This is a genomic window from Sphingobium sp. DC-2 (assembly GCF_000722555.1).
GTDB lineage: Bacteria > Pseudomonadota > Alphaproteobacteria > Sphingomonadales > Sphingomonadaceae > Sphingobium > Sphingobium quisquiliarum.
In genome coordinates this window covers 1-48,649 of the sequence record NZ_JNAC01000074.1, presented here as the reverse complement: position 1 = coordinate 48,649, position 48,649 = coordinate 1, and the positions used below count along the sequence as shown (strand labels likewise).

The 48,649-nt window shown below is 64.8% G+C and carries 50 protein-coding genes and 3 pseudogenes; 35 read left to right on the top strand and 18 right to left on the bottom strand.

The genetic code is table 11. The annotated features are described in order from the left end of the window. From ET21_RS0115815 to ET21_RS0115805, 3 genes are all read left to right on the top strand, one after another. Window positions 1–1,842: strawberry notch C-terminal domain-containing protein (locus tag ET21_RS0115815; protein WP_030540448.1), on the top strand; the 1,842-nt coding region annotated here is incomplete at its 5' end. Continuing rightward, complete coding sequence (locus tag ET21_RS0115810; protein ID WP_030540447.1) at window positions 1,842–2,888, top strand: toprim domain-containing protein; 1,047 nt, start codon at window positions 1,842–1,844, stop codon at window positions 2,886–2,888. The genes ET21_RS0115815 and ET21_RS0115810, both read left to right, overlap by 1 nt. Before the next feature lie 313 nt (window positions 2,889–3,201). Then, a complete protein-coding gene (locus tag ET21_RS0115805) occupies window positions 3,202–4,137 on the top strand; it encodes a DUF2493 domain-containing protein (RefSeq protein ID WP_030540446.1) in 936 nt (311 codons plus the stop codon). A gap of 11 nt (window positions 4,138–4,148) precedes the next feature. Here the strand turns inward: ET21_RS0115805 and ET21_RS27760 are convergent, their stop codons facing one another. Both ET21_RS27760 and ET21_RS27755 read right to left on the bottom strand, forming a co-directional pair. Beyond that, entirely contained in the window at window positions 4,149–4,316 is a 168-nt protein-coding gene (locus ET21_RS27760) for a hypothetical protein (RefSeq protein WP_156029227.1), read from the bottom strand. An 11-nt stretch (window positions 4,317–4,327) separates the two neighbouring features. Then, on the bottom strand, window positions 4,328–4,546 hold the full coding sequence (locus ET21_RS27755; RefSeq protein ID WP_156029224.1) for a hypothetical protein: 219 nt from the start codon (window positions 4,544–4,546) through the stop codon (window positions 4,328–4,330). A gap of 430 nt (window positions 4,547–4,976) precedes the next feature. Here ET21_RS27755 and ET21_RS28215 point away from each other — a divergent pair, with 430 nt between their 5' ends. The 29 genes from ET21_RS28215 (at window position 4,977) to ET21_RS0115660 (ending at window position 27,318) form a co-directional block, all read left to right on the top strand. Next, on the top strand, window positions 4,977–5,144 hold the full coding sequence (locus ET21_RS28215) for a hypothetical protein (protein ID WP_171794881.1): 168 nt from the start codon (window positions 4,977–4,979) through the stop codon (window positions 5,142–5,144). 146 nt (window positions 5,145–5,290) lie between these two features. Further along, window positions 5,291–5,734: a hypothetical protein gene (locus ET21_RS0115790; RefSeq protein ID WP_030540444.1), complete on the top strand. Its 444-nt coding sequence runs from the start codon at window positions 5,291–5,293 to the stop codon at window positions 5,732–5,734. Between the two features lie 565 nt (window positions 5,735–6,299). Next, a complete protein-coding gene (locus ET21_RS0115785) occupies window positions 6,300–6,626 on the top strand; it encodes a DUF736 domain-containing protein (RefSeq protein WP_030540443.1) in 327 nt (108 codons plus the stop codon). 182 nt (window positions 6,627–6,808) lie between these two features. Continuing rightward, the gene (locus ET21_RS0115780) at window positions 6,809–7,051 is read left to right on the top strand and encodes a helix-turn-helix transcriptional regulator (protein ID WP_030540442.1); all 243 of its coding nucleotides are present in this window, start codon (window positions 6,809–6,811) and stop codon (window positions 7,049–7,051) included. Between the two features lie 120 nt (window positions 7,052–7,171). Beyond that, a complete protein-coding gene (locus tag ET21_RS0115775; RefSeq protein ID WP_030540441.1) occupies window positions 7,172–7,435 on the top strand; it encodes a DUF2285 domain-containing protein in 264 nt (87 codons plus the stop codon). Between the two features lie 119 nt (window positions 7,436–7,554). After that, a complete protein-coding gene (locus ET21_RS28910; RefSeq protein WP_369291711.1) occupies window positions 7,555–7,869 on the top strand; it encodes a DUF6499 domain-containing protein in 315 nt (104 codons plus the stop codon). Further along, a complete protein-coding gene (locus tag ET21_RS0115770) occupies window positions 7,775–8,320 on the top strand; it encodes a DUF2285 domain-containing protein (RefSeq protein WP_369291712.1) in 546 nt (181 codons plus the stop codon). Before ET21_RS28910 ends, ET21_RS0115770 begins: the two co-directional genes overlap by 95 nt. A 125-nt stretch (window positions 8,321–8,445) precedes the next feature. Further along, window positions 8,446–8,730: an AlpA family transcriptional regulator gene (locus tag ET21_RS0115765; RefSeq protein ID WP_030540439.1), complete on the top strand. Its 285-nt coding sequence runs from the start codon at window positions 8,446–8,448 to the stop codon at window positions 8,728–8,730. Window positions 8,731–8,741: 11 nt separating this feature from the next. Continuing rightward, window positions 8,742–9,629 carry a replication initiator protein A gene (locus ET21_RS0115760; RefSeq protein WP_030540438.1) on the top strand — a complete coding sequence of 296 codons (888 nt, stop codon included), beginning with the start codon at window positions 8,742–8,744 and terminating at the stop codon, window positions 9,627–9,629. Between the two features lie 208 nt (window positions 9,630–9,837). Further along, window positions 9,838–10,476 (top strand): ParA family partition ATPase, encoded by a 639-nt coding sequence (gene parA / locus ET21_RS0115755; protein WP_030540437.1) that lies wholly within the window; start codon window positions 9,838–9,840, stop codon window positions 10,474–10,476. Then, the gene (locus ET21_RS0115750; protein ID WP_030540436.1) at window positions 10,473–10,727 is read left to right on the top strand and encodes a hypothetical protein; all 255 of its coding nucleotides are present in this window, start codon (window positions 10,473–10,475) and stop codon (window positions 10,725–10,727) included. Before parA ends, ET21_RS0115750 begins: the two co-directional genes overlap by 4 nt. Further along, window positions 10,724–11,239 carry a DUF2840 domain-containing protein gene (locus ET21_RS0115745; RefSeq protein WP_030540435.1) on the top strand — a complete coding sequence of 172 codons (516 nt, stop codon included), beginning with the start codon at window positions 10,724–10,726 and terminating at the stop codon, window positions 11,237–11,239. Before ET21_RS0115750 ends, ET21_RS0115745 begins: the two co-directional genes overlap by 4 nt. Continuing rightward, complete coding sequence (locus tag ET21_RS0115740) at window positions 11,236–11,781, top strand: S26 family signal peptidase (RefSeq protein WP_030540434.1); 546 nt, start codon at window positions 11,236–11,238, stop codon at window positions 11,779–11,781. The genes ET21_RS0115745 and ET21_RS0115740 overlap by 4 nt, the downstream gene beginning before the upstream one ends. A gap of 45 nt (window positions 11,782–11,826) precedes the next feature. Next, a complete protein-coding gene (locus ET21_RS0115735; protein WP_030540433.1) occupies window positions 11,827–12,174 on the top strand; it encodes a DUF736 domain-containing protein in 348 nt (115 codons plus the stop codon). A gap of 3 nt (window positions 12,175–12,177) precedes the next feature. Continuing rightward, window positions 12,178–12,942 carry a lytic transglycosylase domain-containing protein gene (locus ET21_RS0115730; protein WP_030540432.1) on the top strand — a complete coding sequence of 255 codons (765 nt, stop codon included), beginning with the start codon at window positions 12,178–12,180 and terminating at the stop codon, window positions 12,940–12,942. A 244-nt stretch (window positions 12,943–13,186) separates the two neighbouring features. Further along, window positions 13,187–14,926 (top strand): VirD2 family relaxase/mobilization nuclease, encoded by a 1,740-nt coding sequence (locus ET21_RS0115725; protein WP_030540431.1) that lies wholly within the window; start codon window positions 13,187–13,189, stop codon window positions 14,924–14,926. A 25-nt stretch (window positions 14,927–14,951) separates the two neighbouring features. Next, window positions 14,952–16,937, top strand: coding sequence for a conjugal transfer protein TraG (locus ET21_RS0115720; RefSeq protein WP_030540430.1), 1,986 nt, complete (start codon window positions 14,952–14,954; stop codon window positions 16,935–16,937). Between the two features lie 9 nt (window positions 16,938–16,946). Next, window positions 16,947–17,381, top strand: a complete 435-nt coding sequence (locus ET21_RS0115715) for a hypothetical protein (protein WP_030540429.1) — start codon at window positions 16,947–16,949, stop codon at window positions 17,379–17,381. 169 nt (window positions 17,382–17,550) lie between these two features. Further along, window positions 17,551–18,534: a P-type conjugative transfer ATPase TrbB gene (gene trbB, locus ET21_RS0115710; protein ID WP_030540428.1), complete on the top strand. Its 984-nt coding sequence runs from the start codon at window positions 17,551–17,553 to the stop codon at window positions 18,532–18,534. Then, on the top strand, window positions 18,531–18,863 hold the full coding sequence (locus ET21_RS0115705; protein WP_030540427.1) for a TrbC/VirB2 family protein: 333 nt from the start codon (window positions 18,531–18,533) through the stop codon (window positions 18,861–18,863). Before trbB ends, ET21_RS0115705 begins: the two co-directional genes overlap by 4 nt. Continuing rightward, window positions 18,863–19,144 (top strand): VirB3 family type IV secretion system protein, encoded by a 282-nt coding sequence (locus tag ET21_RS0115700; protein WP_030540426.1) that lies wholly within the window; start codon window positions 18,863–18,865, stop codon window positions 19,142–19,144. Before ET21_RS0115705 ends, ET21_RS0115700 begins: the two co-directional genes overlap by 1 nt. 12 nt (window positions 19,145–19,156) lie before the next feature. Beyond that, window positions 19,157–21,613, top strand: coding sequence for a conjugal transfer protein TrbE (trbE, locus tag ET21_RS0115695; RefSeq protein ID WP_030540425.1), 2,457 nt, complete (start codon window positions 19,157–19,159; stop codon window positions 21,611–21,613). Beyond that, window positions 21,610–22,380, top strand: coding sequence for a P-type conjugative transfer protein TrbJ (trbJ, locus tag ET21_RS0115690; RefSeq protein WP_030540424.1), 771 nt, complete (start codon window positions 21,610–21,612; stop codon window positions 22,378–22,380). The genes trbE and trbJ overlap by 4 nt, the downstream gene beginning before the upstream one ends. Window positions 22,381–22,390: 10 nt before the next feature. After that, window positions 22,391–22,777: a putative entry exclusion protein TrbK-alt gene (trbK-alt, locus tag ET21_RS0115685; RefSeq protein ID WP_030540423.1), complete on the top strand. Its 387-nt coding sequence runs from the start codon at window positions 22,391–22,393 to the stop codon at window positions 22,775–22,777. Between the two features lie 4 nt (window positions 22,778–22,781). Further along, on the top strand, window positions 22,782–24,146 hold the full coding sequence (gene trbL / locus ET21_RS0115680) for a P-type conjugative transfer protein TrbL (protein WP_030540422.1): 1,365 nt from the start codon (window positions 22,782–22,784) through the stop codon (window positions 24,144–24,146). Further along, window positions 24,146–24,829: a conjugal transfer protein TrbF gene (gene trbF, locus ET21_RS0115675; RefSeq protein ID WP_030540421.1), complete on the top strand. Its 684-nt coding sequence runs from the start codon at window positions 24,146–24,148 to the stop codon at window positions 24,827–24,829. Before trbL ends, trbF begins: the two co-directional genes overlap by 1 nt. Continuing rightward, on the top strand, window positions 24,826–25,875 hold the full coding sequence (gene trbG, locus ET21_RS0115670) for a P-type conjugative transfer protein TrbG (RefSeq protein ID WP_030540420.1): 1,050 nt from the start codon (window positions 24,826–24,828) through the stop codon (window positions 25,873–25,875). Before trbF ends, trbG begins: the two co-directional genes overlap by 4 nt. After that, entirely contained in the window at window positions 25,872–27,092 is a 1,221-nt protein-coding gene (locus ET21_RS0115665) for a TrbI/VirB10 family protein (RefSeq protein WP_030540419.1), read from the top strand. The genes trbG and ET21_RS0115665 overlap by 4 nt, the downstream gene beginning before the upstream one ends. Window position 27,093: 1 nt before the next feature. Further along, complete coding sequence (locus ET21_RS0115660) at window positions 27,094–27,318, top strand: DUF2274 domain-containing protein (protein ID WP_030540418.1); 225 nt, start codon at window positions 27,094–27,096, stop codon at window positions 27,316–27,318. A 16-nt stretch (window positions 27,319–27,334) separates the two neighbouring features. On the opposite strand, the gene ET21_RS27140 is transcribed toward ET21_RS0115660, so the two are convergent. The 12 genes from ET21_RS27140 to ET21_RS0115605 form a co-directional block, all read right to left on the bottom strand. Beyond that, on the bottom strand, window positions 27,335–28,231 hold the full coding sequence (locus ET21_RS27140) for a LysR family transcriptional regulator (RefSeq protein ID WP_081856744.1): 897 nt from the start codon (window positions 28,229–28,231) through the stop codon (window positions 27,335–27,337). Between the two features lie 272 nt (window positions 28,232–28,503). Further along, window positions 28,504–29,265: an SDR family NAD(P)-dependent oxidoreductase gene (locus tag ET21_RS0115655; protein WP_030540417.1), complete on the bottom strand. Its 762-nt coding sequence runs from the start codon at window positions 29,263–29,265 to the stop codon at window positions 28,504–28,506. After that, window positions 29,262–30,461 (bottom strand): acetyl-CoA C-acyltransferase, encoded by a 1,200-nt coding sequence (locus tag ET21_RS0115650; RefSeq protein WP_030540416.1) that lies wholly within the window; start codon window positions 30,459–30,461, stop codon window positions 29,262–29,264. Before ET21_RS0115650 ends, ET21_RS0115655 begins: the two co-directional genes overlap by 4 nt. An 11-nt stretch (window positions 30,462–30,472) precedes the next feature. After that, the gene (locus ET21_RS0115645; RefSeq protein WP_030540415.1) at window positions 30,473–31,600 is read right to left on the bottom strand and encodes an acyl-CoA dehydrogenase family protein; all 1,128 of its coding nucleotides are present in this window, start codon (window positions 31,598–31,600) and stop codon (window positions 30,473–30,475) included. Window positions 31,601–31,835: 235 nt separating this feature from the next. Continuing rightward, a complete protein-coding gene (locus ET21_RS0115640) occupies window positions 31,836–32,489 on the bottom strand; it encodes a CoA transferase subunit B (RefSeq protein ID WP_030540414.1) in 654 nt (217 codons plus the stop codon). Next, window positions 32,486–33,193 carry a CoA transferase subunit A gene (locus tag ET21_RS0115635; RefSeq protein WP_030540413.1) on the bottom strand — a complete coding sequence of 236 codons (708 nt, stop codon included), beginning with the start codon at window positions 33,191–33,193 and terminating at the stop codon, window positions 32,486–32,488. The genes ET21_RS0115640 and ET21_RS0115635 overlap by 4 nt, the downstream gene beginning before the upstream one ends. Beyond that, window positions 33,190–34,032 carry a CoA ester lyase gene (locus ET21_RS0115630; protein ID WP_030540412.1) on the bottom strand — a complete coding sequence of 281 codons (843 nt, stop codon included), beginning with the start codon at window positions 34,030–34,032 and terminating at the stop codon, window positions 33,190–33,192. Before ET21_RS0115630 ends, ET21_RS0115635 begins: the two co-directional genes overlap by 4 nt. After that, the gene (locus ET21_RS0115625) at window positions 34,029–34,484 is read right to left on the bottom strand and encodes a MaoC family dehydratase (protein WP_030540411.1); all 456 of its coding nucleotides are present in this window, start codon (window positions 34,482–34,484) and stop codon (window positions 34,029–34,031) included. The genes ET21_RS0115630 and ET21_RS0115625 overlap by 4 nt, the downstream gene beginning before the upstream one ends. After that, a complete protein-coding gene (locus tag ET21_RS0115620) occupies window positions 34,484–36,340 on the bottom strand; it encodes a biotin carboxylase N-terminal domain-containing protein (RefSeq protein ID WP_030540410.1) in 1,857 nt (618 codons plus the stop codon). Before ET21_RS0115620 ends, ET21_RS0115625 begins: the two co-directional genes overlap by 1 nt. A gap of 14 nt (window positions 36,341–36,354) precedes the next feature. Next, window positions 36,355–37,341, bottom strand: coding sequence for a biotin synthase BioB (bioB, locus tag ET21_RS0115615; protein WP_030540409.1), 987 nt, complete (start codon window positions 37,339–37,341; stop codon window positions 36,355–36,357). Between the two features lie 5 nt (window positions 37,342–37,346). Continuing rightward, window positions 37,347–38,948: a carboxyl transferase domain-containing protein gene (locus ET21_RS0115610; protein ID WP_030540408.1), complete on the bottom strand. Its 1,602-nt coding sequence runs from the start codon at window positions 38,946–38,948 to the stop codon at window positions 37,347–37,349. After that, window positions 38,945–40,060, bottom strand: coding sequence for an acyl-CoA dehydrogenase family protein (locus ET21_RS0115605; RefSeq protein WP_223810981.1), 1,116 nt, complete (start codon window positions 40,058–40,060; stop codon window positions 38,945–38,947). Before ET21_RS0115605 ends, ET21_RS0115610 begins: the two co-directional genes overlap by 4 nt. A 138-nt stretch (window positions 40,061–40,198) precedes the next feature. Here ET21_RS0115605 and ET21_RS0115600 point away from each other — a divergent pair, with 138 nt between their 5' ends. Beyond that, a complete protein-coding gene (locus ET21_RS0115600; RefSeq protein WP_030540406.1) occupies window positions 40,199–41,071 on the top strand; it encodes a LysR family transcriptional regulator in 873 nt (290 codons plus the stop codon). 8 nt (window positions 41,072–41,079) lie between these two features. Here ET21_RS0115600 and ET21_RS0115595 read toward each other — a convergent pair whose 3' ends face one another. The 3 genes and pseudogenes from ET21_RS0115595 to ET21_RS0115585 all read right to left on the bottom strand — a co-directional run. Continuing rightward, a complete protein-coding gene (locus ET21_RS0115595; RefSeq protein WP_030540405.1) occupies window positions 41,080–43,092 on the bottom strand; it encodes a TonB-dependent receptor in 2,013 nt (670 codons plus the stop codon). A gap of 277 nt (window positions 43,093–43,369) precedes the next feature. Continuing rightward, window positions 43,370–45,280: a sigma-54-dependent Fis family transcriptional regulator gene (locus tag ET21_RS0115590; RefSeq protein ID WP_030540404.1), complete on the bottom strand. Its 1,911-nt coding sequence runs from the start codon at window positions 45,278–45,280 to the stop codon at window positions 43,370–43,372. Window positions 45,281–45,537: 257 nt separating this feature from the next. Further along, window positions 45,538–46,347 (bottom strand): annotated as a pseudogene (locus tag ET21_RS0115585) (AMP-binding protein); the annotation flags it as partial. A 13-nt stretch (window positions 46,348–46,360) separates the two neighbouring features. Between ET21_RS0115585 and ET21_RS27135 the strand changes: the two are divergent. Continuing rightward, a pseudogene (locus ET21_RS27135) lies at window positions 46,361–46,741 on the top strand (transposase); the annotation flags it as partial. A 47-nt stretch (window positions 46,742–46,788) separates the two neighbouring features. Here the strand turns inward: ET21_RS27135 and ET21_RS0115580 are convergent. Beyond that, on the bottom strand, window positions 46,789–47,421 hold the full coding sequence (locus ET21_RS0115580) for a hypothetical protein (RefSeq protein WP_025292306.1): 633 nt from the start codon (window positions 47,419–47,421) through the stop codon (window positions 46,789–46,791). 131 nt (window positions 47,422–47,552) lie between these two features. On the opposite strand from ET21_RS0115580, the pseudogene ET21_RS0115575 reads away from it, so the two are divergent. After that, window positions 47,553–48,338, top strand: a pseudogene (locus ET21_RS0115575) (IS110 family transposase); the annotation flags it as partial. Between the last annotated feature and the right edge of the window lie 311 nt (window positions 48,339–48,649).

The following is a 48,649-nucleotide window of genomic DNA, read 5'->3' as shown; positions in this document are numbered from 1 at the left end:
CCTGCGCCTACCGCCGCCACGCTCGACATAAACTGCGACTGCAAAGAATACGTTCTGGATTATCTCGCACACTCCTTCCCGGTGCAGCTCTATGAGCCGTTCACCGACAGCGAGGGCAACCTGTCGTCGCGGCCGGTGTTTCGCGACGGCCAGCCGGTCGAAAGCCGCGACGCCGTCGCCCGTCGTGACCGTCTGATCGAGAGGCTTGCATCATTGCCGCCGGTCCCCGGCGCGCTCGACCAGATCGTCCAGCGCTTCGGCACCGATGTCGTGGCGGAGGTGACAGGACGTTCGCGCCGCATCGTCCGCAAGACCAGCCCCGGCGGCATCGACCGCCTCGCCGTGGAGAACCGCGCCGGCTCGGCCAATCTCGCCGAGACCCAGGCGTTCATGGATGATCAGAAGCGCATTCTGATCTTCTCCGACGCGGGCGGCACCGGGCGCAGCTATCACGCCGAGCTGTCGTCGCGGAACCAGCGACTGCGCGTCCACTATCTGCTGGAGCCGGGCTGGAAGGCCGACGCCGCCATTCAGGGTCTGGGCCGCACGAACCGGACCAACCAGGCGCAGCCACCGCTGTTCCGGCCGATCTCGACGGACGTGAAGGCCGAGAAGCGCTTTCTCTCGACCATCGCCCGCCGCCTCGACACCCTGGGCGCGATCACGCGGGGCCAGCGCCAGACCGGCGGCCAGGGGCTGTTCCGGCCCGAAGACAATCTGGAGAGCCACTACGCCCGCGACGCCCTGCAGCAGCTTTACCTGCTGTTGGTGCGCGGCAAGGTCGACGGCTGCTCGCTCCAGATGTTCGAGGACGCCACCGGCCTCTCGCTGATGGATTCCACCGGCATCAAGGATGAACTGCCGCCGATCACGACGTTCCTGAACAGGTTGTTGGCGCTGACCATCGACCTTCAGGGCGTCCTGTTCACGGCGTTCGAGCGGCTGCTGAACGCCAAGATCGAAGGCGCCATCGCGTCGGGCAGCTACGACGTCGGGCTGGAGACGCTGCAGGCCGAGAGCTTCATCGTCACCGACCGGCGGACTATCCATGTTCATCCCGGCACCGGAGCTGAAGCCCGGCTCCTGACCATCACCCAGCGCCAGCGCAACCGGCCGGTGACGCTGGCCGAGGCGCTCGATCATCTCGACGACCCGGGCGCGAGGCTGCTGATCAACGAGCGCTCGGGCCGCGCCGCCGTGCAGATACCGACCACCAGCATCATGCTGGACGATGGCGAGATCGAACGGCGCGTGCGGCTGATCCGGCCGATGGAGGCGCACAACATCCCCATCAAAATGATGGACGAAACCCATTGGGTACAGGCGGAGCGGATCGCCTTCACTGCGGCATGGAATGCCGAGGCCGACGAGGTGCCGGAGTATGCCGACAGCACTATCCATGTCGTCAGCGGGCTGTTGCTGCCAATCTGGAAGCGGCTGCCGAACGAGTCGACGCGGGTCTATCGGCTCCAGACCGACGACGGCGAACGCATCGTCGGCCGCCGCGTCTCCCCCGCATGGGTAGCAGGCGCGCTCGCGACCGGCACGTCAACCCTGACGCCCGACGACGCCTTCATGGCGCTGATGGACGGCAAGACCATCCTCGACCTGGCCGAGGGTCTTCAGCTTCGCCGCGTCCGGGTCATGGGCGCCAACCGCATCGAGCTGTCGGGCTTCACCGACGCCATGAGGGATCGGCTGCGCGCCTACGGCCTGTTTCACGAGATCATCTCGTGGAAGCTCCGAATGTTCGTGCCGACCGATGCGACCGGCGCGGCGATCCTCGCCAAGGTGCTGGAACGCTACCCCGTCGAGCGCATCGGTGAGCGGGAGGCGGCGTGATGGCACGGCAGGACGCTTCCGAACTGGCGATCCGTCTCGGCCGACAAGCCGAGGCGGTGTGCCGCCATTATCTCTCCGCTGGTCATCGGGAGGGCCGCTATTGGCTGGTCGGCGACGTGCGCAACACACCGGGCCGCTCGATGTTCGTGCGCCTGAAGGGTGGCGAAACCGGCAAGGGCGCTGCCGGAAAATGGACCGACGCCGCCACCGGCGAGCATGGCGATCTCCTCGATGTCATCCGCGAGAGCTGCGGCCTGGTCGACTTCAAAGACGTCGCCGATGAGGCGCGCACCTTCCTGTCGATGCCGCATCCCGAACCGGACCATCCGCACGGCGGCGAGCGCAAGTCACCGGCCCCATCAGGATCACCGGAAGCGGCACGGCGGCTCTTCGCCATGGCCCAGCCGATTTCGGGCACGCTCGTAAAGACGTATCTGCGTACACGCGGCATTACGGATTTGCACGGAACCGGAAGCCTTCGCTTCCATCCTCGCTGCTATTACCGGCCCGACGAACATTCCCCGACCGAGACCTGGCCGGCGATGATCGCATCGGTCACCGATCTCGACGGGCATCAGACCGGCGCGCACCGCACCTGGCTCGCGCCGGACGGATCGGACAAGGCCCCGATCGACACGCCGAGACGGGCGATGGGCGACCTACTCGGGCATGCCGTTCGCTTTGGTGTGGCTGGCGAGGTGATGGCGGCCGGCGAAGGCATCGAGACGATGCTGTCGCTCAGGATGGCCCTGCCCACCATGCCGATGGCGGCGGCGCTCTCGGCGGCACATCTCTCGGCCATCTTGTTCCCCGATACGCTGCGTCGGCTCTACATCGCCCGCGACAATGATCCGGCCGGCGAAGGTGCGATGGCGACCTTGATCGAACGGGCGAACGCGGCCGGGATCGAGGCAGTCGTGGTGTCTCCGGCCTTGGGCGACTTCAACGAGGATCTCCGCCTGGCGGGGCTGGACAGCCTCCGGGCAGCGGCCCGGGTGCAGATCGCGCCACAGGACGTCGCACGCTTCATGGCGCTGGCGGCATAGGCCGGAAGGAGATTGCAGGCGGCGGGAGCGCCGTCGTCGGCATCGCTCGGATGATCCCAGGTCGGAGAGAACCGCGCCCCGGCCTTCGAGAGGGCGATCGGCCAGCAAGCGGCGCGGACCCACAACGCCTGCGGCGGACTATTTTCCGGCGCGGCCGAGGGCCGCTTTCCATCGCGAAACAAAATAGCCCGCCTTCGTCATCCTCCGCTCTGCTCCGGCCCTCCGCTTCGCTGCGGGTGCAGGTCCGGCCCGCCCGCCGGCTTTCGTCGCCATGAAGGCCGCGAGGGTCGCGGTCGAACCGACGGAGCATCCCATGAGCGAGCACGACGACTACGAACCGCATCACGCCTCTTCCCCCACCGACCATGTCCTCAGCGAACTCCAGCTTTACGGCTACCGTCCCTTCACGGATGAACCCGATCCCCGACCGCTTCCGGAGGGCGACCATGTCGCCGGCGCCATCACTGACATCTTCGACGCCCTGATCGCCACCCTGGAAGACCCCCGCCTCGAGCCCGACCTCGACGATCTCCTCTGGTCGACGGTCAACGTCTTCCACCGGGCCACCGGCCGGATCGAGCGCGAGCTGGACGACAATGAGCAGGCGCAGCGTCGCGGCCAGCGCGAACAGGACGGCAGCGAAGTGAAGGCCGTCGAGCTGGAACGCCTGACGGCCGAGGGCCAGACCCTGATCGAACGCCGCAACGCTTTCGAGCTGATGCGCGACCAGGCCGCAGAACACTACGAGCGCCACACCGGATCGAACTGGCGTCCGCGCAGCGGATCCATGGTCAACCATCGCAACCTGACCTCGGCGATGATCGACAGCCGGGACTTCCTTGCAGCCAAGAAGCGGGCCGACAATCAAGTGCTGCTACCCGCCGGTCCAAAGATCGCCTTCACCGGCGGGCTCGACTTCAACGATCATCGCCTGATCTGGGCCAAGCTCGATCAGGTCCACGCCAAGCACCCCGGCATGGTGCTGCTGCACGGCAAGTCGCCGAAAGGCGCCGAGAAGATCGCGGCCAAATGGGCCGACACCCGCAAGGTGCCACAGGTCGGCTTCGCTCCCGACTGGACGAAGCACGCCAAGGCCGCGCCGTTCAAGCGCAACGATCAGATGCTCGACGTCCTGCCGATCGGGGTGATCGTCTTCCCCGGCACCGGCATCCAGGACAATCTCGCCGACAAGGCGAGGAAGCTCGGCATCCCACTGTACGATTTTCGCCCGAAAGGAGGCGGCGCGTGAGCGCCGTCTTGTCATTTGGACCATATCTCGCCACCGAAGACGAGGTCGCCAGCGAATGGCGCCACGCCGTCGAGTTCTCGCCGGTCGTCGACGGAGATGGTCACATGCGGCCGGAAAGCGGGATGTTCCCAGCCAGCACCCGCGATCCTGAACTCACGGTGGCGAGTGGCTATAGTCACGGACCCGAACATCAAGGCGATGATCCCTCCCATACGCGCAATGAGCCGACCAGGTGACGCGGGAACGACCAGCACTGACGCATCCGGGTCAGGGTAGCGAAATCAACCGCCTCGCATGTTTTCGCGATGGTGACATGCCAGTTGGATGGGACGATGTCGTCGAAGCCTGCTGAGCAAGCCCAATCCGCCACCGCTTCAGCGTTCGCCAGGGGTCTCACCACCGTCAGCATGAGAAATCCTCCAAGTATAGTCGGAAAGTTGCCCGGCGGTTCCGACGATCTGCCTGTTAGCAGCGACGCGCTGATATCTGTTGCACGATAGCCGCCCCGGCCTGCAACGCGCTATTCTTGCGCCCACCCAAGGGGCTGATGCCATCAACCTCGGTCACGACCGGCAGCACGGCGACAATGCTTCGACGGGCAGCATCGAATGGGCGTTTCCATCGCGACCCCGGTCATGGCGGAAAACCATCTCCCGCTTCCATTGCGCTAATCCTTGGTCCAGCCGAGGGCCTGACGCCATCAACCCATGAAGGGTCGGCTATGCGAGCATGCCGCCGCTGCGGCTTCGCCTTCGCGGTGATTGCGGCCATCGGCCGGACACATCGGGCGCCTGTCGCGCGGGAGATGGCCTCCCGCCTCCAAGACAGGAGCCGGTCAGATGTCCCTCAATCAAGCTCACGCCTTCGCCTTCAGCCTCGCCACCACCCTCATGGTTTCAATCGTCATCTTCCAGGCCGGCGACGGCACCATGGGCGTCATGCCTGCCGGCGAATATGACGGCGATTTCGCCGCCATTGTTCATGAGGTCGATCCCTTCGCCCGCTAGCCGCGCGGGCAAGGCGCCGCGATCGCCAGCGGGAATCCCGCGGGATTTCCGCTCCCGTTGCGCCGTCTCTTCGGCTATACTGAGGATGCGCCGTGGTGGTGGTGGAGGCGCAACCGTCAGACCTTTATCTCACGGAGACCACCGCCATGATCTTCATCGGCATCATTGCCAGCATCGCCGCGATCGGCGGCCTGTGCTGGATTCTATTTACGCTGGCTATCTTCGCGCTGCCGTTTGTCGCGGGCGTTAGCGCCGGCACATGGGCCTATGGGACCGGCGCTGGCTGGCTCGGCGCGATCCTCGTCGGCCTTACCACCGCCGCGCTGACGCTCGGCCTCGGCCAATTCCTGCTCGCCGTCATTCGCCCGCTCTGGATACGGATCGCAATCGCGCTCGTCTTCGTCGCACCGGCAGCGCTTGCCGGCTACCATGCGACCCATGGCATCGTGAAGCACCTCATGCCGTCCGCCGGCTGGCAGATCGCCTTCTCCGTCATCGGCGCGGTCGCGGTCGGCATCACCGCCTTCGTGCGCGTCGCGGGAATGGCGGCGGCGTCCGGCCCCTCCGGGCCGGGCCTTGCGCGGGCCTGACCTTCGTCATCGCCGTCAGGAGCACCAGTGCTGCAGTGAGCGTGGGGCTCCCCGTCGTCTCATGCTGTTGCGATGGGTGCGTGCGGTGCGGATCGGCGCTCGGCCGGGAGAAGCCGTCGTCCATGGAGCGCTGCACGGGCGGGTCTACGTCCCGGCTGCCGAATTGACACGCGCTGCGGCATCTTCGTGGTGACGGTGGTAGGTCAGGATGCTGCTGGATGTACCTGCCGGGAGCAGACGAAGCCGATGAGCCTTTCCGTCACTCGAGTTTGCCGATGCGGGAAGGCCGCCATCATCTCCGTTATTCTGACCGTGCCCCGACCGCCCCAAACGGCCTCTCCAATGGCCTGATCTGGCCGAAGGCCGGCTGCGCCTCGATCGCCTATGACGCAACAGCGGCGTCAAACTTTCTTCCCCTGCCGGCTGCGCCGCCATTCCTCGCGAGACAAGAAAGTTCTCCTTGGCTGTCCAGCCCCTTCGGGGTGCGCCGTCGATCGCCTCCGGCCCGCAGATCGCCATCGAGGCCGCATGGTGCGGGCTCGGGAACGGAAAACGGAGACTTACAATGGCGACCATCGGCACCTTCAAGAAGACCGGCTCGAACGAGTTCACCGGCGAAATCGTCACCCTCAGCGTCCAGGCCAAGAACGTGCGCATCGTTCCCGACCAGCGCGGCACCGGCGAGAACGCCCCCAGCCACCGGGTCCTGGTCGGCCGTGTTGAGATCGGCGCCGCGTGGTCCAAGCGCTCCAACGAAGGCCGCGACTATCTGGGCCTCAAGCTCGACGATCCGAGCTTCAACGCCCCAATCTACGCCAACCTCTTCGACGACGAAGAAGGCGAGACCTTCTCCCTCATCTGGTCCCGCCCCAACGGGCGGCGCGGCGACTGAGGCCCGCGCAGGGCCCCGGCCGAAAGGCCGGGGCTTTCGGCTTACGGCGACCGAATCAGTTGCAGTCGTTGTCAGCCAGAGAGAGCCTGCAGAGGCAATTCTGGCTGGAAGATCGCCACAAGAGCGACTATTATAGCCGTAGTTTTGGCGTACGCGTAGGTCCGTGTGGGAGGTGATCATGCATGATCACCGCCCGACAGTTTCGGGCCGCACGCGCGTTGCTGGGTTGGACACAGGAGACGCTCGCTGACAAGGCCCGGGTCTCATTGACCGCGCTCAAGCGCCTCGAATCCCTCAGTGGCCTCGAGGTGTTCGAGAGCACGCGCGATGAGGTGAGAAGGGCTTTCGAACGCGCCGGCATCGTCTTCCTGAACTCCGATCAGGGCAAGGGAGTGCTGCTCGTTGATGCAAAGAAGGAAGCCTGACGTTCGACAGGTCGCGGCGTTGCTACATCCTCCCGCGTCAGGGCCTTGCGTCATTCTTCCGATGAAATCATCGTTAACAATCTCCTCCAGTTTGGATACATCTCGCGATTGGGGGATGTTGTGACCAAAGACGATTTTCTCGATCAACCGCCGGCCGGGGCGGCTTTGACCGCATATGACGAGGCGCATCTGAAGCTCTATGTCCGGCTGCTCGACGCCGATGCGGCCAGCGCGGACTGGCGGGAGGTCGTCGAAGTCCTCTTCGGCCTCGACGCCAAGGCCGAACCGGAGCGCGCTCAGCGCATCTACACCAGCCATCTCGATCGCGCGAAATGGATGACGAAGAGCGGCTTTTGCGAGCTTCTCCAGGGCCGAATGCATTGAGGTGATGCGCAAACCGCATCACGTTGCGGCCACTTCGTTCTTCCCGCGATCAATTCAACCGGGAATCGTATCCACCGCGTAACTCGCGTTGTAGAAACATTGCGTAGAGGCGGTGGAGGATGTCCGAGGATGAAAGTTGGCGGTCTGAAGCCGCCTATGACTATATCGACAAGTTAAACCCCGGCGATCTCGCCTGGGAATTCTTGCGTCGCAATCCCGATTACAGAAAATCATATCAGGAATTGCTGCACGTCGGACGACTGACCGAAGACGTCGCCCGGGAGTTTGCCGAACAATGGGGGTTGCGATTTCGTCGCCGACCCTCGCAACTCCGCGCTCATCCAGCCGATCTTCTGGACCCCGCAAACCGATCCGGCGACGCTCCCGTTCGCCGCCGGATCGAGCCCGGCGGGACATCTCCGCCTCCGCGCTGAGGATCTCCGCGCCCACACCATCATCGAGCATGATCCTGGTCTGATCAGGCTTGCGCTACGGGGCGAGCACTATGACGTCACCCTCGCCGACGCCGATGATCGCCGTCCCCTCGGCGCCTTCGTCTTGTTCGACGAACTGACCCCGGACCGATTGACCGCCATCGAGCGTCTCTGGCACGCGATGTTCGGCAAGCGCGTGCCGCCTGATCCGCGGATGACGCTCCAGAGGCGTCAACGTGCGCGCCTGATGCTCCGCGTGTTCGACGCCCGTGTGGACGGCGTGAGCTATCGAAAGATAGCCGAACAACTCTTTCCCAACCTCAAGCATGATGCCGAGACTTGGGACGAAAGTCCGGTTCGCATAACCATCGCCCGCCTTGCGCGCGACGGCATGTCTTACGTCCGCGGCGGCTATCGCAGGCTGCTCCGCCGCCCGCGCCGCTCCCGCTGAGCCGTCCTTCGTATCGAAATTAATTCCTAACTTCGTTCCTGCCTGAGGCGCCGTCTTCGCGCCACCGTGCTCGCAACCCGCCGCTCGTTCGCAGCGGCCTCCCGCGAGACCACGGAGGTTCGACCATGGCCGAAAAAGCCGCCAATATTCCGCCACGCTATCTGCGAACGCAGGAGGCAGCGCGCTTCCTCGGACTGTCTGAGCGCACGCTGGAGAAGCACCGCACCTACGGCACCGGTCCGACCTATCGGAAGCTCGGCGGTCGCGTCGTCTATTCCCTCGATGACCTACTAGCCTGGGCGGATCGCGGTCTCGTAACCTCAACCTCCGACCCGCGCGGCGGCACCGTGCTGCCGGCCAAACGCCAGACCACCTCGCCGGCCACCGCTGACGGCCGCTTTCCGCGCTGAGACGGCTGGCCATGTCATCCCACTCCCACCATCGCGAGGAGCGTGCGCAGCTCGATCTGTTCCGGGCGCTGCCTGGCGATCTCGCACCTCGCGACGCGCAAGACCTCATGGCCTATCCGTTTTTCTCGCTCGCCAAGTCGAAACGGCTAGCGCCGATCGACTTCAAGGCCGGTTCGGTGAAGATCCGCGTAGAAGCCGTGCCCGAGCATGGCATGGCCACGATCTGGGACGCCGATGTCCTCATCTGGGCGGCCTCCCAGATCGTCGAAGCGCGCGATGTCGGCTTGCGTCCGTCGCGCCTGATGGCGACCACCCCCTATGAGATTCTGAACTTCATCGGCCGCGGTGTGTCGCTTCGCGACTACGACCGGCTGAAGGCCGCGCTCGACCGACTGCAGTCGACCACGGTCGCGACTTCCATCCGCCAGCCGACCGAACGGCGGATGCACCGCTTCTCCTGGATCAACGAATGGAAGGAGCGCGCCGATCATCGCGGCCGTCCGCTCGGCCTCGAACTGATCGTCCCCGACTGGTTCTACGGCGCCGTGCTCGACGACGCGCTCGTGCTGACGATCGACCGCAAATACTTCGACCTCACCGGCGGCCTCGAGCGCTGGCTCTACCGGCTGGTGCGCAAACACGGCGGTAAACAGGAGTTCGGCTGGAGCTTCGACTTCCCCCACCTCCATGCCAAGTCCGGCAGCCTCTCGCCGCTCAAACACTTCGCCTACGACCTGCGCGACATCGTCCGCCGCCAGCCGTTGCCGGGCTATCGCCTGACCATCGAGCAATGCGTCGGCGGCCCCGAAATCCTGTCCTTCGTACCCACCGATCCCGACGCGCTCGGCATTCCGCGCCGCCGTCGGCGCTCGACAACTCGACCTGGGGATAAGCTGTGAATCATCTCGTGCTATCAGGGACCGGCACTATCGTGCCATCGGGGACCGGACTCTCGTGCTATCGGGGACCGAAATCACCGATTCATCGCGCTGAATCAACAGCTTGCGAGCCCTGTAACTTATCTAACCTAGATTCCTACGGAATCTTTCTAACGCAACCCGCTTTTTCGGCCGCTGTGGACGAGTCCCCGATCGCCGGGAGACCGTCATGATCGTCGCGCTCCTCAACCAGAAGGGAGGCGTCGGCAAGACGACGCTAGCGCTGCATCTCGCGGGCGAATGGGCGCGTAACGGCCAGCGCGTCACGCTGATCGACGCCGATCCGCAAGGCTCGGCGCTCGACTGGTCGCAGCAGCGCAGCCGGGAGGGGTTGCAGCGGCTGTTCGGTGTCGTCGGCTTGGCGCGCGACAGCCTGCATCGCGAGGCGCCGGAACTGGCGCGTGACGTCGATCACGTCGTCATCGATGGGCCGCCACGCGTCGCAAGCCTGATGCGCTCGGCGCTGCTCGCCGCCGATCTCGTGTTGATCCCGGTGCAGCCGTCGCCGCTCGACGGTTGGGCGTCGGCCGAAATGCTCGCGCTGCTGAACGAAGCGCGCATCTACCGTCCAGAGCTTGCCGCCCGTTTCGTGCTGAACCGCTGCGCGGCGCGCACCGTGCTCGCCCGGGAAACCGCTGAGACGCTCGCCGACCACGACCCTCCGTTGCTCGCGACGACCATCGGTCAGCGCATCGTCTTCGCCGATGTCGTGCAGACCGGCCGGATCGCCGCCGAGCAGGACGAGGATTGTCAGGGCGCGCGCGAGATCGCCGCGCTCGCGGCCGAAGTCGCGAGGCTCGGCGCATGAGCGAACGATCCCCCAAGCGCGGCTTCGCGTCCCGGCCAGGCGATCCGGAGAGCTGGATCAAAGCGCCCGATCGCCAGACGCAGCGCGCCGGGCCCGCCGACGACTTCTCGGCCAGGCTGACCATCGACGTCACCGCCGACATGCGCGGCCGGATCAAGATCGCGGCCTTCCAGCGCGGCCAGACGGTCGCCGACATGCTGCGCGCGCTGTTCGAGCGCGAATTCCCACCATCCCAAGGAGACGCCCCATGACCGGCCTTGCCGCCGTATCCGCGCGCGCCGACCGCGTCCTTCACGCGCCGGAAGATATCACCCAGGTCGAACTCGTCTGGATCGAGAAGCAGATCGAGCACTGGATCCGCTTCGGCCGCGAGGTGCGCGAACAGGTCCTCGATCGCCGCCGCCGTATCCTCTTCTTTCCTCCCGGCACGACCTTTGCGCTCGTGCGCTGGGCCGCGAACGAGCACGGCACCGTGCTCTCTCGCCTCGACATTTTGCGCGCGGTCGCTCCCGGCGAAGCCTGCCAGACCATCCCGACGGTGACGCCCGGCGGCGATATCCTGCTGCGCGTCAACGGCTGGCCGAAGGTGGAGCGCATGCTCCAGCTCATCGACGCGATCGAGGCCATCGGCATCGATCCGGCTGAGGTCGCGCCCGATCACTGGCGGCACGTTCACAACCGCCTGAGCGCCGGAGAGACGCCGCGCGCCTACACGATGCAGCGCCATCGCGCCTTCCTCATGGCGCGGAGCGTCAGCGCATGACCCGGCTCGGCTACGCCATCACCACGACGGCCGCCGTGTCGTTGCTCGGCATCCTGTCGCTCGTGTCCTTCGCGCCGAAGCTGATCTGGAATGCGTCGGCCAGCACGCCGATCGGCCTCTACGCCATCGCGCCAGACCCGTCTCCGGACGTCACCGATCTGGTCGCCGTGCGCCCGCCCGAGCCGCTCGCGAGCTTCCTCGCCGAGGGCGGTTACCTGCCGCGCGGCGTGCCGCTGATCAAGCACGTCGTTGCGCTTCCCGGCCAACGGGTTTGCAGGACCGGCCTCGCCATCACCGTCGACGCCGTGCCGATGGGCGATGCGCTCGATCGCGATCGTCGCGGCAATCCGCTGCCCGTCTGGCAGGGCTGCCGCGTCGTTGCCAAGGGCGAGCTTTTCCTGATGAACTGGAAAGTTCGCGACAGCCTCGACGGCCGCTACTTCGGCCCGCTTCCCGCCTCCGCCGCGATCGGCCGGGCCATCCCCCTCTACACCGACGAGGACGGCGATGGCCGCTTCGTCTGGCACGCGCCGACGCGGTGACGACGTGCCCATCCCCAACCTCACCGCAATCCCAAGGAGGAAATCATGTCCCTGATCGGTCAATTCACCCGCGACGATGGTGGCTTCATCGGCCACTTGGAGACGCTTCTGCTGCACCAGGACATCATCATCATTCCGGCCGAGCCGTCCGATGCCGAGAATGGGCCGGATTTCCGCGTGCACGTCTTCGACAGTATGAACAACGAACCCCGAGCCGAACTCGGCGCGGGTTGGAAGCGCACCGGGGAGAAGGCCGGAGAGTACGTCGCGCTGCAGCTCGACGATCCATGCTTTCCGCAGCCGATCCGCGCTAACCTGTTTCAGTCGGCCGACGACAAATCGGCGTGGGGCCTGCACTGGAACCGCCCGCCCAAGCGCGGCGAGCGGAACTGAACGATGTCGCCCCGCCGCCATCACGCTGTCGTCGGACGGTTTCCCACCGTCCGGCACACAGCCTTCCTCCTCCTTTCCGGCCTGCTGGTCGCCGCGCCACTTTGCGCCAACGTGAATGCGCAGACAGTATCGGCCGAGCGCCCCTCTCGCGTCGATCCCTACGCCGCCTTCATCGCCGAGGCCGCACGACGGTTCAGCGTTCCCGAGCACTGGATTCGTGCGGTCATGCGCGTCGAAAGCGCCGGCGACATGCGCGCGATCTCCTCGGCCGGCGCGATGGGTCTGATGCAGATCATGCCCGCGACCTGGGCCGAGCTGCGCGCTCGACATGGTCTCGGTAACGATCCCTACGACCCGCGCGACAACGTCCTCGCGGGCGCGGCGTATCTGCGCGAAATGCACGATCGCTACGGCTCGCCGGGTTTTTTGGCGGCCTACAATGCCGGTCCCGGCCGCTACGAGGAATATCGCGCGACTGGGCGCCCATTGCCGGCGGAAACGCGCGCCTATGTCGCCGCTCTCGCGCCAATCATCGGCGGCGGCGATCTCGCTGCCCCCGTCACGGTGGCGACCGCCGATCCGTTCGCCTGGACCCGCGCGCCGCTCTTTATCGTGCAGGCCGATAGCAGCGCTGGTGCAGTCCAGCGGCAGCGGCACGGCGATCCGGCTGCACCCTCTGCGCAGGAGTCCGCGCGCGATCCGGTACTGCCAGCACCGCGATCGGAAGGGCTGTTCGTGGCGCGATCCATCGTTGGAGGGCCGCGATGATCGGCTTCGCACTCCATGCGGCATTGTCGGGCTCTGGCGTGGAATTGGCGTCAGAGGCGGGAAGAGCAGGCAGCACAACCGAACGATGGCGAGATAAAAGCCGGCGATGCGCGGCTTGGTGCGGTCGTGTGTTTTCAGAGGCTTATGGCGCATTGGCGCGAGGTGCGCCTGATCGGCGCAGCCTGCGCATTCGCCATTTCGCCAAGGATTACCGCGCGATTGCGCGATGTGCGGGGCCTCGACCATGAGCGACGAGGACGATTTCCGCATCCGGCCTGGCCGCATCCGCTCCACCCGCGCTCAAGCTGCCCGCCCCTTCATCGCCCAGGCGCTCGCGGCCGCGCAGCGGGCCGGCGGACGCGTCTCACGCTCCGGCCAGATCAGCAAGGGCAATCGCTCGCGGTTCGGACGCGGCCAGCGCGCGACCGTGCAGGCCAATCGGCTGCTCACGAGCCGATCGCGCAACACGGTGATCAAGACGCGCGTCGTGCGCCATACCGCCCGTTCAGCGCCGCTCAGCGCCCACCTCAGCTATCTGCGACGCGAGGGCGTCACCCGGGATGGAGAGAAGGCGCGGCTGTTCGGGCCGGAGACCGAGGACGTCGATCCGAAGGCGTTCGCCGAGCGGACCCAGGACGACCGACATCATTTCCGGTTCATCGTCTCGCCAGAGGACGCGACCGAGATGTCCGACCTCAAAGGCTTCGCCCGCGAGCTGATGGGGCAGATGGAGAAAGACCTCGGCACGAAGCTCGACTGGGTCGGCGTCGATCACTGGAACACCGACAATCCTCATGTCCACATCATCCTGCGGGGCCGGACCGACGACGGCCAGGACCTCGTCATTTCCCGCGATTACATAAAGGAGGGAATGCGCGCTCGCGCGCAGGATCTCGTCACCCAGGAGCTGGGTCCGCGAACGGATCACGAGATCCGTCGCAACCTCGAACGGCAGATCGGCGCGGAGCGCTGGACCGATCTCGATCGTCAGATCGCCCGCGACAGCTATCGCACGGGCGTCGCCGACCTCGCCCCGCATCCCGATCGCCAGCCGGACGAATTCCACGCGATGAAGGTCGGCCGGCTGCGGAAGCTGGAAACACTCGGCCTTGCCGATCAGGTCGGCCCCGGTCAGTGGGTCGTATCGGAGAACGCCGAGAAGACCCTGCGCGCGCTCGGCGAGCGTGGCGACATTATCAAGCGCATCCACCGCAGCCTCACTGAACGCGGCATCGAGCGCGGCGCAGCGAGCTATGTGCTTGCCGGCGAGAGTATCGACGATCCTGTCATTGGCCGGTTGGTCGATCGCGGGCTCGACGACGAGCTGAAGGGCACGGCCTATGCCGTGGTCGACGGCACGGATGGGCGCACCCACCACATCAAGCTGCCCGATCTCGACGCCGCCGGTGACAGCGCGCCGGGGTCGATCGTCGAATTGCGCAAGTTCGACGACGCCCAGGGCCGTCGGCGCGTGGCGCTTGCCGTCCGCTCCGATCTCGACATTGAACGGCAAGTTCACGCGACCGGCGCCACCTGGCTCGACCGTCAGGCGATCGCCCGTGAGCCCGTCGCACTCGGCGGCGGCGGCTTCGGCGCCGAGGTGCGCCAGGCGATGGACCGGCGCGCCGAACATCTCATCAACCAGGGGCTCGCCGAGCGCCAGACACGTGGCGTCAGCTTCTCGCGGGGACTGATCGACACGCTCCGTCAACGCGAGGTCGAGGCGCTCGGCGAGAAGCTCGCGGCCGAGACCGGCCGCCAATTCGCGAAGGCCGGAACGGGCGAGTATGTGGCGGGTACCTATCGGCAGCGCTTCGCGCTCGCCTCCGGCCGCTTCGCCATGATCGACGACGGCCTCGGCTTCCAGCTCGTGCCCTGGTCGCCCTCCCTCGAACGTCAGCTCGGCCAGCACGTCTCCGGCGTCTCGCGCGGAGCCGGCGGCGTCGACTGGAGCTTCGGCCGCAATCGCGGCCTCGGCATGTAGCCCAACCAAGAAAGGAGTACCCGCCATGTCGGCGACGAAAATCCTCTGGGGCCAGATCCTCACCGTCTTCCTGATCGTGCTGATGACGACCTGGGGCGCGACGCAATGGACAGCCTACCGTCTCGGCTTCCAAGCTCAGCTTGGGCAGCCGTGGTTCGAGATCGCCGGATGGCCGATCTACTATCCGCCCGCCTTCTTCTGGTGGTGGTATTTCTACGATGCCTATGCCCCGCCGATCTTTGTCGAGGGCGCCTATATCGCCGCGTCGGGCGGCTTCATCTCGATCGCCGTCGCCATCGGCATGTCGGTGTGGCGGGCGCGCGAAGCGAAGAACGTCGAGACCTATGGCTCCGCCCGCTGGGCACGGCCGGAAGAGGTGAAGGCCGCGGGCCTGCTCGGTCCGGATGGCGTCGTGCTCGGCAAGCATGAGCGCGACTATCTGCGCCATGACGGCCCGGAGCATGTGCTCTGCTTCGCGCCGACCCGCTCCGGCAAAGGCGTGGGTCTGGTCGTACCCTCGCTCTTGACCTGGCCGGGCTCGGCGATCGTCCACGACATCAAGGGCGAGAACTGGATGCTCACCGCCGGCTACCGTGCTCGACACGGCCGCGTGCTGCTGTTCGATCCGACGAACGCAAAGTCGGCCGCCTACAACCCGCTGCTCGAGGTGCGGCGCGGCGAATGGGAGGTCCGCGACGTGCAGAACATCGCGGACATTTTGGTCGATCCGGAAGGCTCGCTCGAGAAACGCAACCACTGGGAGAAGACGTCCCACGCGCTTTTGGTCGGCGCGATCCTGCACGTCCTCTACGCCGAGGCCGACAAGACCCTGGCTGGCGTCGCCGCCGTCCTCTCCGATCCGAAGCGGCCGATCGAGTCGACACTCGCGGCAATGATGAAGACCGCGCATCTCGGCGAGGCCGGCCCGCATCCGGTGATCGCCAGCGCCGCCCGCGAGCTGCTGAACAAGTCCGACAACGAGCGGTCCGGCGTGCTGTCGACCGCGATGTCGTTCCTGGGCCTCTATCGCGATCCCGTCGTCGCCGAGGTCACCCGCCGCTGCGACTGGCGCATCGCCGATATGGTCGGCGGCAAGCATCCGACCACGCTCTACCTCGTGGTGCCGCCATCTGACATCAACCGGACAAAGCCCTTGATCCGCCTGATCCTCAACCAGATCGGTCGCCGGTTGACCGAGGATTTGCAGGCGAAGGGCAACCGTCACCGCCTGCTGCTCATGCTGGACGAGTTTCCCGCGCTGGGCCGGCTCGACTTCTTCGAGAGCGCGCTCGCCTTCATGGCAGGTTACGGCCTGAAAGCATTCCTCATCGCCCAGTCTCTGAACCAGATCGAGAAGGCCTACGGCCCGAACAATTCAATTCTCGACAACTGCCATGTCCGCGTGAGCTTCGCGACCAACGACGAGCGGACCGCCAAGCGCGTTTCCGATGCGCTCGGCACCGCCACCGAGATGAAGGCCATGAAGAACTATGCCGGCCACCGGCTCTCTCCCTGGCTTGGCCACATGATGGTGTCGCGCTCGGAGACCGCCCGGCAACTGCTCACGCCGGGCGAGATCATGCAGCTCCCGCCGTCCGACGAGATCGTCATGGTCGCCGGCATCCCACCGATCCGCGCCAAGAAGGCCCGATACTACGAGGACCGGCGCTTTCAGGAACGCATCCTCACGCCGCCCGGCCAGACCAAGCCGGCGAGCGCAAGGACAGACGACTGGAGCGCGCTGGTTTTGCCCGAACGCCCGGTGCTGAACACGCCCGTCGCCGTGGATGACGTAGCTGACGACGATCCGACGGATTCCGAGCGCCGTCATCAGCCCGAGCTGAGCCGCACCAAGACCGTCGAGCGCAAGCCCGTCATCGAAAACGAATTCGAGATCGATCCTCGCGATGACGTCGAAGAGGATGCCGCCCGCCTCAGCCGCATGACCCAGACCATGCGCCAGGTCGCCCGACAGGCTTCGCTTGATCCGGGCGACGGCATCGAATTGTAGGAGGCGCCGGTGACCAAGCCTCCGAAGAAGCAACGGCTGTCCGTCTATCTCGACCCTGACGTGATGAAGGCGCTCGCCGCCCACGCCGCGCGCCGCGACCTGTCCCTCTCCCTGGTCGCCGAAGCCGGTATCGCCTCCTTTCTGTCGCCAGACGCCGCCGAGCGGCAGGAGGCAGCAACCACGAAGCGCCTCGATCAGCTCGACCGGCGCATGGCGCGCATGGAGCGCGACCTCGGCATATCTGTCGAGACGCTCGCCGTGTTCATCCGCTTCTGGCTGACCTCCAACCCGCCGCTCCCCGAGCCGGCGCAGATCGCGGCACGCGCCAAGGCGGGCGAACGCTATGAGGCCTTCGTCACCGCGCTTGGCCGTCGACTCGCGCAGGGGCCGAAGCTCAGGCAGGAAATTTCGGAAGACATCTCGCCCGCGCGCGACGCGGAATAATCACTGATCCACCCATCACAAGTATTCGGCCATTCCGCCGTTTCCCTGTCTTTGTACGCCACAGTACGACGACCACATGATGGTTGTTGTCAGGCCATGAATTCTGCCTCTTCTACTCATCCCCGATCCAGGGCCGCGCATCGCGGACCCGCAAGAGAACGGGGACGACGTGGCGGCAACTCAACAGAAATCGGAGGCGATACTTCGCGGTGCGCGGATGCTGCGCACGGCCCTCGGGCCGGCGATCGCCACGTTTCTGGAAGATCCCGCGATCGTCGAGGTGATGCTCAACCCCGATGGGCGGCTCTGGGTCGACCGGCTGTCGGAAGGCCTTTCCGACACGGGTGAACGCCTCTCGCCAGCCGATGGCGAGCGGATAGTCCGCCTCGTCGCCCATCATGTAGGGGCCGAGGTTCATCCCGGCGCGCCGCGTGTCTCGGCCGAGCTGCCCGAAACGGGGGAGCGGTTCGAGGGGTTGTTGCCGCCCGTCGTGTCCGCACCGGCCTTCGCGATCCGCAAACCCGCCGTCGCGGTGTTCACGCTCGACGACTATGTCGCCGCCGGCATCATGCAGGCGGGCCAGGCCGAGGCCTTGCGTGTCGCCGTCGGCGAGCGACGCAACATCCTCGTCGCCGGTGGCACCTCCACCGGCAAGACCACGCTCACCAATGCGCTTCTCGCCGAGATCGCGAAGACCTCGGACCGGGTCATCGTCATCGAGGACACGCGCGAGCTGCAATGCACCGCGCCGAACCTTGTCGCTATGCGGACCAAGGACGGCGTCATTACCCTTTCAGAACTGGTCCGATCCTCGCTGCGCTTTCGACCGGACCGAATCCCGATCGGTGAGGTTCGGGGCGCCGAGGCGCTCGACCTGTTGAAGGCATGGGGCACCGGCCACCCCGGCGGTGTCGGCACCATCCATGCGGGCACCGCCATCGGCGCGCTGCGCCGTCTCGAACAGCTCATCCAGGAAGCCGTCGTCACCGTTCCGCGCGCGCTGATCGCAGAGACGATCGATCTGGTCGCCGTGCTCTCCGGCCGCGGCTCCTCGCGGCGCCTCGCCGAACTCGCCCGCGTCGAGGGCCTCGGCCCCGACGGCGACTACCGCGTCACCCCCGCAAGCCAGCCCCTCACAGGAGACCCGTCATGATCAAGCATGCCTTGCGCATCCGCCGCCACATCGCAACGGCGGTGTCCGTCACCTTCCTCTCGCTCGCGCTGTCGCCGGCCGCCCATGCGTCGGGCTCGTCGATGCCATGGGAAGCCCCACTCCAGTCGATCCTCGAATCCATCGAGGGGCCGGTCGCCAAGATCATCGCGGTGATGATCATCATCATCACCGGCCTTACCCTCGCGTTCGGCGACACGTCGGGCGGGGCGCGACGCCTGATCCAGATCGTGTTCGGCCTGTCGATCGCCTTCGCCGCATCGAGCTTCTTCCTGTCCTTCTTCTCCTTCGGCGGCGGAGCGCTCGTCTGATGGCCGACGGAGTGCATCACGGTGGCGAAGTGGCCGGATTTTCGGTCCCGGTCCATCGGGCGCTCACCGAGCACATCCTCCTGGGTGGCGCGCCGCGCTCGCTCGCCATCCTCAACGGCACGCTCGCGGCCGCACTCGGCCTCGGCCTGCGCCTCTGGTTGGTCGGCCTGGGCCTTTGGGCCGTAGGGCACTTCGCCGCCGTCTGGGCGGCCAAGCGCGATCCGCAGTTCGTCGACGTCGTGCGCAAGCATCTGCGCATCCCTGGCCACCTGTCGGTCTGAGGAGCGCCGCCGATGATGAATCTCGCTGAATATCGCAACCGCAACGCCCGCCTCGCGGACTTCCTGCCCTGGGTGGCACTGGTCGGTGAAGGGGTGGTGCTGAACAAGGACGGCAGCCTTCAGCGCACCGCCCGGTTCCGCGGCCCCGATCTCGACAGCGCCGTGCCGGCCGAGCTGGTGGCTGTCGCCGGCCGATTGAACAATGCCTTCCGGCGCCTCGGCTCCGGCTGGGCCATCTTTGTCGAGGCGCAGCGCCACGGCGCCGCGACCTATCCCGCCAGCATGTTCGCCGACAGCGCCTCCGCGCTGGTCGAAGCCGAACGCAAGGCGGACTTCGAGGAGGCGGGCGCGCATTTCGAGTCCAGCTACTTCCTCACATTCCTCTATCTGCCGCCAGCCGAGGACGCCGCACGCGCCGAAACCTGGCTCTATGAAGGTCGCGACCACGCCGGCGTTGACGCGCACGAGATTCTTCGCGGCTTCGTCGATCGCACCGATCGCATCCTCAATCTCATCGACGCCTTCATGCCGGAGTCCGTGTGGCTCGATGACGCCGAGACGCTCACCTACCTGCATTCGACGATCTCGACGAAACGGCATCGCGTCCGCGTCCCCGAGACGCCGATGTATCTCGATGCGCTGCTCGCCGATCAGCCACTCACCGGCGGGCTCGAGCCCCGCCTCGGCGACACGCATGTCCGCATCCTCACTATCGTCGGTTTCCCGACGGCGACGACACCCGGCATCCTCGACGAGCTGAACCGGCTCGCCTTTCCCTATCGCTGGTCGACGCGGGCGATCCTCCTCGACAAGACCGACGCCACCAAGCTGCTGACCAAGATCCGGCGGCAATGGTTCGCCAAGCGCAAGTCGATCGCCGCCATCCTCAAGGAGGTGATGACCAACGAGGCCTCCGCGCTGGTCGATACGGACGCCGCCAACAAGGCCGCCGACGCCGACATGGCCTTGCAAGAGCTCGGCGCCGACTATGCCGGCCAGGCCTATGTGACCGCGACCATCACGGTGTGGGACGACGATCCCCGGATCGCCGCCGAGAAGCTCCGGCTGGTCGAGAAGGTAATCCAGGGCCGCGACTTCACCGCGATGGCAGAGACCATCAATGCCGTCGACGCGTGGCTCGGCTCGCTGCCCGGGCATGTCTACGCCAATGTCCGCCAGCCGCCCATCAGCACATTGAATCTCGCCCACATGATCCCGCTGTCGGCGGTGTGGGCGGGACCGGAACGGGACGAGCATCTCGATGCACCCCCACTGCTTTACGGCAGAACCGAAGGCTCGACCCCGTTCCGGCTTTCCATCCATGTCGGTGACGTCGGCCACACGCTAATCGTCGGGCCGACCGGCGCCGGCAAGTCGGTGCTGCTCGCGCTCATGGCGCTTCAGTTCCGGCGCTATCCGCAGTCGCAGGTCTTCGCCTTCGATTTCGGCGGATCGATCCGTGCGGCAGCGCTCGCCATGCGTGGCGACTGGCATGATCTCGGCGGCGGCCTGACCAAAGGCGCCGACGACAGCGTGTCCCTCCAACCGCTCGCCCGCATCGACGACGTCGCCGAGCGAGCCTGGGCCTCCGACTGGCTGATCGCGATCCTTGGTCGCGAGAGTGTGCCCGTCACGCCCGAGGTCAAGGAGCATCTCTGGTCAGCCCTCTCGTCGCTGGCCTCTGCACCAGTTTCCGAGCGAACGCTGACGGGCCTGTCCGTCCTGCTCCAATCGAACGACCTGAAGCAGGCGCTGCGGCCCTACTGTGTCGGTGGTCCGTATGGCCGTCTTCTCGACGCCGAGGTCGAGCATCTTGGCGAAGCGAACGTCCAGGCATTCGAAACCGAAGGGCTGATCGGCACCGGCGCAGCCGCTGCCGTGCTCGCCTATCTCTTCCACCGCATCGAGGACCGCCTCGACGGCCGGCCGACGCTCCTCATCGTCGACGAAGGCTGGCTCGCCCTCGACGATGAGGGCTTCGCCGGACAGCTTCGCGAATGGCTGAAGACGCTGCGCAAGAAGAACGCCAGCGTGATTTTCGCCACGCAGTCGCTCTCCGACATCGATGGCTCGGCAATTGCGCCGGCGATCATCGAGAGCTGCCAGACGCGCATCCTCCTGCCGAACGAGCGCGCGATCGAGCCACAGATCACCGCCATCTATCGACGCTTTGGTCTCAACGACCGGCAGATCGAGATCCTGGCGCGCGCAATGCCGAAGCGCGACTACTACTGCCAGTCCCGGCGCGGCAATCGGCTGTTCGAGCTGGGCCTGTCGGACGTGGCCCTGGCGCTGTGCGCGGCCTCATCCAAACAGCATCAGGCGATGATAGCCGATATTCATGCCCGCAGCGGCACGGACGGGTTCCTGCGCGAGTGGCTCGCGGCGAACCGGCTCGACTGGGCTGCAGATCTCATCGCCGGCCTCACCAATGTTATCCCCAAAAGCGAACCGGAGGTACGCCCATGACCCGTTTCCTTCAAAACCGCGCGCGGACTCTGCGCATGACGGCCGCAATTCTTGCAGCCCCGCTTGCTCTGTCTCCCGTCCTCACGCCGCCCGCCGCCGCGCAATGGATCGTCTACGACCCGACCAACTATGCGCAGAACGTGCTGACGGCGGCGCGCACGCTCCAGCAGGTCAATCAGCAGATCACCCAGCTTCAGAATGAAGCGACCATGCTGATCAATCAGGCCCGCAACCTGGCGAGCTTGCCGTACTCCTCGCTCCAGCAGCTTCAGCAATCCGTCCAGCGCACGCAGCAGCTTCTGCAACAGGCGCAGGGGATCGCGCTTAACGTCCAGCAGATCGACCGTGCGTTCCAGACCACATACGGCGACGCCTCGATGTCGGCCTCCGATCAGGCGCTCGTGACGCAGGCGCGCGAGCGCTGGCAGAACACCGTCGGCGGCTTGCAGGATGCCATGCGCGTGCAGGCCGGCGTCGTCGGCAACATCGACACCAACCGCAGCGAGATGTCGGCGCTGGTCGGCCAGAGCCAGGGCGCGACGGGCGCCTTGCAGGCGACACAGGCAGGCAATCAGCTCCTGGCGCTCCAGGCGCAGCAGCTTGCCGACCTTACCGCCGTCGTCGCCGCCAATGGCCGCGCCCAGAGCTTGTCCGAGGCCGAGCGGGCCGCAGCGGCCGAGCAAGGCCGAGAACAGCGCCGCCGCTTCCTCACACCGGGCAGCGGCTACCAACCGGGCAACGCCCGCATGTTCCCGAACGGCAACTGAGGGCACGGCGATGGACGGGAAGATGCTCGCCCGACTCGGCGCTGTCGTGTTCGTCGCTGTCGCGGTCACCGCGACCGCGATCGAGATGACCCGGAAAGAGGAAGCGCCCGAGACCTGGCCGTCTGGCCGCGCCGCAGAGGCGCCGACCGATCCCCTGCGGGACGCATTGATCCGCTGCCAGGCGCTCGGCGAAGAGGGACCGCGCGATCCGGAATGCCGCCGTGCCTGGGCGGAGAACCGCCAGCGCTTCCTCGCGCCCGGCGCCCGTCCCGCCGAGCGGTTGCCGGACATGCCGCCTGCACCGCGCGATGGCCTTACTCCTCAGTCGCAGCGAACCGACGCACCCGCCGCGCCACCCTCCGCACCGAACACTTCGCAGCTCGACGAGGCGCGATAAAGTCATGGGTGGCACCGGCGTCATCGACCACTTCCTCGAGGTCTTCACCCGCTACATCGACAGCGGCTTCGGCCTGCTCAGCGGCGAAGTCGCCTTCATCGCCACGACGCTGATCGTCATCGACGTGACACTGGCGGCGCTGTTCTGGAGCTGGGGCGCCGACGACGACATCATGGCGCGGCTGGTCAAGAAGACCCTGTTCGTCGGCGTCTTCGCCTACATCATCTGCAACTGGAACAACCTCGCCCGGATCGTCTTCGAGAGCTTCGCCGGCCTCGGCCTGAAGGCGAGCGGCACCGGCTTCTCGACCGCTGACCTCATGCGTCCAGGAAAGGTCGCCCAGACGGGCCTCGATGCCGGCCGGCCGCTGCTCGATTCCATCTCCAGCCTGATGGGCTATTGGTCGTTCTTCGAGAACTTCATCCAGATCGCCTGTATGTTCCTCGCCTGGGCGCTGGTCCTGCTCGCCTTCTTCATCCTCGCCATCCAGCTGTTCGTCACGCTCATCGAATTCAAGCTGACGACGCTGGCGGGCTTCGTGCTGATCCCGTTCGGCCTGTTCGGCAAGTCGGCCTTCATGGCCGAACGCGTGCTCGGCAACGTCATCTCTTCCGGCATCAAGGTGTTGGTGCTCGCGGTCATCATCGGCATCGGATCGCCCCTGTTCTCAGAGTTCACTTCCGGCTTCGGCGGCGCAACGCCCACCATCGACGAAGCCATGGCGATCGTTTTGGCCGCCCTCTCGCTGCTCGGCCTCGGCATCTTCGGTCCGGGCATCGCGAGCGGCCTCGTCTCCGGCGGCCCGCAACTCAGCGCCGGCGCAGCAGTCGGCACGGGCCTGGCTGCAGGCGGCATGGTCGCGCTGGCCGGCGGCGCCGTTGGCGCCGCAGCGTCGGGTGGCGCCGCGCTGGCAGGTGGCGCTGCCGCCGCCGCCCGTGGCGGCGCGGCAATGGCTGGCGGTGCATCCACCGCCTACAGCCTCGGCGCTGCCGGTCAGTCCGGCGCGGCCGGGGTTGCATCCGGGCTCGGCGGCGTTGCCCGCGCTGGCGGCAGCGCCGCCGTCTCACCACTGCGCCGCGCCGCCTCGCGCGCCGCGGAAAGCATGCGCTCCAGCTTCAACGCAGGCGGCAAGGCCGCCTTCGAAGCGACGGGCGGCACATCCACCGCGGGCTCGATCGGCGGTGACGCGGCCGGTGACGGCGCCGCTGCCGCCAGCTCCGCGAACGCCGGCGGTCCCCCTGCCTGGGCACAGCGCATGCGCCGCTCGCAGCACATGACCCATGCCGTCCAGGCCACCGCGCACGCCGTCCGCTCCGGCGATGCCCATGGCGGCGGCTCCTCTGTCAATCTGTCCGAAGGCGATCGCTGATGTTCAAACGACCCTCGACCCACTACGGCAAAGCTCCCGAGCCAGAGACGCCGTATCAACGCGCCGCCCAGGTCTGGGACGAGCGCATCGGCGCCTCGCGCGTGCAGGCCAGGAACTGGCGTCTCATGGCGTTCGGCTCCCTGATCCTCTCGGTGGGGTTCGCCACCGCGCTCGTCGTGCAGTCGGCGCGCGGAACCATCGTGCCTTGGGTGGTGCAGGTCGATCGGCTCGGTCAGGCGCAGGCGGTCGCACCCGCCGAAGCGGACTACCGTCCGACCGATCCGCAGATCGCCTTCCACCTGGCGCGTTTCATCGAACAGGTCCGCTCGATTCCGTCGGACGCCATCATCGTGCGCCAAAACTGGCTGCGCGCCTATGACTTCACGACCGACCGCGGCGCCATGGCGCTGAACGATTACGCCCGGTCTAATGACCCGTTTGCAAAGGTCGGCCGCCAACAGATCGCGATCGACGTCTCCAGCGTCATTCGCGCGTCTCCGGACAGCTTTCGCGTCGCCTGGGTCGAGCGCCGCTACGAGAACGGCCAGCTCGCCGAGACCACTCGCTGGACCGCGATCCTGACGATCGTGGTGCAGGTCCCACGCAACGCCGACCGGCTCAGGGCGAACCCGCTCGGCATCTACGTCAACGCTATCAACTGGTCACGGGAGCTTGGGCAATGAAGCCGTATTTCCGTAAAGCCGGAAACCCGGCTTCACACATATCCGCAGTCTCGGCTTTCCGCAGAGCGTCATTCCCGATGGTCCTGCTGGCGACAACCGCGCTTGCCGGCTGCGCCACCACAAATCCGCCACCGGAGATCTCCTACGACAATGCGGCTCCAGCCGTGCAGACGGTCGATCCGCCAGCGCCCGTAACGGTAGTCGAACTGCCTCGGCCGCTGCCGCTGCCTGGCCAGTTACAGCGTGTGCCGGAGACGCGGCGCGCGCCAGAGCCAACCGATCCCACGGCCAGGGTCAACCAGGCCAATGCCGCTGCGCGTATCCAGCCGGTGCGTGACGGCTTCATCAACTCGATGCAGGTCTATCCCTTCACGCAGGGCGCGCTTTATCAAGTGTACACCGCCGTCGGGCAGATCACCGACATTGCGTTGCAGCCCGGTGAGCAGCTTGTCGGCTCGGGGCCTGTCGCCGCCGGCGACACCGTGCGCTGGATCATCGGCGATACCGAGAGTGGTTCGGGCGCGACCCGCCAGATCCACATCCTCGTGAAACCGACCCGCGCCGATCTGATGACGAACCTCGTTATCAACACCAATCTGCGCACCTATCATATGGAGCTTCGCTCGACCGAGCGGACCTATATGGCCTCGGTGTCCTGGCAATATCCTCAGGACCAGCTCATCGCGCTGCGCCGGCAGAACGCGGAGGCCCAAGCCACCCAGCCGGTGGCGAGCGGCGTCGATCTCGCCAACGTCAACTTCCGCTATGCCATCGACGGTGACCGTGCTCCGTGGCGGCCGCTGCGCGCCTTTGACGACGGCCGCCAGGTCTTCATCGAATTTCCGCGCGGCATCGGTCAGGGCGAGATGCCGCCGCTCTTCGTCGTCGGTCCCGAGGGCAACACCTCCGAGCTGGTGAACTACCGCGTGCGCGGCCACCACATGATCGTCGACCGCCTGTTCGCCTCCGCCGAGTTGCGCTTCGGCTCCGGCGATCGGCAGCGGCGCGTCCGCATCACCCGCACCGACGGGAGGCCGGCATCGTGAGCGAGAACGAGCCCTGGAATGAGGAAGTCCCGGACAAGGATACGCAGCCGCTGACCGGCGAGCCGGTCGGGCCTGCGCCGATGCGTTTGCGTGCGGAGCCACCGCGCGTCACCCGGCTATCGCGCAAGGTCCTCGCGGGAATTGGCCTCGTCGCCAGCGTCGGACTCGGCGGTGCTCTCGTCTATGCGCTTCAGACCCGTGATGGCGGCCGTCCGAACGAGGAACTCTACTCGACGGAGAACCGCTCGACCGCCGATGGGCTCGCTGGCTTGCCGCGGGACTACAGCGGCGTGCCTCGCCTTGGACCGCCCCTGCCGGGCGATCTCGGCCGCCCGATCGTCGGCGCACGGGAGCGGGGTCAGCCTGTTCCAACGCCCGGCATCGCCCCCCCCAATCCCGGCATCAGTCCGGAAGAGCAGCGCAGATTGCAGGAAATCGAGACGGCCAGGACCAGCCGGCTGTTCTCGGGCTCCGAGACTCGCGCCGGAGCCTCAGCCGCAACGCCGGCCATCGCTGCACCGCCGACGCCCGACTTGGCGAGCCTTGGCCTCGCGCCTCAGCCGGCAACGCCATCGGCGCAGGACCGCCAGAACGCCTTCCTCAACGCGGCCCCGGATCGCCGCACCGTCGCGGCCGATCGTGTCGCTGCGCCGGCGTCGCCGAACATCCTCCAGGCCGGCGCGGTTATATCGGCCGCGCTTATCACCGGCATCAGATCCGACATGCCAGGCCAAATCACGGCGCAGGTCACCGAGAACATCTACGACAGCCCGACGGGTCGCATCCTTCTCGTGCCACAAGGTACGCGAGTCATCGGCCAATACGACAACAACGTTCAGTTCGGTCAGAGCCGCGTTCTGCTCGTTTGGACTCGGCTGATTTTCCCGAACGGCCGCTCGATCGTCCTTGAGCGGCAGCCTGGGGCCGATGTTGAAGGGTTCGCCGGTCTGCAGGACGGCGTCGATTATCACTGGTGGGACCTCGCCAAGGCAGCCGGGCTATCGACGCTGCTCAGCGTCGGCGCGGAGCTTGCCACCAACGATGACGACCGGCTGATCCAGGCGATCCGGAACGGGGGCCAGGATACGATCAATGACGCTGGCCAGCAGATCATCCGCCGCCAGCTCAACGTCGCACCCACGCTGACAATCCGACCCGGCTTCCCAGTGCGCGTGATCGTTACGCGCGACCTGGTGCTCGAACCCTACGGAGGTTGAGATGACCAAGCTCAAACTCGGCGTGATCGCAGAAGACAAGCCTGTCAAAGTCACAGTCGAACTGCCGGCGCCGCTCCATCGCGATCTCGTTGCTTATGCGGAGATCCTAGCCCGCGAGACTGGTCAGCCGGTGGCCGAGCCGGCGAAACTCATAGCGCCCATGGTACAGCGCTTCATTGCCACCGACCGCGGCTTTGCAAAGGCGCGCCGCCATTCACCTCAATGACAGTCGCAGTCGGTTTTCACGCCTTCCTGCCGCCACGCCCTACCGCTTCCGCAACTGCTATGAGGCGGAGGACTGCTGGATTTGCATTGTCAGAGCGCCATATCGCCGACGCTGGCAGTGCGTCGGATTCGCCAGCGAGCGGAATGAAACGCAATCCTTCCACTCGGCGGGCGGCAGACTCATCGACAAATGTTATCCCGCATCCCGAGACAACGAGATCAAACACACTGGCCTCTGAGACGTCCTGAATATCTATTTTCGGCCTATGCCCGCCCTGCGTCAGCTTCGCGATTATCCGGTGCTGAACTTCTGAGCCTTGCTCAGCCTTGGATAATAGAATTGTGTCATTGCGAGTGTCTTGCCATGTGAGGACTTGGTGATTGAAAAGTCGGTGAGTGTTCCCCAAGGCCGCTAAAATGGCTTCTCTCCATAACACCCGAGTTTCGCAGACGGGATTGCAGTTGGTTCCGATCAGGAAGGCGACGTCGAGCGTTCCCATGGCCACGTGATGGCTCGTCCTACTCGTCGTATCTTCCGTGAGGGTGATGTTCACCGATGGAAATAGAGCTTTAAACTGACGCAGCACATCACCAAACAACCCGCCGGTGCGCGATGATGCAATTCCGACGCGAACTTGACCCACCTCACTGTCGACAGCAACTGCGTAACGAGCGGCGAGATCTAATTGCTGGGCGCCTGCGATTGCGCGTTCCAAGAATGCGGCGCCTGCGGTGGTGGGCGAAACACCAGTTCGACTTCGCCTGAACAGGGGAAAGCCTAATCGGTGCTCAAGATGCTGAATGCGTCGGCTTAGTGACGACTGTGACAACGCCAACATCTCTGCTGCTCGTCGAAAACTGCCAGTTTCCGCCGCCGCGATCGCGCAGCGCAGATTTCGCAGATCCAGGATCATATTGGGCAAACATCACTCCCCCATGCGAATTTGCGCTTCAAACGACCGCGTTTTGTGCCGGACTTTGGCCTTGCCAAAACCCTTGCGGTAGTCCTGCGTCGCGAAAGCTTCGTCGCCGATAAGGGAACACGCTCCTGTGCCGCCCGCGGGAGTCTACAAGCGCTACTAACGACCAAAATCAGACTTCCCCTCACAGCACGGGACGGTGCCGTCTTGAACAAGTGACTTCCAACTTTGCCGCGATCACGATCATTTCTTCCGTCCCGCTCCACTCACCGGGTTGCCATCCGGATCGCGCCATCTAGGCGGATGACTTCGCCATTGAGCATCGGGTTGGTCAGGATCGCTTCGATAAGCTGCGCATATTCGGACGGCTGGCCCAGGCGGCTGGGGTGGGGCACCTGCGCGCCCAGTGCCGCCTGCACATGCTTGGGGAAGGCTGCGACCATTGGGGTCAGGAAAATGCCCGGCGCGATCGTCATCACGCGAATTTTCAACGGGGCTAAGTCGCGCGCGATCGGCAGGGTCATGCCGACCACGCCACCCTTCGACGCGCTGTAAGCCGCTTGTCCGATCTGCCCGTCATAGGCGGCGACGCTGGCGGTATTGACGATCACCCCGCGCTCGTCCTCCACCGCGTCCAGCGCAGCGGCGCGCGCGGCAAATTTGGCAATCAGGTTGAAGCTGCCGATCAGATTAACCTCGACCGTGCGGCGGAACAGGTCGAGCGTGTGGGGCACATATTCCTTGCCCACCGTCTTCATCGCCGGCGCGATCCCCGCGCAATTGACCAGAATGCGGGCCGGACCATGCGTGGCCTCGGCAGCATCCAGCGCGGCGGCGACGCTGGCATCATCGGCGACATTGGCGGCGACGAACGATGCGCCGATCTCCGCCGCCGCGGCCTGCCCCGCCTCCGCATTCATGTCGAGGATCGTCACCCGCGCCCCGGCCTCCGCCAGCATCCGCGCGGTCGCATGGCCCAGCCCCGATGCGCCCCCGGTAACGATGGCAGCCTGTCCCGCGATCATCATGCCTTCGCTCCCTGCACCAGTTCAACCGCCATCGCGGTCGCTTCCCCGCCGCCGATGCACAGCGCCGCGACGCCGCGCGTCTTGCCGTACGTCTCCAGCGCCGAAATCAGCGTTGCCAGCACCCGCGCGCCCGACGCACCGATCGGATGGCCCAATGCCGTCGCGCCGCCATGGACGTTCAGCTTCTCCGCCGGAATGTCGAGGTCACGCGCGGCGATCATCGCGACCACGGCAAAGGCTTCGTTCACCTCGAACAGGTCGACATCGCCCGCCGACCAGCCCGCTCTTCCCAGCGCCTTGCGGATCGCGGGCACCGGCGCGGTGGTGAAGCGCGCGGGTTCCTGCGCATGGGCGGCGATCGCCGCCACACGCGCGACGATGGGCAGGCCCAGCCGCGAGGCGACGCTCTGCCGCGTTATCACCAGCGCGGCGGCCCCGTCGGAAATGGAGGAGGCATTGGCGGCGGTGATCGTGCCGTCCTTCGCAAAAGCGGGTTTCAGGCTGCGGATTTTCTCCGGCTTGGCCTTGCCCGGCTGCTCGTCGCTATCCACCAGCGTCTCGCCACCGCGGCCCGCGACCGTCACCGGCGCGATCTCGCGTGCAAAGGCCCCGCTGGCGATCGCCGCGCGGGCGCGGTCGAGCGAGCGGATCGCGAAATCATCCTGTTCTTCGCGACTGAACTGATAGTCGCGCACCGCATCCTCGGCAAAGACGCCCATCGCCTTGCCCGGTTCATAGGCATCCTCCAGACCGTCCATCATCATCGTGTCGATGATGCGGTCATGGCCAATGCGCGCGCCGCCGCGATGCTTGCGCAGCGCATAGGGAGCGTTGGTCATGCTTTCCATACCACCCGCGACGATGATGTCGGCGGTCCCGGCGGCCAGCGCCTCGGCCGCCATGATCGCTGCCTGCATGCCCGATCCGCACATCTTGTTGACCGTCGTCGCCTCGACCGACAGGGGCAGGCTCGCGCCCAGCGCCGCCTGCCGCGCCGGGGCTTGGCCCAGGCCTGCGGGCAGCACGCAACCCATATAGATGCGATCGATCGCGTCCGGGGCGACGCCCGCCCGCTCGACCGCCGCCTTCACCGCCGTCGCGCCGAGATCGGTGGCCTTGACCGCGGACAGCGCGCCCTGAAACCCGCCCATCGGCGTGCGGGCATAGCCTGCAATGACTACCGGATCGTCCTGCATCTCAGTTCTCCTCAGAGGGCGCGCGCAATCACCATGCGCTGGATGTCGGACGTGCCTTCATAGATCTGGCACACCCGCACATCGCGGTAGATTTTGGCGATGCCAAAATCTTCAAGATAGCCATAGCCGCCCAGCGTCTGGACTGCGGCGGACACGACAGCCTCGGCCGTTTCCGACGCGACCAGCTTGGCCATCGACGCTTCTTTCAGGCACGGCAGCCCAGCATCTTTCATCGACGCGGCGTGCAGCACCAGCTGGCGCGCAGCCTCCAGCCGGGCGGCCTGATCGGCGAGGCGGAAGCCCACCGCCTGATGCGCGATAATAGGCTGGCCGAAGCTCTTGCGGTCCTTGGCGTAATCGATCGCGAACTCCAGCGCCGCTTGCGCCATGCCGATGCATTGCGCGGCGATGCCGATGCGGCCAACCTCGAGATTGGAGAGCGCAATACCATAGCCCGCGCCCTCCGCACCCAGCCGCAATTCTTCCGGCACGAACAGATCGTCGAAGCGGATCGCGCAGGTGTCCGATGCGCCCTGCCCCAGCTTGTGCTCAACCTTGTCGACGCTGTAGCCCTCGCTATCGGTCGGCACGATGAAGCCGGAAATGCCGCGCTTGCCCGCCGCCGGATCAGTTACGGCATAGACGATGGCGATACCGGCAATGCGCCCCGAGGTGATGAACTGCTTGGCCCCGATCAGCCGATAGCCGCCCCCTTGCCTTATCGCGCGGGTGCGGATAGCCGATGCGTCGGAGCCGGCGTCGGTTTCGGTGAGCGCGAAGGCGCCGATCATCCTGCCAGCGATCAGGTCCGGCAGGAAGCGAGCCTGTTGCGCCGCCGTGCCATCCTTCAGCAGGCCCGACACGATCAGGCTGTTCTGGATCGACACGATGGTCGAGAGCGCGCCGTCCGCCGCGGCGATCTCCATCAGCGACAGTGCGTAGGACACATAGTCCGCGCCCGCGCCGCCGACTGCTTCCGGCGCGGTCATGCCCAGCAGGCCCAGCGCTGCCAGTTCTTCGAACAATTCGGGCGGATAGGCCTTCGCCGCTTCATAGGCGGCGCTGTTCGGGCGAATCTGTTCCTGCGCGAAATCGCGCACTGCGTCGCGGATGGCGGACTGGGTCTCGGTGAGAATCATGAACCTCCTCCAAATGGCACATCGCTAAACGACCTCGCTTTTCGCTCGGAGCAACTGCCAAATGAAACGTAGTCCGCGATGAGGAGGGTGCCGTAACTAAGCGTCGCAACAGGCGCGCTGTCGTTCGCCAACGATCCCATCATCAGCGAAAAGGAAAGTGGCGATCTGACGAATATCGCCGAAGCCTGTCGACCTTGAGGGGATGTCGATCTGCGAAAAGAAGTACTGTCCTGCATCAGCGTTCGAAGCGCGCGCTTGTCAGCGCCTCGATCGTTTCGAGATCCACGCCGGGTGCGATCTCGACGAGGCGAAACGGCCTGTGATGATCGGGTCGCTCGAACACCGCGAGATTGGTGACGATCATGTCGACCACATTGAGCCCGGTGATCGGCAGCGTGCAGTCGGGAATGAATTTGGGCGTGCCGTCCTTCGCGGCATGATCCATCACGACGATGATCTTCTTCACACCCGCGACCAGGTCCATGGCGCCGCCCATGCCCTTCACCATCTTGCCGGGGATCATCCAGTTGGCGATGTCGCCATTTTCTGCTACTTCCATCGCGCCCAGGACCGCGAGATCGATATGGCCACCGCGGATCATCGCGAAGCTGTCGGCGGACGAGAAATAGGATGTCTGGGGAAGCTCGGACACGGTCTGCTTGCCCGCATTGATGAGGTCGGCATCCTCCTCGCCCTCGTAGGGAAAGGGACCGATGCCGAGCATGCCATTCTCCGATTGCAGCGTGACCTCGACGCCCGGCGGCACATGGTTCGCAACCAGGGTGGGGATGCCGATCCCGAGATTGACGTAGAATCCGTCCCGGAGCTCGCGCGCGGCACGCGCCGCCATCTGGTCCCTCGTCCAGCCTTGCGAACTGCCGCTCATCATGCCTCCTCCCGCGCGCGCACCGTGCGCTGCTCAATTTTCTTCGTGTAAGGTGCGCCGCAGATCAGGCGATTCACGTAGATCCCCGGCAAATGAATCTGATCGGGCTCGAGGGTGCCGGTCGGCACGATCTCCTCGACCTCGGCGATGCAGATGCGCCCGCAGGTCGCGGCCGGCGCGTTGAAGTTGCGGGCGGTCTTACGGAAGACCAGATTGCCGCTTTCATCGGCTTTCCAGCCCTTGATGATCGACAGGTCGGCCGTGATGGCGAGCTCCAGCACATAATCATGCTCGCCGAACCGCCGGACCTCCTTCCCCTGGGCCACGAGAGTCCCGACTCCGGTGCGGGTATAGAATCCGGGAATGCCCGCGCCTCCCGCCCGCATACGCTCGGCGAGCGTCCCTTGCGGACAAAATTCGACCTCGAGTTCGCCGGTCAGATATTGTCGCTCGAACTCTTTGTTCTCGCCGACATAGGAGGCGATCATCTTGCGCACCTGACGGGAGCGAAGGAGCTTGCCGATCCCTTCATTATCGATGCCGGCATTGTTCGAGGCGAAGGTCAGATCGCGCACGCCCGAGGTCTCGATTGCGTCGAGCAGCCGCTCGGGGATGCCGCAAAGCCCGAAACCGCCGCTCGCGATCGTCATGCCATCGGTCAATAGACCGGCCAGCGCCGTATCGGCGTCGGCATAGATTTTTCTCACGCAATCTCTCCTGCTGTCTGAAGGATGCGCCGAGCCTGCTTGAGGTGCGGCGCATCGATCATCTGTCCTTCGAGCTGAAGCGCACCGGCGTCAGGCCGGGCGGCGAACGCCGCGACGATGGCGCGGGCCCGAACGAGCTCGTCCTCGTCCGGCGTAAAAGCCTGGTTGATGATCGCGACCTGCGCCGGGTGGATCGCCATTACGCCCGTGAAGCCGTCGCGCCGCGCGCGGCGCGCATAGTCGGCAAGGCCGTCGAGGTCGCGAAAGGCCGGGAACACCGTCTCGATAGCGGGCACATCGGCGGCGTGCGCGGCGAAGAGCGTCAACGACCGTGCGAGCTCGTACGGCGGGGTATAGCGGCCATCCTCCTCGCGAGAGGTCGCCGCGCCGATCGCGGCGGGCAGGTCTTCAGCGCCCCAGGTCAGACCGAGAAGATGGCGCGAAACCTCGGCATAGCTGCCGAGCCCGAAGATCGCACGCGGCGTCTCGGTCGCGATCGGCAAAATAGGTGCTGCGCCGATGCGCTGCGCGAGCGACATCACGCTTAATGCGCCTTCCGACTTGGGCAGCAGGAAACCATCGGGTGCGCAATCCAAAACCGCCGTCAGATCGTCTTCGAGCAATCCGCTATCCTGAGGATTCACGCGAACGAAAAGTTTCACCTGACGGTCGCCCTGTTCGCGCAGGAAGCGCGCCGTCGCCTCGCGCGCGGCGAGCTTGGCCGAGGGTGCCACCGCATCCTCCAGGTCGAGAATGAGCGCATCTGCACCGGTTCGTAGCGCCTTCTCCATCCGGTCGGGACGATCTCCGGGCACGAACAGCAGCGAACGCAGCCTCATGCCTCCCCCTTCCGATGCAGCAGCGCGGATCGCAGGCATCTGCACACGATCTCGTCGCGCTGGTTGAGCAGCCTGTGCTCGAACGTGACGATGCCGGCTGAGGGACGCGAGCGGCTATCCGTCAGCTGCGCGACGTCGGTTTCCGCGCGCAGCGTGTCGCCGATGAACACCGGGGCCGGCATGGCCAGCTTGTCGTAGCCCAGATTGGCGACAAGCGTGCCGAGCGTCGTGTCACCGACGGACAGGCCGATCATCAGCGCAAAGGTGAAGGTGCCGTTGACGAGGATCCGGCCAAATTCACTGGCCTCAGCTGCCTCCCGATCAAGATGGAGCGGCTGCGGATTATGGGTCATGCACGAGAACAGCAGATTGTCGGTCTCGGTCACCGTCCGGCGGATGTCATGCGTGACGCTGTCGCCAACCTGCCATTCGTCATAATAGCGACCAGTCATCAGGCCTCTCCCTCGACGCGGACCAGCAGCGTGCCTTCCGAAACCTGCGCGCCCTCGCTGGCCTTGAACTCGGCAACGATCCCGTCGAAGGGCGCGAGTAACGCCTGCTCCATCTTCATCGCCTCGATGACGACCAAGCGCTGCCCCTTTGTGACGGCATCACCCTGCCTCACCGCGACCGCGATCACGCGGCCCGGCATGGGCGATAGGATCGCTCCGTCGCCTCCTGCCGCGCCGGTCGTCCCTGGCTCGGCACGCCACGGCTCGAAAGCCCAGGCTTCGCCGTCGACGAATATCAGGCCGTCCTCCACCCGAGCAGTCGAAGGGTTCTTGGACAGACTGACCAGATAAGGCTTGCCGGCAACGGCGACCTCGATCTCCTGCGAAGCGTGCCGGTTGGCGCGGAAACCCTGCAGTGCCGTCCACGGATCGTCGCCATCGCTCGTGAGCAAGGCGCGCGCCGCCGCATCCAGCACGGATGCTCCCGGTTCGGCAGACGGGATCAGCGTTTCAGCGTGACGTTCGATGAAGCCGGTATCGATATGCGCGGCGAGAAAATCGGGATGGCTTGCCGCGCGCGCCAGAAAGGCTGCGTTGGTGCGGACAGGCCAGACCTCGACCTGGCGGACCCCTTGCGCAAGTTGCTGTGCGGCCTGTTCGCGTGAAGGCGCATGAGCGATGATCTTGGCGATCATGGGATCATAATAGGGCGTGACCTCGCCGCCCTGCTTGACACCGCTGTCGATGCGCAGATCGGAGGGAAAGCGCAGATGATCGAGCGGGCCGGTAGACGGCAAAAAGCCGGTGGTCGGATTCTCGGCATAGAGGCGGGCCTCCATCGCCCAGCCGTCGATCGTGAGATCCTCTTGCCGCTTCGGCAGCGGCTCGCCCGATGCAACGCGCAGCTGCCATTCCACCAGATCCTGACCCGTGATGCTCTCTGTCACGGGATGCTCGACCTGAAGCCTGGTATTCATTTCCATGAACCAGATCCGGTCGGCGCGCAGGCCCTCGGAGCCATCGGCGATGAACTCTATCGTGCCCGCGCCGACATAGTCGACCGCCTTGACTGCCCGCACCGCCGCCTCGCAGATCGCGTCGCGCGTCGCGGCGTCCATTCCAGGTGCAGGCGCCTCTTCGATCACCTTCTGGTGGCGGCGCTGAAGCGAGCAGTCGCGCTCGAACAGATGGACGACATGGCCATGGGTGTCGCCGAATACCTGCACCTCGATATGGCGGGGCGAGAGGATATATTTCTCGATGAGAACGCGGTCGTCGCCAAACGATGCCGCCGCCTCACGCTTGCAACTGGCGAGCGCCTCGGCGAAATCCGGCGCCGCCTCGACCCGCCGCATCCCCTTGCCACCGCCACCCGCGACCGCCTTGATAAGGACGGGATAGCCGATCGCATCGGCTTCGCGCTGCAGATGATCGGGCGACTGATCGGCGCCGAGATAGCCGGGCGTCACCGGCACGCCTGCGGCGATCATGCGCTCCTTGGCGGCATCCTTGAGACCCATGGCGCGGATGGCCGCCGGCGGCGCGCCCACCCAGACCAGCCCGGCCGCGATCACTGCCTCGGCGAACTCGGCATTTTCGCTCAAGAAACCATAACCCGGATGGATGGCCTGCGCGCCCGTGGCACGCGCGGCCTCGAGGAGAAGATCCTGGCGCAAATAGCTGTCCCTCGCCGGCGCCGGTCCGATGCACACCGCCTCATCGGCCTCACGCACGAAGGGCATTGCCGCATCGACGTCGGCATGCACCGCGATGGTGCGAATGCCGAGCCTGCGGGCCGTGCGGATGATGCGCCGGGCGATTTCGCCGCGATTGGCAATGAGGAGGCTCTCTATCATGGACGTCCGGCCTTTCATGCGGCCGCCTCCTGGCCGCCATCTTGTGTGTCGAGGGCGAAGAGCCCGAGCTTTGCGAAAAGGGCCGCGTCGCTGTTCGCGCCGGCATTGCCGGCTGTCAGCAATCGGTCGCCCGTGAAGATGGAATTGGCGCCCGCCATGAAGCACAGCGCCTGCATCGTCTCGGACATGCTTTCCCGGCCCGCCGACAGGCGCACCACCGACCTCGGCATCAGGATCCGGGCAACCGCGACGGTACGGACGAACTCGATATCGTCGATCCGGGCCGACGGCACATCGCGTAGCATGTCGCCCAGCGGCGTTCCCGGCACCGGTACGAGGGCGTTGAGGGGAACGCTTTCCGGCGGTTCGGGCAGGTTGGCGAGCGCGTGGAGGAAGCTCACCCGATCCTCGCGGCTTTCACCCATGCCGAGGATGCCGCCACAACAGACTGCCATGCCGGCGGCCCGCACCCGCGAAAGCGTGTCGAGCCGATCCTCGAAGCGGCGCGTCGAGACGATCGCCCCATAATGTTCGGGCGAGGTGTCGATATTGTGGTTATAATAATCGAGCCCCGCGCCTGCGAGGCGCTCTGCCTGATCGTCTTCCAGCATGCCGAGCGTCATGCAGGTCTCAAGACCCAGTGCCTTCACCCGCGCAATCATGTCGAGCAGCGCCGGCATGTCGCGCGCCTTTGGGCTGCGCCAGGCCGCCCCCATGCAGAAGCGCGATGATCCCGCGGCTTTCGCGACGGCGGCGGCGGTGACGACGTTGTCGACATCGACGAGCTTGCCAGCCTTGAGCCCGGTCTTGTGGTGGGCCGATTGCGAGCAATAGCCACAGTCCTCGGCGCAGCCGCCTGTCTTGATGGAGAGAAGCGTCGAAAGCTGGATGGCATTAGCGTCATGGTGCCAACGGTGGATCGCCTGGGCCTCGCCCAGGAGATCGAGCAATGGTCGCTTGAAAAGGGCCGCGATCGCTGGCCGGGTGATGGGTGTCCGCATCGCCATCACATCCGGAAGATGCCGAACTGCGCCCGATCCGGGATCGGCGCGTTCAGCGTGGCGGCGAAAGCGAGGCCGAGCACGTCGCGGGTCTGGACCAGATCGATCACGCCATCGTCCCATAGCCGCGCCGTCGCATGATAGGGATTGCCCTCCTCCTCATATTTCTGGCGGATCGGCGCCTTGAACGCCTCGGCTTCCTCATGCGTCCACCTGTCAGCATCCCTGTGGACGGTGGCGAGCACCGAGGCCGCCTGCTCGCCGCCCATCACCGAGATCCGCGCATTGGGCCAGGTGAACAGGAAGCGAGGCTGGTATGCGCGCCCGCACATGCCGTAATTGCCTGCGCCGAAGCTCCCGCCAATGAGCACGGTGATCTTGGGGACGCTCGCGGTCGCGACCGCCGTCACCAGCTTGGCGCCGTTCTTGGCGATTCCTTCCGCTTCATATTTGCCACCGACCATGAAACCGGAGATGTTCTGGAGGAACAGGAGCGGCACGCGGCGCTGGCAAGCCAGTTCGATGAAATGCGCGCCCTTGAGCGCGCTTTCAGAGAACAGCACGCCGTTATTGGCGAGGATCGCCACCGGCATGCCCCAGATGCGCGCGAAACCGCAGACCAGAGTGGTGCCGTAGAGCGACTTGAACTCATGGAGTTCCGATCCGTCGACGATGCGCGCAATGACCTCGCGCACATCATAGGGCGCGCGCACGTCCTGCGGCACGATGCCATAGAGGTCTTCTGGCGCATGGAGAGGCGGGCGCGGCGCCTGCAGGTCGATGTCGAGCGCCTTGGGCCGATTGAGGGTCGCGACGATGTCGCGCACGATCGTGAGCGCGTGCGCGTCACTCTCTGCGACATGATCGACGACCCCGGATTTGCGCCCATGGGTTTCGGCGCCGCCCAGATCCTCGGCCGAGATGATCTCGCCGGTCGCGGCCTTCACCAGCGGCGGACCGGCGAGGAAGATCGTGCCCTGGTTTCGCACGATGATCGTCTCGTCCGACATGGCGGGCACATAGGCGCCGCCCGCCGTGCAGCTGCCCATCACGCAGGCGATCTGGGGGATGCCCTGTGCCGACATCTGGGCCTGATTATAGAAGATGCGCCCGAAATGATCGCGGTCGGGGAAGACGTCCGCCTGATGCGGCAGGTTCGCGCCGCCCGAGTCCACGAGGTAGAGGCACGGCAGCCGGTTCTCGCGGGCGATCTCCTGCGCCCGCAGATGCTTCTTCACCGTCATCGGGAAATAGGCGCCGCCCTTCACCGTCGAATCATTGGCAAGGATCATGCACTCGCGACCCGAAACCCGGCCGACACCGCCGATCACCCCAGCGCCAGGCGCCGCGCCCTCATACATATCGCCGGCAGCGAGCTGCCCGATTTCAAGGAAAGGCGCGCCGGGATCGAGCAACCGCTCCACCCGGTCGCGCGGCAGCAGCTTGCCCCGGGCCACATGCCGTTCGCGCGCCGCATCCGATCCGCCCCGCGCGGCGGCCGCGACCTTCGTGCGCAGATCCTCGGCGAGAGCACGGTTATGCCCGACATTGTCGCGAAATATGTCGCTTTCGCGCGAGATCGCCGTTTGGATGACAGGTCCGCTCATTGCGCCACGCCGATCAGTTCGCGACCGATCAGCATACGGCGGATTTCATTGGTGCCTGCGCCGATATCCAGAAGCTTGGCATCGCGCATATAGCGTTCGACAGGCCAATCCTTCGTATAACCGGCGCCGCCTAACGCCTGCACCGCCTCCAGGGCGACGCGCACGGCATTTTCGCTTGCCAGAAGGATTGCGCCGGCCGCATCGAAGCGGGTGGTCCTGCCCGCGTCACAATTGCGTGCCACGGCGTAGACATAGGCGCGCGCTGAATTGAGCGCGACATACATATCGGCGACCTTCGCCTGCATCAGTTGAAAGGAGCCGATCGGCTGGCCAAACTGCTTGCGGTCCCGGACATAAGGGATGACCGTATCGAGGCAGGCTTGCATGATGCCCAGCTGGATGCCCGCCAGAACCGCACGCTCATAGTCGAGGCCGCTCATCAACACTTTCGCGCCGCCATTGAGCGGTCCCATGACATTTTCGCGCGGGACTTCGCAGCCGTCGAACACCAGCTCTGCCGTCGGCGAGCCGCGCATTCCCGTCTTGTCGATCTTCTGCCCGATCGAAAAGCCCGCCATGCCCTTCTCGATAAGGAAAGCGGTGATCCCCTTGCTGCCTTCGCCGGTCCTAGCATAGACGACTAACGTGTCGGCATAGGTGGCATTGGTTATCCAGAATTTCGTGCCATCAAGAACGAAGCCGACACTCGTCTCTCGCGCCTTCAACTTCATCGACACGACGTCGGAGCCGGCTCCCGCCTCGGACATGGCCAGCGATCCCACATGGTCGCCGGAAATCAACCGCGGCAGATATTTCGCCTTCTGATCCTCATTGCCCCAGCGGCGGATCTGGTTGACGCAAAGGTTGGAATGGGCGCCATAACTAAGGCCGATCGAGGCGGAGGCCCGGCTGATCTCCTCGCAGGCAAGAACATGCTCAAGATAACCGAATCCGAGACCACCCCATTCTTCTTCCACAGTGATGCCGTGCAGGCCCAGATCTCCCATCGCGGTCCACAATTCGTCGCGCGGGAACCAGTCCTCGGCATCGATCTTCACTGCCAGCGGAGCAATGCGTTCGGTCGCGAAGCGTCTTGTCGTCTCGCGAACCATATCGGCGTTGTCGCCGAGTCCGAAGTCAAAATCAGCAGCCAAATGCCCACTCCATTGTGCCGGGTCTACCCCAGGCATAGCATCGGGCATTCCCCTAGAAAAATTGACCGGACCGCAAGCATTTGATAGATGTCATCTATGATAGAGCGCTACCTCATCCATTATTTTCTGGCAGTAATGGATCAGGGAAATTTCTCGCGTGCAGCACAGCAGTGCCGCATTTCCCAGCCCACCCTGTCAGTCGGGATAGCCAAGCTCGAGAGCCTCGTCGGGCATATGCTTTTCCAGCGTACGAACAGGCGGGTCGAACTGACCACTCATGGCGCGACTTTCGCTCTCCACGCACGCCGCATCGAAGCCGAGTTTGCCAAGGCGACATTGGCAATGGCCGTGGATCAAAAGCGAACACTTATACGGCTCGGTCTCGTTTCGACCCTGCCCGCGCTGTGGATCGAAAGCGCGACGCGTGAAGCGAGCATTGCTGAAGGCGAAAAGCTGGAGATCGTCGAAGGACGAATGAGCGAACTCGCGCCACGCCTGGAGCGAGGGCGATTAGACGTGGTCATCGGCATCGTGAACGGGGACGTCGATGATGAACGGCTTCTCTTTGAGGAGCCCTACAGTCTCGCGCTCTCGGACAACCATCCTCTCGCGACGCGTAGCAGCGTCGATCCTCAGGAAATCGCAGATGCTGACATGATCGTTCGTCGAAGCTGCGAAGCCCTGTCCGATGTCAGTCGGTTTTTCACGCAGCGCGGCGTCAGACCTTCTTTTTCCGCCCGCACATTCAATGACGACCGTGCGGTCGTCTTTGTACGGGCGGGTCTTGGCATGACGGTAATGCCACGCTGCTTCCGGCAGCCAGGTATCGCAATGCCGGAACTTTCAGGCTTTCATATGCGCCGGAAGATCGGAATGCTGATCGATCCTGTGACGGCCGGCAGGGTAAAAGACAGTCAAAGCCTCAAATTCTTCGCCGAGACTCTTCGTTCCGCGGCCACGACTGGGTAATCCTACAATCAGCCCTTGAAACTGACGCCGATCCACAGCGTGCGCGGCGTGCCCAGGTCCATCGATCCGCCGGTGTTGCGCGTCACCACCTTCTCGTCGAACAGATTTTCGCCCCGCGCCGTCAGCGCGACGCCATGGCCCAGCGGCAAGCGCGCGAGCGCATCCACGGTCAGCGCCCTGGGCAGTGTGTCGATCTGAAGATCATCCTCATATTGGCTCGACACATAATGGACCGACGCGGAGAGCGTCGGCCCCTGCGCCGGCGTCCAGGCCAGCGTCGCGCTGGCGCTGTTGCGCGGCGTCTGCGCGGGCGCGAAGCCGTCGAACGCCTTGCCTGGCGCATCGACCTCGCTGTGGCTGTAGGCATAGGAGGCCGACAGGCCGAAATCGCCCAGACGCGCGCTGGCCGTAAGTTCGATCCCCTTGGCGACGATGCGGTTAACATTCTGGCGCTGGCGGGTGTTGGTGCCGATGGTGACATTGGCGATCGCATCGTCCAGCCGGTTGTAGAAGGCGGTCGCGCCCAGGGTCACGCCGGGCAGCGGGGTCAGGTCGAAGCCCGCCTCCACGCCCTTCAGGCGCTCGGGCTTCAGCGCCGCGTTCGCCTGCGTCGTGATCGGGAAGACCACGAATGGCCGGTACAGCTCGTTCAGCGTCGGCAGGCGAAAGCCGGTATAGCCCGCCCCGCGCAGCGCGAGCGCGCCGCTCAGGCGCAGGATCGCGCCCGCCCGCCCCGAAAACTGCCAGTCGGACCGGTTGGCGTAATCGGTCGCTGTCACTGCACCGGTGCTGGCGTTGGCCTGATGATAGAAGCCGTCGCTGATCGTCCAGTGATCCGCCCGCACGCCGCCGGTCAACACCAGGCCTTCTAGCGTCCAGTCGTCCTCGGCGAACAGGCCGGTCGTCACCTGCTGCCCACCGGCATGGCGGCGGAAGGTGACGGGATTGCTGGCGATATTGGCGTCATAGGCGTCCTCATACATGTCGCCCAGCGCGAAGCGCGTATCCGCGCCCAGCCGCAGTACATGATCCGACCCGACCGGCGGGCGGATCTCGATCTTGCCGCCAAGCCCCATGGACGGCGTGTTGCGCTGGTCGAGCGACTTGCGGAAGGTGGAGGCGGAGATCACGATATTGGAAAAGTTGCGCGCCTGGATATAGGCGAGCGCATCAACCTGCCAATCGCCGCGCGAGATGAAGCGAACACTGGCGTCCTGCCCTTCGTTCGCGGAGTCCGCGCCCTTGAACCGCAGCGTCCTGTCGTCCTGAAAGATCGTGGCGCGGAACTGCAATTCGGACGTCACGGAGAGCGGCGCGACCGCGCGTAAATTGGTGGACCAGCTATCATAGGCGGCGGGCACGGTCGCCGCGACGCGCTGCGACTTTGGCGTGGTCTGGAAGCCGTTCCCCCGGTCCCAGCGCCCCGACAGCGAAACATAGCCGCCGCCTAGGTCCGGCGTGACGCTGGCCGACATCTCGGCGGCGTCATGGCTGCCATAGAAGGCGCTGGCAGCGAAATCCGGCAACTGGTCGCGCGTGGCGCTGGCCAGCTCGATCGTGCCGGCGACAGCGCCCGCGCCGAACGCACCCGACCCGCCGCCGCGCGTCACCCGCACAACGGACAGACGGTCCGGAACCAGCGCGGAGAAAGGAATATAGCCAAAGAAGGGATCGGCCACGGGCACGCCGTCCAGCAACACCAGCGTCCGGCTGGATGCATTGCCACCCAGCGCCCGCAGGGTCGCGCCCTGGTTGGACGGGTTCGACGCCCGGCTGTCCGACCGACGAAACTGCTGGGAGCCGGCGACGTTGGCCAGCACATTCTCCAGCCGGCCCGACGCATTGTCGAGCAGCCGTTGCCGGTCGATCGCCACCGATCCATAGGCGGGCGTACCGGGTGGCAGGCCCAGCCCCTGTCCCGTTACGATGATCGAAGGTGCATCGGCGCCTGCATCATCGGGGGGCTGCGCCAGCACTCCGGATGGCACCAGCAGAAGTATCAGCAGCAGATAGTCTTTCATGATGCGTCCACGCCCTCTGGAGTTTGGAGCTTTCGTTGATTGGGCCATCGCGCGTCGCACGCATGTGCCGACGCCGCGGAAACCCGGGCTTAACAGAGCTGAGTTAGATCACAGCATGCGCCGGCATGAGATGAGCAGGATATCACTCAACATTGCCCGAGCAAGTCGCAGATGCAGATCAAATCTACGTAATGATTCTCATTTATCTGTTTCGCGCAAATAACCGAAAAACCTTGCGGTAAGGCTAATGCGCAACCAACTAACACGTCATGGAGAGTTAAAATATGGTCTTAACGCCCTGCACTTCGATATTATACTTACGCATCTTACGATAAAGCGTCGGCCGGCCGACCCCCAATTGACGAGCCGTAGCGGCAATATTTCCCGCACATTGATGGAGCGCCATTAATACCGCATCCCGCTCCGTTCGTTCGAGCGAAGCCACCTCGCGCCCCACATTCGAACGAGTTTGCCTCATCTCCTCTGGAAGATGCCTTGGCGCGATCAGCGCGCTCCCGGCAGCGAGCGCGATGGCCCGACGAAGAATGAGGCTCAGTTGGCGGATGTTCCCGGGCCATGCGAAGGACCGCAGACATTCCAGTGCGTCATCCGAGAGGGAAAGTGTCAAACGATCGCCGATTTCGCGATCGACGATTTGTCCTATGAGTTCCGACAAATCCGCTCGCTCGCGTAAGGGGGGCAAGGTGACGCAGAGTCCATCAATGCGGTAGTAAAGGTCTTCCCGAAATTCGCCCGTGGCGACGAGCGCCTTGAGGTCACGATGGGTCGCACAGACCAGAGAGATATCGATCGGCCTGTCCTTCGATCCGCCCACCGGCATGACGGCCCGCTCCTGCAGAACCCGCAGAAGACGAGCCTGTAGCGAGAGCGGCATGTCCCCGATCTCATCCAGGAAGAGTGTTCCACCATGGGCCTGCTCAAATTTACCCGGAGCGCCTCCCCGGCGAGCGCCGGTAAACGCCCCTTCCACATATCCGAACAATTCGGCCTCGATCAGTCCGTCGGGAATGGACGCACAATTTACCGGCACGAACGGCCCGTTTCGCCGCGGCCCTGAGGCGTGCAGCTCCCGCGCAAGAACCTCCTTTCCAGTTCCCGTCTCGCCGGTTAGGAGAACAGGAATATCACGAGCGAACGCCAGCTTCGCGTCGCCAATGGTGTCCAGCAGGGCGGGATCGGAACAGAACATGTCAGAAGAGGCATGAGACGAACGCTTGCCCGAGGGCGGCGGCAAGAGCGCCTTACCAACCCGCATAACGTCATCTGCATGGCGGGCGAGACTGAGGTGGACGCGGATGCCGGCCGGCGTGTCTGTCACGATCGGTTCGGCATTGCGGCCGCTAAGCTCGTCAACCGCACGCGCAAAAGGCAGGTCGAACATGTGATCGAACTCTGTCGCCGAACGCGTATGCCCAAGCAGCTTGCGCGCGATCTGGTTCCCACCGAGCAATTGCCCATGTTCCGAGAAAGCGAGAACGGCAGCCAAGGGCGTGCGAAGCAGGTCAGGGTGATAATGTAACGAGACGTGCAGAGCGCCCGGAAGGTCAAGCAGCATATGATTTTCTATGGCTCGGGCGGCAACCCGCAACGCCTCGCAAACTGATGACAGATCCCTGCCGCTGCGGCAGGTGGCATTCAAGACGCCGATCAGGTCCCCGTTAACGTCGAACAGAGGAACGGCCGCGCAAGAATAGCCATGAATCTCGTCAAGGAAATGCTCGTTGGCGTGGACAATAAAGGGTTTCTGTTCCACGAGCGCGCATCCCGGCGCTCCGGTGCCGATCGCACTTTCGCTGAGGGAAACCCCGTTCCGGAAAAGACTCTCCAGTTCGCGGCACGGCCCTTCGGCGTCGCCGATCGAGCAAATGACAAATCCGCTGACGTCAAGGCAGGCCAGCACCCAATCCTGCGTGTGAAACGCTTTGTAAAGCCGTGTCATCTCCGGCATCGCATAGCGAATGAGCCGTTCACCCCTTTCTGTGGCGATCCGGCGTTCGCCAGGCGCCGCCATGTCGAACAACCTCTTGTCGGACGCGCTCAAACCCAGGCGTCTTGATCGCTCCCAGGAACGCGTGATCGGCTCGGGCACCCACTGCGACACGATACTCTCGCCCGAGAAGAAAAGATCTCGTGCCCTCCTTGTCTGGCGGACCTGTTCCAGATTCATGGATTGCCTCTCGTACCGTTGTCTTTCCGAACGGTGGGGTGCCCGGCGCCTGGACCGGACGGCGCTGATCCCTCTCTCCATTCGAACATCTTTATCGCCCGTCATGCTAGCTTGTTCGACGGACGCGAACAACCATCTCTCCTTCTCTGGAAGATCCGATCGTGCCGAAACAGATCGATGCCTGGCGATCACAAAAATGGTCGGCCAGGCGACACATGCGCCTGGCCGACCATAGTGGCTCAAGGGGAGAGGAATACTCAAGCCACCAAGCCCAGTTCAGCTTCCATCGTCTTGCGCATCTCGAACTTCTGCGCCTTGCCCGTGACCGTCATAGCGAAGCCCTCGACGATGCGGACATAGCGGGGAACCTTGTAGTGGGCGATCTTACCCCGGCAGTGGGCAATCACATCGTCGGCGCTCAGCCGATGGCCGGCTCGCGCTATGACCCATGCGCAGACTTCCTCACCAAATTTAGCGTCGCTGACGCCAAAGACCTGCACATCGACGATCAACGGGTGGCCAAGCAGGAATTCCTCGAGCTCGCGCGGATAGATATTCTCGCCGCCCCGGATGATCATGTCCTTGATGCGGCCGGTAATGCGAACATAGCCCCGCTCATCCATCACCGCGAGATCGCCCGAGTGCATCCATCCTTCCGCGTCGATGGCATCGTCGGTCTTTTCCGGATCGTTCCAATATCCCTGCATCACCGCATATCCGCGCGAGCAATATTCGCCCTGTTGGTTCACCTGCAATGTCTCGCCGTTCAACCCTACGATCTTTGCTTCGGCATGAGGGTGGACGCGGCCCACCGTCGCCACTCGCTCTGCGACGGGATCGTCTATCGACGTCTGCGTCGTCAGGGGACTGGTTTCGGTCATGCCATAGCCGATAGTCACCTCGCGCATGTTCAACCGATCCATGATCTGCTCCATCATGGCCGCCGGGCAAGGGGCGCCCGCCATGATCCCGGTGCGCAAGGACGAGACGTCGAACTGATCGAGGTCCGGATGGTTGAGGATCGTGATCAGCATGGTCGGCACTCCGTAAAGCGCCGTACAACGTTCATCTCGCACTGTTCTGGTGCAAAGTCGCCGCAACGCCAAGGCGGCAACGCGCCTGATGCGCAAGCTGTTGAGGGGCCAGGGCCGGGCGCCACGGGTAATGATCACCGACAAGCTTCGATCCTATGACGCGGCAAGGCGAGAGATCATGCCGGGTGTGGAGCATCGTTCCCACAAAGGCCTGAACAATCGGGCGGAAAATTCCCATCAACCGATCCGACGACGAGAGCGGATCATGAAGCGGTTCAAATCGACCCGACATTTGCAGCGCTTCGTCTCTATCCACGATCCGATTGCAAACCTCTTTCATATTCCCCGTCACGACATCTCCTCCGGCCATCATCGCGAATTGCACGCCGCTGCAATGGACCAATGGGCAAAAATCGCTCGACTATAACCTGCCGCAGATACCCTGCATCCCAGCTCGCCTCGCAACGGTTAAGTTTACGATGCAATCACATGCCCTGATAGGTCCGTTGTGACGCAACCCATGATGTGGAGATATCGCAGCAGCGAGCGAAGCCGCTCCGCGACAGACTTCAGCGAGCCGCGCGTCAGTTTCGGCGCGCGCAGATCCATGTAACGGTCTATGTCAACGATGCTCAGACCCGCCAAGCCGCCGCTTCCGCAATCGATCTGCCAGGCAAGAAAGTTCCGGGCTTCCCACATCAGCGCTGCGACGCTGGAGCGAGCCAACCCGCGTTCCTCACGCAGCCAGATTTCGTATTCGTCGCAAACTGCAAATCGGGCCACATCGGCCGCGCAGATAGGCTCGATTGCTGGCGGCCATTGACCGTGAGCAAGTCGCAACAACGCATGAATCCCGGAACGCGGAACCTTGTACCAGCGTGCGCTGGGACGTCGACCACGCTCCTTTTCGAACTTTACGATCGCGTGCCGCAGGTATTGCTCTACCTGCACGTCGATCACGTCTGCGACCGGGACGCCCCGCAGTACCAGATAATCGAGAAATCCAGATGCGTAGGTGCAGTAATTCCTCACCACGACCGGGCTGTATCCCTGACTGAGAAGCGAGGAATTGAGTGCGGAAATAAGTTCGTGATGGTTATCGAGCATTGGCGGGTCCTCTGTTGGTCAATTGACCCGCAGAGGTTCGGCACCAAATAATGCAAAGCAAGCCCATCCGAAAACGGCGAAAATCCGCCGATCAGGCCGCGTTCCTCCGCATTATGGAGACCTCGTGATTAGTGAAGCGGAACAAGAACGATGCGATTGATGCTGAAGCGATTGCCGAGGCTGCGCAGCGCCCAGGCATGCGCTTCGTGGCGGTGAAAAGCGAAGAGCAACAGGCCGCAGGGCTCGTGTTCCGCACACGTGACCTAGCGGTGCGGCAGCGCACTCAGTTGATCAACGCCATTCGCGGGCACCTAGCGGAGTATGGTTGGGTAGCACCGCGCGGCACAGCGCATATGACAATGCTCGCCGACCTGCTCGAGGATGAGGAAATGACTTCAAGTCTGCCTGCAGCGGCACGGCCCATGTTCAAGCTCATGGTCGACATGCTGGCCGATCTCGACAAGCAGATTGCCGTGCTGGACCGTGAGATCGCACGGCGTGCTAAGGAGGATGAAGCAGCCAGGCGGCTAATGACCATTCCAGGGATCGGTCCTATCGCTGCGACCGCCATCATCGCGCTGGCCCCGCCGGTCGAGACGTTCCGTAAGGGGCGCGACTTCGCGGCTTGGCTTGGCCTCGCCCCCCGTCAGCACTCGACCGGCGGCAAACAGCGGCTCGGCAGCATATCGAAGATGGGCGAGCGGACGATCAGGCGACTACTGATTATCGGAGGTAGCTCGATGGTGCGTCAGGCCTGCCGGTTCGGCGCGCCGGCCGGCTCGTGGCTGGAGCGGATGCTCGCGCGCAAACCGCGCATGCTCGTCTCGGTGGCGCTCGCCAACAAGATGGCGCGCATGGTCTGGGCACTGCTCACCAGAAATGAAGATTACAGAGCTCCGGCAGCAGTTGCGGCGTAAGCCAAGGCAGCGGCCAGAGGCGTCGGGGACGTAGGCGGTCGAAGGAGGGTATGGCACAACAGTCGGCGAGACGGGGCTGGAAGAACCAGGGAATGGCAGAGCGCTAACCAAGCGCGTAAACCTGTAATGGATCCGGTCCGCGAACTCCCATACTGGCCCGCAGCATATGGCGCTGCTCATCGAGGCCGGACAGATGACAGCATCCGACTACGTGCCAACAAACCCCGATTTACTGCTTGCATCCGAAGGGGCGTCCACAGATGCCATACCGAATGAGCTTCTCGATCAGCTTTTGGCGGGCGGCGCTGCCA

Excerpts from the sequence above, each read along its gene's own strand:
- ET21_RS0115810 (WP_030540447.1), top strand. The coding sequence starts at position 1,842 with ATGGCACGGCAGGACGCTTCCGAACTGGCGATCCGTCTCGGCCGACAA.
- ET21_RS0115805 (WP_030540446.1), top strand. The coding sequence starts at position 3,202 with ATGAGCGAGCACGACGACTACGAACCGCATCACGCCTCTTCCCCCACC.
- ET21_RS27755 (WP_156029224.1), bottom strand. The coding sequence starts at position 4,546 with ATGCTGACGGTGGTGAGACCCCTGGCGAACGCTGAAGCGGTGGCGGAT.
- ET21_RS28215 (WP_171794881.1), top strand. The coding sequence starts at position 4,977 with ATGTCCCTCAATCAAGCTCACGCCTTCGCCTTCAGCCTCGCCACCACC.
- ET21_RS0115790 (WP_030540444.1), top strand. The coding sequence starts at position 5,291 with ATGATCTTCATCGGCATCATTGCCAGCATCGCCGCGATCGGCGGCCTG.
- ET21_RS0115785 (WP_030540443.1), top strand. The coding sequence starts at position 6,300 with ATGGCGACCATCGGCACCTTCAAGAAGACCGGCTCGAACGAGTTCACC.
- ET21_RS0115780 (WP_030540442.1), top strand. The coding sequence starts at position 6,809 with ATGATCACCGCCCGACAGTTTCGGGCCGCACGCGCGTTGCTGGGTTGG.
- ET21_RS28910 (WP_369291711.1), top strand. The coding sequence starts at position 7,555 with ATGTCCGAGGATGAAAGTTGGCGGTCTGAAGCCGCCTATGACTATATC.
- ET21_RS0115765 (WP_030540439.1), top strand. The coding sequence starts at position 8,446 with ATGGCCGAAAAAGCCGCCAATATTCCGCCACGCTATCTGCGAACGCAG.
- ET21_RS0115760 (WP_030540438.1), top strand. The coding sequence starts at position 8,742 with ATGTCATCCCACTCCCACCATCGCGAGGAGCGTGCGCAGCTCGATCTG.
- parA (WP_030540437.1), top strand. The coding sequence starts at position 9,838 with ATGATCGTCGCGCTCCTCAACCAGAAGGGAGGCGTCGGCAAGACGACG.
- ET21_RS0115750 (WP_030540436.1), top strand. The coding sequence starts at position 10,473 with ATGAGCGAACGATCCCCCAAGCGCGGCTTCGCGTCCCGGCCAGGCGAT.
- ET21_RS0115745 (WP_030540435.1), top strand. The coding sequence starts at position 10,724 with ATGACCGGCCTTGCCGCCGTATCCGCGCGCGCCGACCGCGTCCTTCAC.
- ET21_RS0115740 (WP_030540434.1), top strand. The coding sequence starts at position 11,236 with ATGACCCGGCTCGGCTACGCCATCACCACGACGGCCGCCGTGTCGTTG.
- ET21_RS0115735 (WP_030540433.1), top strand. The coding sequence starts at position 11,827 with ATGTCCCTGATCGGTCAATTCACCCGCGACGATGGTGGCTTCATCGGC.
- ET21_RS0115730 (WP_030540432.1), top strand. The coding sequence starts at position 12,178 with ATGTCGCCCCGCCGCCATCACGCTGTCGTCGGACGGTTTCCCACCGTC.
- ET21_RS0115725 (WP_030540431.1), top strand. The coding sequence starts at position 13,187 with ATGAGCGACGAGGACGATTTCCGCATCCGGCCTGGCCGCATCCGCTCC.
- ET21_RS0115720 (WP_030540430.1), top strand. The coding sequence starts at position 14,952 with ATGTCGGCGACGAAAATCCTCTGGGGCCAGATCCTCACCGTCTTCCTG.
- ET21_RS0115705 (WP_030540427.1), top strand. The coding sequence starts at position 18,531 with ATGATCAAGCATGCCTTGCGCATCCGCCGCCACATCGCAACGGCGGTG.
- ET21_RS0115700 (WP_030540426.1), top strand. The coding sequence starts at position 18,863 with ATGGCCGACGGAGTGCATCACGGTGGCGAAGTGGCCGGATTTTCGGTC.
- trbE (WP_030540425.1), top strand. The coding sequence starts at position 19,157 with ATGATGAATCTCGCTGAATATCGCAACCGCAACGCCCGCCTCGCGGAC.
- trbJ (WP_030540424.1), top strand. The coding sequence starts at position 21,610 with ATGACCCGTTTCCTTCAAAACCGCGCGCGGACTCTGCGCATGACGGCC.
- trbK-alt (WP_030540423.1), top strand. The coding sequence starts at position 22,391 with ATGGACGGGAAGATGCTCGCCCGACTCGGCGCTGTCGTGTTCGTCGCT.
- trbL (WP_030540422.1), top strand. The coding sequence starts at position 22,782 with ATGGGTGGCACCGGCGTCATCGACCACTTCCTCGAGGTCTTCACCCGC.
- trbF (WP_030540421.1), top strand. The coding sequence starts at position 24,146 with ATGTTCAAACGACCCTCGACCCACTACGGCAAAGCTCCCGAGCCAGAG.
- trbG (WP_030540420.1), top strand. The coding sequence starts at position 24,826 with ATGAAGCCGTATTTCCGTAAAGCCGGAAACCCGGCTTCACACATATCC.
- ET21_RS0115660 (WP_030540418.1), top strand. The coding sequence starts at position 27,094 with ATGACCAAGCTCAAACTCGGCGTGATCGCAGAAGACAAGCCTGTCAAA.
- ET21_RS27140 (WP_081856744.1), bottom strand. The coding sequence starts at position 28,231 with ATGATCCTGGATCTGCGAAATCTGCGCTGCGCGATCGCGGCGGCGGAA.
- ET21_RS0115655 (WP_030540417.1), bottom strand. The coding sequence starts at position 29,265 with ATGATGATCGCGGGACAGGCTGCCATCGTTACCGGGGGCGCATCGGGG.
- ET21_RS0115650 (WP_030540416.1), bottom strand. The coding sequence starts at position 30,461 with ATGCAGGACGATCCGGTAGTCATTGCAGGCTATGCCCGCACGCCGATG.
- ET21_RS0115645 (WP_030540415.1), bottom strand. The coding sequence starts at position 31,600 with ATGATTCTCACCGAGACCCAGTCCGCCATCCGCGACGCAGTGCGCGAT.
- ET21_RS0115640 (WP_030540414.1), bottom strand. The coding sequence starts at position 32,489 with ATGATGAGCGGCAGTTCGCAAGGCTGGACGAGGGACCAGATGGCGGCG.
- ET21_RS0115630 (WP_030540412.1), bottom strand. The coding sequence starts at position 34,032 with ATGAGGCTGCGTTCGCTGCTGTTCGTGCCCGGAGATCGTCCCGACCGG.
- ET21_RS0115625 (WP_030540411.1), bottom strand. The coding sequence starts at position 34,484 with ATGACTGGTCGCTATTATGACGAATGGCAGGTTGGCGACAGCGTCACG.
- ET21_RS0115620 (WP_030540410.1), bottom strand. The coding sequence starts at position 36,340 with ATGATAGAGAGCCTCCTCATTGCCAATCGCGGCGAAATCGCCCGGCGC.
- bioB (WP_030540409.1), bottom strand. The coding sequence starts at position 37,341 with ATGCGGACACCCATCACCCGGCCAGCGATCGCGGCCCTTTTCAAGCGA.
- ET21_RS0115610 (WP_030540408.1), bottom strand. The coding sequence starts at position 38,948 with ATGAGCGGACCTGTCATCCAAACGGCGATCTCGCGCGAAAGCGACATA.
- ET21_RS0115605 (WP_223810981.1), bottom strand. The coding sequence starts at position 40,060 with ATGGTTCGCGAGACGACAAGACGCTTCGCGACCGAACGCATTGCTCCG.
- ET21_RS0115600 (WP_030540406.1), top strand. The coding sequence starts at position 40,199 with ATGATAGAGCGCTACCTCATCCATTATTTTCTGGCAGTAATGGATCAG.
- ET21_RS0115595 (WP_030540405.1), bottom strand. The coding sequence starts at position 43,092 with ATGAAAGACTATCTGCTGCTGATACTTCTGCTGGTGCCATCCGGAGTG.
- ET21_RS0115590 (WP_030540404.1), bottom strand. The coding sequence starts at position 45,280 with ATGAATCTGGAACAGGTCCGCCAGACAAGGAGGGCACGAGATCTTTTC.
- ET21_RS0115580 (WP_025292306.1), bottom strand. The coding sequence starts at position 47,421 with ATGCTCGATAACCATCACGAACTTATTTCCGCACTCAATTCCTCGCTT.